Annotated in this window: 54 protein-coding genes and 1 tRNA gene (2 of these 55 running past the window's edge); 40 read left to right on the top strand and 15 right to left on the bottom strand. The window is 70.3% G+C overall.

The genetic code is table 11. The annotated features are described in order from the left end of the window. A protein-coding gene (locus tag ID574_RS48415) for an alpha-L-arabinofuranosidase C-terminal domain-containing protein (protein ID WP_188195830.1) crosses the window boundary here: on the bottom strand, nucleotides 1-3164 show its 5' portion. Its footprint begins 241 nt before the window's first position; only the first 3164 of its 3405 coding nucleotides appear in the window; it begins with the start codon at nucleotides 3162-3164; its stop codon lies off the left edge, out of view. A 240-nt stretch (nucleotides 3165-3404) separates the two neighbouring features. Between ID574_RS48415 and ID574_RS48410 the strand changes: the two genes are divergently transcribed. From ID574_RS48410 to araA, 12 genes are all read left to right on the top strand, one after another. Further along, nucleotides 3405-4388, top strand: coding sequence for a LacI family DNA-binding transcriptional regulator (locus tag ID574_RS48410; RefSeq protein ID WP_188195909.1), 984 nt, complete (start codon nucleotides 3405-3407; stop codon nucleotides 4386-4388). Nucleotides 4389-4461: 73 nt separating this feature from the next. Further along, complete coding sequence (locus ID574_RS48405) at nucleotides 4462-5448, top strand: ABC transporter substrate-binding protein (protein WP_223167844.1); 987 nt, start codon at nucleotides 4462-4464, stop codon at nucleotides 5446-5448. 268 nt (nucleotides 5449-5716) lie between these two features. Then, entirely contained in the window at nucleotides 5717-7228 is a 1512-nt protein-coding gene (locus ID574_RS48400; protein ID WP_188195829.1) for a sugar ABC transporter ATP-binding protein, read from the top strand. After that, nucleotides 7225-8238: an ABC transporter permease gene (locus ID574_RS48395; RefSeq protein ID WP_188195828.1), complete on the top strand. Its 1014-nt coding sequence runs from the start codon at nucleotides 7225-7227 to the stop codon at nucleotides 8236-8238. The genes ID574_RS48400 and ID574_RS48395 overlap by 4 nt, the downstream gene beginning before the upstream one ends. Beyond that, nucleotides 8235-9218: a galactofuranose ABC transporter, permease protein YjfF gene (yjfF, locus tag ID574_RS48390; protein ID WP_188195827.1), complete on the top strand. Its 984-nt coding sequence runs from the start codon at nucleotides 8235-8237 to the stop codon at nucleotides 9216-9218. Before ID574_RS48395 ends, yjfF begins: the two co-directional genes overlap by 4 nt. A 198-nt stretch (nucleotides 9219-9416) precedes the next feature. After that, on the top strand, nucleotides 9417-10526 hold the full coding sequence (gene chvE / locus ID574_RS48385; RefSeq protein WP_188195826.1) for a multiple monosaccharide ABC transporter substrate-binding protein: 1110 nt from the start codon (nucleotides 9417-9419) through the stop codon (nucleotides 10524-10526). 58 nt (nucleotides 10527-10584) lie between these two features. After that, on the top strand, nucleotides 10585-12114 hold the full coding sequence (mmsA, locus tag ID574_RS48380) for a multiple monosaccharide ABC transporter ATP-binding protein (RefSeq protein ID WP_188195825.1): 1530 nt from the start codon (nucleotides 10585-10587) through the stop codon (nucleotides 12112-12114). Between the two features lie 5 nt (nucleotides 12115-12119). Further along, nucleotides 12120-13382, top strand: coding sequence for a multiple monosaccharide ABC transporter permease (gene mmsB, locus ID574_RS48375; RefSeq protein WP_223167843.1), 1263 nt, complete (start codon nucleotides 12120-12122; stop codon nucleotides 13380-13382). 64 nt (nucleotides 13383-13446) lie between these two features. Beyond that, nucleotides 13447-14433, top strand: coding sequence for a LacI family DNA-binding transcriptional regulator (locus ID574_RS48370; RefSeq protein WP_188195906.1), 987 nt, complete (start codon nucleotides 13447-13449; stop codon nucleotides 14431-14433). Nucleotides 14434-14488: 55 nt separating this feature from the next. Further along, a complete protein-coding gene (gene araB / locus ID574_RS48365; RefSeq protein WP_188195905.1) occupies nucleotides 14489-16108 on the top strand; it encodes a ribulokinase in 1620 nt (539 codons plus the stop codon). Further along, the gene (locus ID574_RS48360) at nucleotides 16105-16752 is read left to right on the top strand and encodes an L-ribulose-5-phosphate 4-epimerase (RefSeq protein WP_188195824.1); all 648 of its coding nucleotides are present in this window, start codon (nucleotides 16105-16107) and stop codon (nucleotides 16750-16752) included. The genes araB and ID574_RS48360 overlap by 4 nt, the downstream gene beginning before the upstream one ends. Next, nucleotides 16749-18206 carry an L-arabinose isomerase gene (araA, locus tag ID574_RS48355; protein ID WP_188195823.1) on the top strand — a complete coding sequence of 486 codons (1458 nt, stop codon included), beginning with the start codon at nucleotides 16749-16751 and terminating at the stop codon, nucleotides 18204-18206. Before ID574_RS48360 ends, araA begins: the two co-directional genes overlap by 4 nt. Here the strand turns inward: araA and ID574_RS48350 are convergent. Continuing rightward, nucleotides 18203-18550 carry a PLD nuclease N-terminal domain-containing protein gene (locus ID574_RS48350; protein ID WP_188195822.1) on the bottom strand — a complete coding sequence of 116 codons (348 nt, stop codon included), beginning with the start codon at nucleotides 18548-18550 and terminating at the stop codon, nucleotides 18203-18205. The genes araA and ID574_RS48350 overlap by 4 nt on opposite strands. Nucleotides 18551-18685: 135 nt before the next feature. Between ID574_RS48350 and ID574_RS48345 the strand changes: the two genes are divergently transcribed. From ID574_RS48345 to ID574_RS48305, 9 genes are all read left to right on the top strand, one after another. After that, a complete protein-coding gene (locus tag ID574_RS48345; protein ID WP_188195821.1) occupies nucleotides 18686-19894 on the top strand; it encodes an FAD-binding protein in 1209 nt (402 codons plus the stop codon). A 91-nt stretch (nucleotides 19895-19985) separates the two neighbouring features. Beyond that, a complete protein-coding gene (locus ID574_RS48340) occupies nucleotides 19986-20765 on the top strand; it encodes an LLM class flavin-dependent oxidoreductase (protein WP_188195820.1) in 780 nt (259 codons plus the stop codon). Nucleotides 20766-20890: 125 nt separating this feature from the next. Further along, entirely contained in the window at nucleotides 20891-21193 is a 303-nt protein-coding gene (locus ID574_RS48335) for a DUF3224 domain-containing protein (protein WP_188195819.1), read from the top strand. A 49-nt stretch (nucleotides 21194-21242) separates the two neighbouring features. After that, nucleotides 21243-22910 carry an acyl-CoA carboxylase subunit beta gene (locus ID574_RS60905; protein ID WP_223167841.1) on the top strand — a complete coding sequence of 556 codons (1668 nt, stop codon included), beginning with the start codon at nucleotides 21243-21245 and terminating at the stop codon, nucleotides 22908-22910. Nucleotides 22911-23156: 246 nt separating this feature from the next. Continuing rightward, nucleotides 23157-23861 (top strand): acetamidase/formamidase family protein, encoded by a 705-nt coding sequence (locus tag ID574_RS48320; RefSeq protein ID WP_262496147.1) that lies wholly within the window; start codon nucleotides 23157-23159, stop codon nucleotides 23859-23861. Continuing rightward, a complete protein-coding gene (locus tag ID574_RS60900; RefSeq protein ID WP_223167839.1) occupies nucleotides 23858-23998 on the top strand; it encodes a hypothetical protein in 141 nt (46 codons plus the stop codon). The genes ID574_RS48320 and ID574_RS60900 overlap by 4 nt, the downstream gene beginning before the upstream one ends. A gap of 39 nt (nucleotides 23999-24037) precedes the next feature. Beyond that, nucleotides 24038-26200 carry a DEAD/DEAH box helicase gene (locus tag ID574_RS48315; protein ID WP_188195818.1) on the top strand — a complete coding sequence of 721 codons (2163 nt, stop codon included), beginning with the start codon at nucleotides 24038-24040 and terminating at the stop codon, nucleotides 26198-26200. A 207-nt stretch (nucleotides 26201-26407) separates the two neighbouring features. After that, entirely contained in the window at nucleotides 26408-27421 is a 1014-nt protein-coding gene (locus tag ID574_RS48310; protein WP_223167838.1) for a glycosyltransferase, read from the top strand. Between the two features lie 66 nt (nucleotides 27422-27487). Next, a complete protein-coding gene (locus ID574_RS48305; protein WP_188195817.1) occupies nucleotides 27488-27910 on the top strand; it encodes a mannosyltransferase YkcB-related protein in 423 nt (140 codons plus the stop codon). Between the two features lie 50 nt (nucleotides 27911-27960). Here ID574_RS48305 and ID574_RS48300 read toward each other — a convergent pair whose 3' ends face one another. Then, the gene (locus tag ID574_RS48300) at nucleotides 27961-28632 is read right to left on the bottom strand and encodes an SDR family NAD(P)-dependent oxidoreductase (RefSeq protein ID WP_188195816.1); all 672 of its coding nucleotides are present in this window, start codon (nucleotides 28630-28632) and stop codon (nucleotides 27961-27963) included. A gap of 99 nt (nucleotides 28633-28731) precedes the next feature. On the opposite strand from ID574_RS48300, the gene ID574_RS48295 reads away from it, so the two are divergent. Continuing rightward, nucleotides 28732-29283: a TetR/AcrR family transcriptional regulator gene (locus ID574_RS48295; protein WP_188195815.1), complete on the top strand. Its 552-nt coding sequence runs from the start codon at nucleotides 28732-28734 to the stop codon at nucleotides 29281-29283. Here ID574_RS48295 and ID574_RS48290 read toward each other — a convergent pair. Further along, on the bottom strand, nucleotides 29280-29711 hold the full coding sequence (locus tag ID574_RS48290; RefSeq protein WP_188195814.1) for a hemerythrin domain-containing protein: 432 nt from the start codon (nucleotides 29709-29711) through the stop codon (nucleotides 29280-29282). The genes ID574_RS48295 and ID574_RS48290 overlap by 4 nt on opposite strands. After that, nucleotides 29708-31054 carry an MFS transporter gene (locus ID574_RS48285; protein WP_223167837.1) on the bottom strand — a complete coding sequence of 449 codons (1347 nt, stop codon included), beginning with the start codon at nucleotides 31052-31054 and terminating at the stop codon, nucleotides 29708-29710. Before ID574_RS48285 ends, ID574_RS48290 begins: the two co-directional genes overlap by 4 nt. A 51-nt stretch (nucleotides 31055-31105) precedes the next feature. Here ID574_RS48285 and ID574_RS48280 point away from each other — a divergent pair, with 51 nt between their 5' ends. The 9 genes from ID574_RS48280 to ID574_RS48240 all read left to right on the top strand — a co-directional run bounded on the left by ID574_RS48280 (nucleotide 31106) and on the right by ID574_RS48240 (nucleotide 39039). Then, nucleotides 31106-31765, top strand: coding sequence for a TetR/AcrR family transcriptional regulator (locus ID574_RS48280; RefSeq protein ID WP_188195813.1), 660 nt, complete (start codon nucleotides 31106-31108; stop codon nucleotides 31763-31765). Nucleotides 31766-31794: 29 nt separating this feature from the next. Next, entirely contained in the window at nucleotides 31795-32880 is a 1086-nt protein-coding gene (locus ID574_RS48275; RefSeq protein WP_188195812.1) for a methyltransferase, read from the top strand. A 337-nt stretch (nucleotides 32881-33217) separates the two neighbouring features. Then, on the top strand, nucleotides 33218-34273 hold the full coding sequence (locus ID574_RS48270) for a type III polyketide synthase (protein ID WP_188195811.1): 1056 nt from the start codon (nucleotides 33218-33220) through the stop codon (nucleotides 34271-34273). Further along, the gene (locus ID574_RS48265) at nucleotides 34270-34800 is read left to right on the top strand and encodes an isoprenylcysteine carboxyl methyltransferase family protein (protein WP_188195810.1); all 531 of its coding nucleotides are present in this window, start codon (nucleotides 34270-34272) and stop codon (nucleotides 34798-34800) included. Before ID574_RS48270 ends, ID574_RS48265 begins: the two co-directional genes overlap by 4 nt. Nucleotides 34801-34924: 124 nt before the next feature. Beyond that, nucleotides 34925-36409, top strand: a complete 1485-nt coding sequence (locus ID574_RS48260) for a vWA domain-containing protein (RefSeq protein WP_188195809.1) — start codon at nucleotides 34925-34927, stop codon at nucleotides 36407-36409. Nucleotides 36410-36450: 41 nt separating this feature from the next. Further along, nucleotides 36451-37290 carry an alpha/beta fold hydrolase gene (locus ID574_RS48255; protein ID WP_223167836.1) on the top strand — a complete coding sequence of 280 codons (840 nt, stop codon included), beginning with the start codon at nucleotides 36451-36453 and terminating at the stop codon, nucleotides 37288-37290. Between the two features lie 57 nt (nucleotides 37291-37347). Next, nucleotides 37348-37420: transfer RNA gene (locus tag ID574_RS48250), tRNA-Ala, on the top strand. Nucleotides 37421-37618: 198 nt separating this feature from the next. After that, a complete protein-coding gene (locus ID574_RS48245; RefSeq protein ID WP_188195808.1) occupies nucleotides 37619-38431 on the top strand; it encodes a hypothetical protein in 813 nt (270 codons plus the stop codon). Continuing rightward, nucleotides 38428-39039: a hypothetical protein gene (locus ID574_RS48240; protein ID WP_188195807.1), complete on the top strand. Its 612-nt coding sequence runs from the start codon at nucleotides 38428-38430 to the stop codon at nucleotides 39037-39039. The genes ID574_RS48245 and ID574_RS48240 overlap by 4 nt, the downstream gene beginning before the upstream one ends. 6 nt (nucleotides 39040-39045) lie before the next feature. Here ID574_RS48240 and dctA read toward each other — a convergent pair whose 3' ends face one another. Continuing rightward, a complete protein-coding gene (gene dctA, locus ID574_RS48235) occupies nucleotides 39046-40359 on the bottom strand; it encodes a C4-dicarboxylate transporter DctA (RefSeq protein WP_188195806.1) in 1314 nt (437 codons plus the stop codon). A 282-nt stretch (nucleotides 40360-40641) separates the two neighbouring features. Between dctA and ID574_RS48230 the strand changes: the two genes are divergently transcribed. Further along, nucleotides 40642-41529, top strand: a complete 888-nt coding sequence (locus tag ID574_RS48230; protein ID WP_188195805.1) for a MarR family winged helix-turn-helix transcriptional regulator — start codon at nucleotides 40642-40644, stop codon at nucleotides 41527-41529. On the opposite strand, the gene ID574_RS48225 is transcribed toward ID574_RS48230, so the two are convergent. The 3 genes from ID574_RS48225 to ID574_RS48215 form a co-directional block, all read right to left on the bottom strand. Continuing rightward, on the bottom strand, nucleotides 41526-42404 hold the full coding sequence (locus ID574_RS48225) for a pyridoxamine 5'-phosphate oxidase family protein (protein ID WP_188195804.1): 879 nt from the start codon (nucleotides 42402-42404) through the stop codon (nucleotides 41526-41528). The two genes, ID574_RS48230 and ID574_RS48225, sit on opposite strands and share 4 nt — an antisense overlap. Then, nucleotides 42404-42847, bottom strand: coding sequence for a VOC family protein (locus ID574_RS48220; RefSeq protein ID WP_188195803.1), 444 nt, complete (start codon nucleotides 42845-42847; stop codon nucleotides 42404-42406). Before ID574_RS48220 ends, ID574_RS48225 begins: the two co-directional genes overlap by 1 nt. Before the next feature lie 90 nt (nucleotides 42848-42937). Further along, entirely contained in the window at nucleotides 42938-43507 is a 570-nt protein-coding gene (locus tag ID574_RS48215) for a CGNR zinc finger domain-containing protein (protein WP_188195802.1), read from the bottom strand. A gap of 154 nt (nucleotides 43508-43661) precedes the next feature. Between ID574_RS48215 and ID574_RS48210 the strand changes: the two genes are divergently transcribed. Continuing rightward, nucleotides 43662-44108: a hypothetical protein gene (locus ID574_RS48210; protein WP_188195801.1), complete on the top strand. Its 447-nt coding sequence runs from the start codon at nucleotides 43662-43664 to the stop codon at nucleotides 44106-44108. 1 nt (nucleotide 44109) lies between these two features. Here ID574_RS48210 and ID574_RS48205 read toward each other — a convergent pair whose 3' ends face one another. After that, on the bottom strand, nucleotides 44110-44937 hold the full coding sequence (locus tag ID574_RS48205) for an SAM-dependent methyltransferase (protein WP_188195800.1): 828 nt from the start codon (nucleotides 44935-44937) through the stop codon (nucleotides 44110-44112). A gap of 49 nt (nucleotides 44938-44986) precedes the next feature. Continuing rightward, the gene (locus tag ID574_RS48200; RefSeq protein WP_188195799.1) at nucleotides 44987-45964 is read right to left on the bottom strand and encodes a GlxA family transcriptional regulator; all 978 of its coding nucleotides are present in this window, start codon (nucleotides 45962-45964) and stop codon (nucleotides 44987-44989) included. A 71-nt stretch (nucleotides 45965-46035) separates the two neighbouring features. On the opposite strand from ID574_RS48200, the gene ID574_RS48195 reads away from it, so the two are divergent. Together ID574_RS48195 and ID574_RS48190 are read left to right on the top strand one after the other, a co-directional pair. Then, the gene (locus tag ID574_RS48195) at nucleotides 46036-47331 is read left to right on the top strand and encodes an MFS transporter (RefSeq protein ID WP_188195798.1); all 1296 of its coding nucleotides are present in this window, start codon (nucleotides 46036-46038) and stop codon (nucleotides 47329-47331) included. Nucleotides 47332-47390: 59 nt separating this feature from the next. Next, nucleotides 47391-48044, top strand: coding sequence for an aminoacyl-tRNA hydrolase (locus ID574_RS48190; RefSeq protein WP_223167835.1), 654 nt, complete (start codon nucleotides 47391-47393; stop codon nucleotides 48042-48044). Between the two features lie 18 nt (nucleotides 48045-48062). Here the strand turns inward: ID574_RS48190 and ID574_RS48185 are convergent, their stop codons facing one another. Next, nucleotides 48063-49034, bottom strand: coding sequence for a DUF3616 domain-containing protein (locus tag ID574_RS48185; RefSeq protein WP_223167834.1), 972 nt, complete (start codon nucleotides 49032-49034; stop codon nucleotides 48063-48065). Between the two features lie 167 nt (nucleotides 49035-49201). Here ID574_RS48185 and ID574_RS48180 point away from each other — a divergent pair, with 167 nt between their 5' ends. From ID574_RS48180 to ID574_RS48165, 4 genes are all read left to right on the top strand, one after another. Beyond that, the gene (locus ID574_RS48180) at nucleotides 49202-49951 is read left to right on the top strand and encodes a hypothetical protein (protein WP_188195797.1); all 750 of its coding nucleotides are present in this window, start codon (nucleotides 49202-49204) and stop codon (nucleotides 49949-49951) included. A gap of 37 nt (nucleotides 49952-49988) precedes the next feature. After that, complete coding sequence (ftsH, locus tag ID574_RS48175; protein WP_270094322.1) at nucleotides 49989-52094, top strand: ATP-dependent zinc metalloprotease FtsH; 2106 nt, start codon at nucleotides 49989-49991, stop codon at nucleotides 52092-52094. An 83-nt stretch (nucleotides 52095-52177) separates the two neighbouring features. Then, a complete protein-coding gene (locus ID574_RS48170; protein WP_188195796.1) occupies nucleotides 52178-52777 on the top strand; it encodes a DUF937 domain-containing protein in 600 nt (199 codons plus the stop codon). A gap of 19 nt (nucleotides 52778-52796) precedes the next feature. After that, a complete protein-coding gene (locus ID574_RS48165; protein ID WP_188195795.1) occupies nucleotides 52797-53378 on the top strand; it encodes a Maf family protein in 582 nt (193 codons plus the stop codon). 274 nt (nucleotides 53379-53652) lie between these two features. Here the strand turns inward: ID574_RS48165 and ID574_RS48160 are convergent, their stop codons facing one another. After that, a complete protein-coding gene (locus ID574_RS48160) occupies nucleotides 53653-54249 on the bottom strand; it encodes a DUF1707 and DUF4870 domain-containing protein (protein WP_223167833.1) in 597 nt (198 codons plus the stop codon). A gap of 134 nt (nucleotides 54250-54383) precedes the next feature. Between ID574_RS48160 and ID574_RS48155 the strand changes: the two genes are divergently transcribed. Next, nucleotides 54384-54728: a hypothetical protein gene (locus ID574_RS48155; RefSeq protein ID WP_188195794.1), complete on the top strand. Its 345-nt coding sequence runs from the start codon at nucleotides 54384-54386 to the stop codon at nucleotides 54726-54728. A 339-nt stretch (nucleotides 54729-55067) separates the two neighbouring features. On the opposite strand, the gene ID574_RS48150 is transcribed toward ID574_RS48155, so the two are convergent. Further along, nucleotides 55068-56192, bottom strand: a complete 1125-nt coding sequence (locus ID574_RS48150) for a DUF4192 domain-containing protein (RefSeq protein ID WP_188195793.1) — start codon at nucleotides 56190-56192, stop codon at nucleotides 55068-55070. 407 nt (nucleotides 56193-56599) lie between these two features. Beyond that, nucleotides 56600-56604, bottom strand: partial view of an EI24 domain-containing protein gene (locus ID574_RS48145; RefSeq protein WP_188195792.1) — the 3' end only. The gene runs 763 nt beyond the window's last position; only the last 5 of its 768 coding nucleotides appear in the window; its start codon lies off the right edge, out of view — the gene reads right to left on this strand; it ends in the stop codon at nucleotides 56600-56602.

Raw genomic sequence — 56604 nt, 5'->3', positions numbered from 1 at the left:
ATGGAGTCACCGTCCCTGGACACCACCTGGTACAACGGCTTCACCTGGGCGTCGTCCACGAACTCGTTGACCTTCTGCCCGTCCAGCCAGGTCGTGATCTTGCGCCCGTTCACCTCGATCTTGAGCCGGTAGTCCCGGCCGGTCTCGACCGAGTGCGCGGACGTGGCGATCGACGACTTGCCGCCGTTCACGGCCTTCTCGATGGCCGACTGGGTGTTGTTCCAGCCGCCGACGTTCCACCAGTAGAAGTTGCCGGTGTCCCGCACCCCGAACATCACCAGGAAGCCCTCCGCCCCGCCGGTCTTGCGGGCGGTCACCTCCATCGTGTAGTTCGACCAGTCGGCGGAGCCGGCGGTGGACCTGGCGTCCTCGACGGCGGCCGTCTGCACGTAGCCGCCGTCCTGCACGGCCCACGTCCCGAGGCCCGGCGTCCACTGGGACGCGCCTGCCGAGAAGTCGTCCGACAGCAGGACGGTCCCGTCCTTCGCGGTGACCTTCACGTCGTCGTAGCGCACCTGGGTGCGCCAGGCGCCCAGGCCGACCGCGCCCTTGATGTCCTCCACGGGCCTGGCCTCGCTCTCGAAGGAGCTCGGCACCACCCGGTCGCCGACGTTCGTGGAGAACAGGCGCTGGACGTGGTAGCTGGGCGAGCCGTACGCCTGGTCGTTGTCGAACCAGATGAGGTCGGGCGCCCAGTCCACGTAGTCCACGTTGGCCAGCAGCGGCGCGTACGAGGCCAGCTCGACCACGTCGGAGTTGCGCTCCAGGCCCGTGATGAACGACGCCTCCGCCAGCGCGTTGCCGAAAGTGTTGCCGCGCGAGGCGTACTCGCCCACGAACACCTTCGGGCCGTTGCGGTCATAGGAGTCGTAGCGGTGGTTGTTGGTCAGGAACCAGTCGGGGTTGTTGTAGTAGTGCTCGTCGACCAGGTCGGCCTTCTGGTCCCGGGCGAACTGCCACATCCGGTCGAACCAGGCGCCTCCCGACGTCTGCCCCGAGTTGCTGATGATCTTGATCTTCGGGTACTTGGCCCGGATGGCGTCGGCGAACTTCGGGTAGTTCGCGAAGAACTCGGGGTAGATCTCCTCGTTCCCGAGCCCGATGTAGTCGAGCCCGAACGGCTTCGGGTGCCCGAGCTCCGCCCGCTTCTTGCCCCACTCCGAGGTGACCGGCCCGTTGGCGAACTCGATCAGGTCGAGCGTGTCCTGCACCCACCTGGCGAGCTTGGCCTCGTCGGTCAGCGGCCGGTTCTCGCCGCAGCCGTTGACGCCCACCGACAGCACCGGCAGCGGCTCGGCCCCGATGTCCTCGGAGAACTGGAAGTACTCGTAGTAACCGATGCCGTACGACTGGTTGTAGCCCCAGAAGTTGAAGTTCGTCGGCCGCTCCTCGACCGGGCCGATCGTCTCCTTCCACTGGTAGATGCGGCGCCGGTCCTGTTTCTCCGAGTACGGGTCGTACGTGCCGACGTTCGTCACGCACCCGCCGGGGAAGCGCAGGAAACGCGGCTCCAGGTCGGCGATCATCTTCGCCAGGTCGGCGCGCATTCCGTTCTCGCGGCCCTTGAAGGTGTCCCGCGGGAACAGCGACACCATGTCCAGGTCGGTCCGTCCGGCGGGCGCCTGCACGATCAGCCGGCCCGCGTCCGTGGTGGCCGACGCCGTGAACGACGCGGTGTACTTGGCCCAGCCGCCGGACTTGACCTGCAGCGTGGCCTTGCCGAGCACGGTGGTCCCGTCCTCGACGGTGACCGTCAGCGGGCCGGCTTCGGCGCGCCTGGCCCACAGCGACAGGTCGTACCGCTTGCCGGCCTTCAGCGGCAGGCCGCGGTTGAAGCCCGCGTTGCTCACGCCTGCCGTGCCGTCGCCGGACACGTCGAGCCGCAGGTAGTTGCGGTTGTTGGCGTTCAGCGGGTCCTCGCCGGAGACCGTCAGGGTCGCGGTCGCGCCGCGCTCGGCCTTGCTCCACGCGGTCAGGCCCGTGTAGGAGCGCTCGTCGACCGAGTTGAACTCGAAGGAGCGGTTCTGCACCAGTTCGGCGTAGAGCCCGCCGTCGGCCGCGTGGTTGATGTCCTCGTAGAAGACCCCGTAGAGGTTCGGGCTGACCGCGGTGCCCTTGGCCTTGGCGTCAACGGTGAGCTTGCCCGAGAGATAGCCCTCGACCCGGAACTTCGTCGCGTTCGTCCCCATGACGAGCTTGCCGTCGCTGATGGAGACGTTCTTGCCGCCCGAGGAGACGGTGACCTTGCCGCCGCCGGCGTCCTTGAGCTGGAAGACCGAGGCCGTCCCGCTCAGCCGCACCCGCTCCGCGGCCTCCAGGAACTTGCCCGTGGCCACGTCCTTGAGCGTCACCCCGTCGCCGCTCGTCGCGGCCGTGACGGCCAGGCCGGTCATCGGCGGCCGCGCCGAGGCGCGCACCGTGCCGGACCGGTCGGCCGACAGGTACGGCAGCGCCGCCGCCCGCAGCGTGAAGGCCCCCTCCGGGACCACGGCCCCGCCCTCGGCCGCCCTGATCGCGATGTAGTCGAAGTCGGCGCGCATGGACGTGCCGTTCTGCGCCGAGAGCGCGAACAGCCCGAGCTGCCTGACGTCGATCCGCGCGGTCATCTTGGCGGCCTGCACCCAGGCCGAGCCGTCCCAGTAGGAGGAGACGAACTCGTCGCCGGTCCGCGCCAGCTTGAGCACCTCGGCCGTCGAGCCGGGCCGGGCCGCGAAGGTCGAGGTGAAGGCGGCTCCGACCTCGGTGGCCGTCTCGATCACCGGCCCGCCGGCGAACCCGACGTGAGCCAGCCCGGCCCGTACGTAGTTGTCCCAGTCCTGCCAGGCCAGCAGGCCGGCGCTCTGGAAGTCGAGCGCGACGGGCGCGCTGAGTTTGGTGACGACCTCGAAGTCGCCGTCGGGGACGTCGACGAGGAAGAGGTTCCTGGCGTTGTTCGAGCCCTGATGGGTGTCTCCGGTCAGGGTGTCGAGGTGCAGCGCGCTGTCCGAAACCGACCAGCGGGAGGCGTCGGGGGACAGGACCGTCCAGTCCTCGCCGAGCGTGGTGCCGTCGAACTGGTCGACGACGGCGCCTTCCGGGATGGGATCGGCCAGCGCGGCGGCGGCCGGCGGCGGTGCCACCAGCAGACCCGCCAGGAGCAGGGCTGATAAGGCGATTCGCGTCACGAGTGGGGGGCTCCTCAGGTCTTGTTAGCGCTAACAATTAAGTGAGCGTTAACAACTGCGATGCGCGACAAGTTAAGGACCGGCGGGTAAGCACGTCAAGAGGGGGCCTGAGGAGGACTCACGTAATCCGAACGTAATCCGGTGAACCCTTGACGAGACCGGTTGTTAACGTTCACAGTCGTGGCCAAGCCAGGAAAGGAGCATGCAGTGGGAGCCACCGTGGGGCGCCGCCTGCCGGTCATGGCCGACGTGGCCAAGGAGGCCGGAGTGTCGCATCAGACGGTTTCCCGCGTGCTCAACGATCACCCGAACGTGCGAAGCGAGACCCGCACCCGGGTGCTCGAGGCGATCGACAAGCTCGGCTACCGCCGCAACCTCGTCGCCCGCGCCCTGGTCACCAAGAGGTCGAGGACGCTCGGCGTGGTGAGCTTCGACACCACGCTGTACGGCCCGGCCAGCACGGTCTACGGCATCGAGCAGGCGGCCAGGTCGGCCGGCTACTTCGTCAGCATCGTCAGCCTCAAGTCCATGGACAAGGGCGGCGTCCGCGACGCCCTCGACTACCTCGCCGACCAGGGCGTGGACGGGGCCGTGGTGGTCGCGCCGCAGCGCTCGGCCGCCCGGGCCCTGGCCGAGTTGCCGCTCGGCATCCCGACCGTCGCCGTCGAGGGCGGCGAGGCGGGGGACGTGTCGGTCGTCTGCGTGGACCAGGTCGCGGGAGGCAGGCTCGCCACCGAGCACCTGCTCTCGCTGGGCCACGAGACGGTCTGGCACGTCAGCGGTCCCTCCGACTGGCTCGAGGCCGAAGGGCGCGTGGCCGGGTGGCGGGCCGCGCTGGAGCATGCGGGCCGCGAGGCCCCGAAGCCGCTCGCCGGGGACTGGAGTCCGCGCTCGGGATACGAGGCGGGCCGCAGCCTGGCGAGCATGAAGAACGTCACCGCGGTCTTCGTCGCCAACGATCAGATGGCGCTCGGGGTTCTGCGGGCGTTCACCGAGCAGGGGGTGAGGGTGCCCGATCAGGTGAGCGTCGTCGGCTTCGACGACATCCCCGAGTCGGCGTACTTCTCGCCGCCGCTCACGACCATCAGACAGGACTTCGACGCGGTCGGAAGACACAGCATCGAGGTGCTCGTACGGCAGCTCGAAGGCGGTCCGGAGGAGCAGGAGCGGCTCGTGGTGCCGCCGGCGTTCGTACCCAGGGCCAGCACGGCCCGGGTGCGCTAGGTCGTACTGGAAGGCAGCAGGCGCTGGCCCCCGACTAGGGATGTTAGCGTTCACATCAGAAGGGAACCCCCCAGTGTTCAAGAGGATCTCGGCGTTGGTCCTCGCCGGGCTCACCGCGATGTCGGTGGCGGCGTGCGGCAGCGGCGGAAGCACTACTGCCGGCACCAGCGGTGGCGGCGACAGCACGATCACCATGGGCTTCTCCCAGGTCGGCGCGGAGAGCGGCTGGCGGACGGCGAACACCAAGTCCGTGCAGGACGCGGCCAAGAACGCGGGCATCGAGCTCAAGTTCTCCGATGCCCAGCAGAAGCAGGAGAACCAGATCAAGGCCATTCGCTCCTACATCCAGCAGAAGGTGGACGTCATCGCCTTCTCGCCGGTGGTGGAGTCCGGCTGGGACACGGTCCTCAAGGAGGCGCAGAACGCGAAGATCCCGGTCATCCTGACCGACCGCGCGGTGGACTCCAAGGACACCTCCCTCTACAAGACCTTCCTCGGCTCCGACTTCGTGGAGGAGGGCCGCAAGGCCGGCAAGTGGCTGGTGGAGGAGTACAAGGACAGCAAGGACCCGGTGAACATCGTCGAGCTTCAGGGCACGACCGGCTCGGCACCGGCCAACGACCGCAAGGCCGGCTTCCAGGAGATCATCCAGGCCGACCCCAAGTTCAAGATCATCGCCTCGCAGACCGGTGACTTCACCCGGGCCAAGGGCAAGGAGGTCATGGAGGCCTTCCTGAAGTCCAACCCGGACATCGACGTCCTCTATGCGCACAACGACGACATGGGTCTTGGTGCGATCGAGGCCATCGAGGGCGCCGGCAAGGTGCCCGGCAAGGACATCAAGATCATCACGGTCGACGCGGTCAAGGACGGCATGCAGGCGCTCGCCGACGGGAAGATCAACTTCATCGTCGAGTGCTCCCCGCTGCTCGGCCCGCAGCTGATGGACCTGGCCAAGAAGGTCGTCAAGGGTGAGCAGGTGCCGGCCCGCGTGGTGACCGAGGAGACCACGTTCACGCAGGAGCAGGCCAAGGAAGTCCTGTCCAGCCGCCAGTACTGACCTACGGGACCCGCCGCACTCCGGCCGGGGTTCTCTGAGAGGACCCGAGCCGGGGCGGGCGTGCGGGGTCGTGACCCGCAGTGCGTTCGGCCGGGGTTCCTGGGAGGGGGCGCCGGCCGGACTGCGGGCACGATCGCCCGGGCCCGCCGCCACGCCCCGCGCTTTCCCTGGCCTCCGAGAGGACGTCAGCCCGAAGTGCGGGGGAAACGGTGTCTGGACGGCGGGGCCGAGAAAGCGTAGGGACGAGACATAACACGGAAGGGGCGAAATGGCGGTACCCGCGCCGGTCCTGACGATGAGCGGGATCGGCAAACAGTTTCCGGGGGTGAAGGCCCTGGACGGCGTGGACCTGCGGCTGCTCCCCGGCGAGGTGCACGCGCTCATGGGAGAGAACGGCGCGGGCAAGTCCACCCTCATCAAGGTGCTCACCGGCGTCTACCCCGCCGACGCGGGCACCATCGAGCTGGGCGGCGCCACGGTCGCGTTCGGCAGCCCCCTGGAGGCGCAGCAGGCCGGCATCAGCACGGTCTACCAGGAGGTCAACCTCTGCACGAACCTCTCGGTGGCCGAGAACATCTTCATCGGCCGCGAGCCGCGCCGCTTCGGGCGCATCGACTGGAAGCGCATGCGGGCCAGGGCGAACGAGCTGCTGTCGCGGCTGGAGCTGAGCCTGGACGTGTCGGCGCCGCTGTCGACGTACTCGCTGGCGATCCAGCAGATGGTGGCCATCGCGCGGGCCATCGACGTCGACGCCCGCGTGCTGATCCTCGACGAGCCCACGTCCAGCCTGGACGCGGACGAGGTCGAGCAGCTGTTCAGGGTGATGAGGCGGCTCAAGGAGGAGGGCATCGCCATCCTCTTCGTCTCCCACTTCCTCGACCAGATCTACGAAATTTCAGACCGTATGACGATTCTTCGTAACGGTCGGTTGGTCGGCGAATACCTGACCAAGGAGCTCCCTCAGGTGGAGCTGGTCGCCAAGATGATCGGCCAAGAGCTGGCCGCGCTCGAACGCCTCCACGGCGAGGCCAAGGTCTTCGCCCGCCCCCTGATCGAGGCCCGAGAGCTGGGCCGTGCCGGGGCCATCGAGCCGTTCAGCCTGACCATCCACGAGGGCGAGGTCGTCGGCCTGGCCGGGCTGCTCGGCTCCGGCCGTACGGAGATCGCCAGGCTGCTGTTCGGCGCCGACCACGCCGGCACGGGCGAGATCGCCGTCAGCGGCTCGCAGACGTCGCTGCGCACGCCGCGCGCGGCCATGACCCACAAGATCGCGTTCTGCTCGGAGAACCGCAAGGCCGACGGCCTCGTCCCGGACCTGACCGTCCGCGAGAACATCATCCTGGCCCTCCAGGCCACCCGCGGCTGGACCAGGCCGGTGCCGCGCGAGCAGCAGGACGAGCTGGTCGGCAAGTACATCAAGGCGCTGCGGATCAGCCCGCCCAACCCCGAACACCTCGTCCGCAACCTCAGCGGCGGCAACCAGCAGAAGGTCCTGCTCGCCCGGTGGCTCATCCTGGAGCCCAGGCTGCTCATCCTCGACGAGCCCACCCGCGGCATCGACGTCGGCGCCAAGACCGAGATCCAGCGGCTGGTCGCCGAGCTGTCCGACGGCGGCATGGCGGTGCTGTTCATCTCCGCCGAGCTGGAGGAGGTGCTGCGGCTCAGCCACAAGGTCGAGGTGCTGCGCGACCGGCGGCTGGTGGCCGAGCTGCCCAACGACGACTCCCTGACGACGGACGTGCTCATGGAAACGATCGCGAGCGGAGGCCGGACCTCATGAGACGGCTCCTGTGGCCGGTGGTGGTGCTCGTGCTGCTGCTGGTCCTGAACGTGTTCTTCACGCCCAGCTTCTTCTCGATCGAGGTCAAGGACGGCCATCTGTACGGCAGCCTGATCGACATCCTGAGGTTCGGCGCGCCGCTGATCCTGGTCTCGCTCGGCATGACGCTGGTCATCGCGACCGGCGGCATCGACCTGTCGGTCGGCTCGGTGGTGGCGATCGCGGGCGCGCTGGCGTGCCTGCAGATCAGCCAGGACGCGAGCGTGTTCACCGCAGTGGTGCTGGCGCTGGGGCTGAGCGTGGTGCTGGGGGCCTGGAACGGGTTCCTGGTCGCCGCGGTCGGCATCCAGCCGATCATCGCCACGCTCATCCTCATGGTGGCCGGGCGGGGCCTGGCCCAGCTCATCACCGACGGACAGATCATCACCATCAACAGCCCCGAGTACAAGCTGATCGGCGGCGGCTACTGGCTGACCCTGCCGTTCAGCGTCATCCTCGTGATCATCGTGCTCGGGATCACCGCGTTCCTGACCCGGCGGCTGGCGCTCGGCATGCTGATCGAGTCCGTCGGCGGCAACGCCGAGGCCAGCAGGCTCGCGGGCATCAGGTCGCGCGGGATCATCATCATGGTGTACGCGTTCGCGGCCCTGTGCGCGGGCGTCGCCGGGCTGATGATCAGCTCGAACGTCTCCAGCGCCGACGGCAACAACGCCGGCCTGTGGATCGAGCTGGACGCCATCCTGGCCGTCGTGATCGGCGGCACGTCGCTGTCCGGCGGGCGGTTCTCGCTGAGCGGCACCGTGCTGGGCGCGCTGATCATTCAGACGCTGACCACGACGATCTACTCGATCGGCGTGCCGCCGGAGACCACGCTGCTGTTCAAGGCGCTGGTCGTGACGGCCGTCTGCCTCATCCAGTCCCCGTCCTTCCGCGCGAAGGTGTTCCGCCGGCGCGGGCGGACCGCTCCGCCGAGCCCGGCGGCCGAGGAGAAGGTGCGGGTGACCGCATGACGACATTGACGCTGGGCCGGACCTCCGTCCCGGCCAAGTATCTGCCGGTCCTCGTGACCGGGTGCCTGTTCGTGGCGATGTTCTTGGTGGGCGGCATCCGCTACGAGGGCTTCGCCACCGGGCAGATCATTCTCAACGTCTTCATCGACAACGGGTTCCTGCTGGTCGTGGCGGTCGGGATGACGTTCGTCATCCTCACCGGCGGCATCGACCTGTCGGTGGGTTCGGTGGTGGCGTTGTCCACGATGATCTCGGCAAGCCTGATGGCGGGGCCGGGCTGGCCGCCGTACCTGGTGGTGCCGCTGGTGCTGCTCATCGGCTCCGGGCTCGGGCTGGTGATGGGCTACATCATCCACGCCTTCGACATCCAGCCGTTCATCGTGACGCTGGCGGGCATGTTCCTGGCCCGGGGGCTGTGTTACACGATCGGGACCGATTCGATCCCGATCGAGGACCCGACCTTCACGGCGTTCGCGCAGACGCGGATCGACCTGTTCGCGGACATGTGGATCTCTCCCAGCGTGGTCATCGCGCTGGTGGTCGTGGGCGTGGCGGCGTATGTGCTGCACTACACCCGTTTCGGCCGGGCGGTCTACGCCACCGGCGGCAGCGAGCAGTCGGCGCTGCTGATGGGGCTGCCCGTGGCGCGCACGAAGGTCACGGTCTACACGATCAGCGGGTTCTGCTCCGCGCTCGGCGGGGTGCTGCTGTCGTTCTACATGCTCTCCGGCTACGGCCTGCACGCCGTGGGCATGGAGCTGGACGCGATCGCGGCGGTCGTCATCGGCGGGACGCTGCTGACCGGCGGCACTGGTTTCCTGCTCGGCACCGTGCTCGGTGTGCTCGTTCTCGGCCTGATCCAAACGATCATCAGTTTCGAGGGCACGCTCAGTTCATGGTGGACGAAGATCTTCATCGGATTGTTGCTCTTCGTCTTCATTTTGCTCCAGCGGCTGTTCTCGGCCAGAACCCGTCGTTGACCTGCCCATGAGCGTTACCTGAACGTTTCCGCGTGGTTATACCCTGACGTTGACATCCCTATTGTTAGCGATAACAATCGGCGAGAAGCGAACGTGAACTTTGTTCTGATTCTTCACGTTCCGTAATCGGATTTCGTCACTCCGACGGCAGCCGCCGCACCCCAGCGCTGCCGCGACCCCCATCGCAAGGAGAATCACATGAGGTTGGGACGAATCGGGGGCGTGGTGTCGGCCATCGCGCTCGCCGCGACCATGACGGCCTGCGGCTCCAGCCAGAAGACGGTCGATGTCCAGGCATCCCAGTCGGCGGCTGCCGGCCCCGCCGGCTCGCTGGTCGGCGTGACCATGCCCACCAAGTCGTCGGAGCGCTGGATCAGCGACGGTGACAACGTCAAGAAGCAGCTCGAGGCGCTGGGCTACAAGGTCGACCTCCAGTACGCGGAGAACGACATCCCGACCCAGGCCAACCAGATCGAGAACCAGATCACCAAGGGCGCCAAGCTCCTGATCATCGCCTCGATCGACGGCACGGCGATCACCTCGCAGCTGCAGCAGGCCGCCGACAACAAGATCCCCGTCATCGCCTACGACCGGCTCATCCGCAACAGCCCGAACGTCGACTACTACGCCACCTTCGACAACTTCAAGGTCGGTGTGCAGCAGGCCACCTCGCTGCTCAAGGGTCTCGGCGTCGAGGAGGGCAAGAAGGGCCCGTTCAACGTCGAGCTGTTCGCCGGCTCGCCGGACGACAACAACGCCACGTTCTTCTGGAACGGCGCCATGTCGGTGCTCCAGCCGAAGATCGACGACGGCACCCTCAAGGTCGCGAGCGGCCAGACCGACTTCAAGCAGGCCGCCATCCTGCGGTGGGACCCCGCCACGGCGCAGAAGCGCATGGAGGACATCCTCACCAAGACCTACACCGGCGGCAAGAAGGTCGACGGCGTGCTCTCCCCGTACGACGGCCTGTCCATCGGCATCCTGTCGGCGCTGAAGAGCTCCGGCTACGGCAAGCCGTACCCGATCGTGACCGGCCAGGACGCCGAGCTCCAGTCGGTCAAGTCGATCATCGCCGATGAGCAGTACTCCACCATCTTCAAGGACACCCGCAAGCTCGCCGAGCAGACGGTGAAGATGGCCGACTCCGTGCTCAAGGGCCAGAAGCCCGAGGTCAACAACGAGAAGGACTACGACAACGGCAACAAGGTCGTCCCGTCGTACCTGCTCGAGTCGGTGATCGTGGACAAGTCCAACTACCAGGAAATCCTCGTCGGCAGCAACTACTACACCGAGGACCAGCTCAAGTAAGGGACTTCGCCCCCGGGGACCGCCGGTCCCCGGGGGCGTCTCCCTGAGCGAGGGGCATATGACCGAGCACATCTTGCGGATGAGCGGGATCACCAAGACGTTCCCCGGCGTCAAGGCGCTGCAGGACGTCAACCTGTCCGTCCGGCGGGGCGAGATCCACGCGATCTGCGGTGAGAACGGCGCGGGCAAGTCGACGCTGATGAAGGTGCTGTCCGGGGTCTACCCGCACGGCGAGTACGAAGGTGAGATCACCTTCGAGGGCAAGCGATGCGAGTTCAGCGGCATCCGCGACAGCGAGCACGCCGGCATCGTCATCATCCACCAGGAGCTGGCCCTCAGCCCGCAGCTGTCGATCGCTGAGAACATCTTCCTCGGCAACGAGCGTGCCAAGCGCGGTCTCATCGACTGGAACCGCACCAACTACGAGGCCGACGAGCTGATGAAGCGGGTCGGCCTGCGCGAGAACCCGACGACGCCGATCTCCGACATCGGCGTGGGCAAGCAGCAGCTCGTCGAGATCGCCAAGGCCCTGTCGAAGGAGGTCAAGCTCCTCATCCTCGACGAGCCGACCGCCGCGCTCAACGACGACGACTCAGCCCACCTGCTGGACCTGCTGCGCGGCCTCCGGGACGAGGGCATCACGTGCGTGATCATCTCGCACAAGCTCAACGAGGTCATCGCGATCGCCGACGCCGTCACGATCATCCGCGACGGCCGGACCATCGAGACCCTCGAGATGGCGAGCGGCCAGGTGACCGAGGACCGCATCATCTCCGGCATGGTCGGCCGCGCCCTCGACAACCGCTTCCCGCCGCACGAGCCGACCATCGGCGAGGAGGCACTGCGCATCGAGGACTGGACGGTCTACAGCCCCAGCCAGCCAGACCGGAAGGTGGTCGACGGGGCCTCCCTCACGCTGCGCCGCGGTGAGATCGTGGGTCTGGCAGGCCTCATGGGCGCCGGGCGCACCGAGCTGGCGATGAGCGTGTTCGGGCGGACGTACGGCGTGCACATCTCCGGCAAGATCTTCAAGGACGGCAAGCCGGTCGAGATCCGCAACGTCCAGGACGCGATCAAGTACGGCATCGCCTACGCCACCGAGGACCGCAAGCGGTACGGGCTCAACCTCATCGAGGACATCAAGCGCAACATCAGCGCGGCCGGCCTCAAGGGCCTGGCCAAGCGCGGGTGGGTCAACGAGCACGAGGAATACCGGGTCGCCGAGCAGTTCCACAAGAGCATGAACATCAAGGCGCCCAGCGTCGACGCCGTCGTGGGCAAGCTGAGCGGCGGCAACCAGCAGAAGGTCGTGCTCTCCAAGTGGATCCTGACCGAGCCGGACGTCCTCATCCTCGACGAGCCCACCCGGGGCATCGACGTCGGCGCCAAGTACGAGATTTACACGATCATCAACCGCCTGGCCGACCAGGGCAAGGCCGTTCTGGTGATCTCTTCTGAGTTGCCTGAGCTGCTTGGCCTGTGCGACCGCATCTACACGCTCTCTGAGGGGCGCATCACCGGCGAGGTGCCGCGCCAGGAGGCCACGCAGGAACGCCTCATGTACCTCATGACCAAGGGACAGGAGTAGCTCTCATGAGCAGCATCACGCCCGCCGACGTGAAAAAGGTCGGTGCCAAGGGCGACGGGGGAGCGCCACGGCAGCCGGGCCGGGTGTCGCTTGGCGGACTGTCGCTCAACCTGCGATCGAGCGGTATCTACATCGCGTTCGCGCTGATCGTCGTGCTCTTCTCGGTGCTGACCGACGGCGCCATGCTCGAGCCGCAGAACATCTCCAACATCATCGTCCAGAACTCCTACGTCCTGATCCTCGCGATCGGGATGATCCTGATCATCATCGCCGGGCACATCGACCTGTCGGTCGGCTCGGTGGTCGCGGTCACCGGAGCCCTGGCGGCCGTGCTCATGGTGAACATGGGCTGGCCGTGGCCGCTGGCGCTGCTCGTCACGCTCGTGGCCGGTGCGCTGATCGGGGCCTGGCAGGGTTACTGGATCGCGTACTTCGGCATCCCGGCGTTCATCGTGACGCTGGCCGGCATGCTGCTGTTCCGGGCGCTCACCATGACCGTGCTCGGCAACCAGGGCATCGGCCCGTTCCCTGACCAGGTCCGCACGCTGGCCAACGGCTTCACGAACGGGTACCTGGGCAACATCGGGCTCGGCCCGCTCGGCGGCGCCGACCTGTTCAGCCTGCTGATCGGCATCGTGGCCATCGCCGGCATGGTGTCCGCGCAGTGGCGCACCCGCAACGCCCGCAAGGGTTACGGCCAGTCCGTCGAGCCGATGGGGCTGTTCGTGCTCAAGATGGCCGCGGGCGCCGCGCTGATCCTCTTCCTGGTCGTGCAGCTCGCCCGCTTCAAGAACCTGCCATGGGTGCTCGTGCTGCTGGCGATCCTCGTGCTGGCGTACTCGCTGATGGCCAACCGCACGGTCTTCGGCCGGCAGATCTACGCCATCGGCGGCAACCTCCAGGCGGCCGTCATGTCCGGCGTGAAGGTCAAGTCGGTCGTCTTCTGGATCTTCGTCAACATGGGCGTGCTGTCGGCCATCGCCGGCATCATCTTCGCCGGCCGGCTCAACCAGGCGGGTCCCACGGCGGGCAACAGCTTCGAGCTGGACGCCATCGCCGCGGCCTTCATCGGCGGCGCGGCCGTGCAGGGCGGCGTCGGCAAGGTGGTCGGCGCGATCACCGGCGGTCTCATCATGGCGGTCATCAACAACGGCATGTCCTTGATCGGCTCCCCGAGCGAACGGGTCATGCTCGTCAAGGGCGCGGTGCTTCTGGCGGCCGTCGCCTTCGACGTGTGGACCAAGCGCCGGGCAGGTGCCTCTCGGTAGGTAAGATCCCCAACGCCCGGCGAAAGGAGAGACCGTGACCACCCCCAAACGTCGCCTCCCGGTCATGGCTGACGTGGCCAGGGAGGCAGGCGTGTCGCATCAGACGGTCTCCCGGGTGCTCAACGACCACCCCAACGTCCGGGCCGACACCCGGGCGCGGGTGGAGGCGGCGATCACCCGGCTGGGCTACCGGCGCAACCTGGTCGCCCGCGCTCTGGTCACCAAGCGCTCGAGGACGCTCGGCGTGGTGAGCTTCGACACCACGCTGTACGGCCCCGCCAGCACCATCTACGGCATCGAGCAGGCGGCCAGGACCGCGGGCTACTTCGTCAGCATGGTGAGCCTCAAGACGATCGACGCCGACAGCGTGCGCGACGCCATCGACTACCTCGCCGAGCAGGGCGTGGACGGGGTCGTGGTGGTCGCGCCGCAGCTGTCGGCCTCGCGCGCCCTCGAGAGCCTTCCGGCCGGCCTGCCGGCGGTGGCGGTCGAAGGCACCCAGCACGAGGCCGACGTGTCGGTGGTGTGCATCGACCAGAGCGCGGGCGCCAAGCTCGCCACCCGGCACCTGCTGGAGCTGGGGCACGAGACGGTCTGGCACGTCAGCGGCCCACCGGACTGGATGGAGACCGAGGGCCGGCTCGAGGGCTGGCGCGCCGCCCTGGAGGAGGCGGGCCGGCCGGTGCCCGAGCCGCTGACCGGCGACTGGAGCCCGCGTGCCGGCTACGAGGCGGGCAAGAGCCTGGCCTCCATGGACGGCGTCACGGCCGTGTTCGCCGGCAACGACCAGATGGCGCTCGGCGTGCTGCGCGCGCTCAGCGAGCTGGGCGTGCGGGTCCCTGAGCAGATCAGCGTGGTGGGCTTCGACGACATCCCCGAGTCCGAGTTCTTCTCGCCGCCGCTCACCACGGTCAGGCAGGACTTCGACGTGGTGGGCAGGCACTGCATCGAGGTCCTGCTGCGGCAGATCGACGTGGAGGCCTCCGCGTACGAGCGTCTGGTCGTACGGCCCGGCTTTGTGGTGAGGTCGAGTACAGGACCCTGCCCGTAGATGATTGGCATGCCCCGGAAATCCCCTGGAGTTCAATGTGAACGCTAACAATTACGTGGTCGGAGTCGACTACGGCACGCTGTCAGGGCGTGCCGTGGTCGTGCGCGTGAGCGACGGCGCCGAGCTGGGCAGCGCCGTCCATGAATACAGCCACCGCGTCATCGAGCACACCCTTCCCGGCTCGGACGTGAAGCTGGGCCCGGACTGGGCGCTGCAGTCGCCGCAGGACTGGATCGACGTGCTCAAGATCGCCGTCCCGCAGGCGATCGCGGCCGCCGGCGTCGACCCGGCGCAGGTCATCGGCGTCGGCACCGACTTCACCGCCTGCACTGTGCTGCCGACCACGGCGGACGGCACGCCGCTCTGCTTCGAGACCCCCGAGCTGCCGCACGCCTGGCCCAAGCTGTGGAAGCACCACGCCGCCCAGCCGCATGCCGACCGGATCAACGAGCTGGCCGCGCGCCGGGGGGAGAGCTGGCTGCCCCGCTACGGCGGCAAGATCTCCTCCGAGTGGGAGTTCGCCAAGGGCCTGCAACTGCTGGAGGAGGCCCCCGACGTCTACGCCAGGGCCGAGCGCTGGATCGAGGCCGCCGACTGGATCATCTGGCAGCTCACCGGCGTCGAGAGCCGCAACATCTGCACGGTCGGCTACAAGGGCATCTTCCAGGACGGCCAGTACCCGTCGGAGGAGTTCCTCGCCGAGCTCAACCCCGGCTTCGCCGGCTTCGTCGGCAAGCTCGCCACCGGCCAGGTCGGCGAGAAGGTGGGGGATGTCACGGTGGCCCCGCTCGGCGGTCTCGCCGGCCGCCTGACCGCCCAGGCCGCCGCGTGGACGGGCCTGCCCGAGGGCGTCGCCGTGGCCGTCGGCAACGTGGACGCCCACGTCACCAACGCCGCCGCCGACGCCGTGCGCCCCGGCCAGATGGTGGCCATCATGGGCACCTCCACCTGCCACGTCATGCCCAGCGACCAGCTCGCCGAGGTGCCCGGCATGTGCGGCGTGGTCAAGGACGGCGTCGTCCCCGGCCTGTGGGGTTACGAGGCCGGTCAGTCGGCGGTGGGCGACATCTTCGCCTGGTTCGTGGACAACTTCGGCGCCGAGGGGCACGACCAGCTCACGGCGCTGGCCGAGAAGCAGACGGTGGGCCAGCACGGCCTCGTCGCGCTCGACTGGTTCGGCGGCAACCGCTCGGTGCTCGTGGACCACAACCTCTCCGGCGTGATCGTCGGCCAGACCCTGGCCACCAAGCCGGAGGACGTCTACCGGGCCCTCATCGAGTCCACCGCGTACGGCGCACGCATGATCGTGGAGACGTTCGAGAAGTCCGGCGTGCCCGTCGAGGAGTTCGTCGTGGCCGGCGGCCTGCTGAAGAACCCCTTCCTCATGCAGATCTACGCCGACGTGCTGCGCCGCCCGCTGTCGGTCATCGGCTCCGACCAGGGGCCCGCGCTCGGCTCGGCCATCCACGCGGCCGTCGCCGCCGGCGCCTACACGAGCATCGAGGAGGCCGCCGCGGCCATGGGCAAGCGCACCGAGAACGCGTACGTGCCCGACGAGGCCCGCGCCGACGCCTACGACCGGCTCTACGCCGAGTACCGCAGGCTCCACGACTTCTTCGGAGACGGACAGATGCTGCACACGCTGCGCGCGATCAGGAACGAGGCCCAAGCATGAGAAAGATCGTCGCCGACCTCCATGCCGAGCTGGTCCGGTACAACTTGGTCGTCTGGACTGCTGGAAACGTTTCCGGCAGGATCCCGGGCGAGGACCTCTTCGTCATCAAGCCCTCCGGGGTCTCCTACGACGAGCTGACGCCGGAGAACATGGTCGTGTGCGATCTCGACGGCAACCTGGTGGAGGGGGAGCACGCGCCGTCCAGCGACACCGCCGCGCACGCGTACGTCTACCGCAACATGCCCGACGTCGGCGGCGTCGTGCACACCCACTCCACCTACGCCTCGGCCTGGGCCGCCCGCGGCGAGGCCATCCCGTGCGTGCTGACCGCGATGGCCGACGAGTTCGGCGGCGAGATCCCGATCGGGCCGTTCGCCCTGATCGGCGACGACTCCATCGGCCAGGGCATCGTCGAGACGCTCAAGGGCCACCGCTCCAAGGCCGTGCTCATGCAGAACCACGGCGTGTTCACGATCGGCAAGGACCCGAAGGCCGCGGTGAAGGCGGCCGTGATGTGCGAGGACGTCGCGCGTACCGTGCACGTGGCCCGCCAGCTCGGCACGCCGCTGCCCATCGCGCAGGACGACATCGACCGCCTCTACGACCGCTATCAGAACGTCTACGGACAGAGGAGCCCGCGTTGAAGATCTGGTTTCTGACCGGCAGCCAGGGGCTGTACGGCGAGGGCACGCTGCGTCAGGTGGCCGAGCAGTCGCAGCGCATCGCCGAGCAGCTGCCCGTCCCCGTCGAGTGGAAGCCCGTGCTGACCGACGCCGCCGCGATCCGGCGGATCATGCTCGAGGCCAACGCGGACGACTCGTGCGCCGGTGTGATCACGTGGATGCACACGTTCTCCCCGGCCAAGATGTGGATCGCCGGCCTCGACGCGCTGCGCAAGCCGCTGCTGCACCTGCACACCCAGGCCAATGTCGAGCTGCCGTGGGCCACCATCGACATGGACTTCATGAACCTCAACCAGGCCGCGCACGGCGACCGCGAGTTCGGCCACGTGCAGGCCCGCGTGGGCGTGCCGCGCAAGACCGTGGCAGGGCACGTCAGCGACCCGTCGGTGGCCGAGCGCATCATGACCTGGGTGCGGGCCGCCAAGGGCCTGGCCGAGGTCCGCACGCTCAAGCTCGTGCGCTTCGGCGACAACATGCGTGACGTGGCCGTCACCGAGGGTGACAAGGTCGAGGCGCAGCTGCGCTTCGGCGTCTCGGTCAACACCTACGGCGTCAACGACCTGGTCGAGGCCGTGGACGCCGCCTCCGACGCCGACGTCTCCGCCCTGGTCAAGGAATACGCGGAGCAGTACGAGGTCGCCCCCGAGCTGCTCGGCGAGCGCAACGAGTCACTGCGTTACGCGGCCAGGATCGAGCTCGGCCTGCGGGGCTTCCTCGAGTCCGGCGGCTACAAGGCGTTCACCACGAACTTCGAGGACCTCGGCGGCCTGCGCCAGCTCCCCGGCCTGGCCGTGCAGCGGCTCATGGCCGACGGGTACGGCTTCGGCGGCGAGGGCGACTGGAAGACCTCGGTGCTCCTGCGCACGCTCAAGGCGATGGCGCCGGACGGCGGCACCTCCTTCATGGAGGACTACACCTACGACCTGACGCCCGGCCAGGAGCTCATCCTGGGCGCGCACATGCTGGAGGTCTGCCCGTCCATCGCGGCAGGCACGCCGTCGTGCGAGATCCACCCGCTGGGCATCGGCAATCGGGAGGACCCGGTCCGGCTGGTGTTCGACGCCGAGCCGGGGCCCGGCATCGTCGTCGGCCTGGCCGACATGGGCGACAGGTTCCGCCTGGTGGCCAACGAGATCGACCTCGTGGCGCCGCCCCAGCCGCTGCCCAAGCTGCCGGTGGCCCGCGCGGTCTGGCGTCCCCGCCCCGACTTCCGCACCTCCACGGAGTCGTGGCTCACGGCGGGCGCCCCGCACCACACCGTGCTGTCGACGGCGGTCGGCCGCGGGGAGCTGACCGACCTGGCGGAGATGCTGGGTGTGGAGCTGCTGATCATCGACGCCGACACGACGACCGAGCGGTTCGCCAAGGAGCTGCGCTGGAACCAGGCGTACTACCGCCTGGCCCAGGGGCTCTAGTCGTCCTCGGCGGGTTTCTTCGGGGCGTTCCTGCGCTGCTCCTCGGCGCGCTCGCGGCAGCGGCGCAGGAACTCCTCGTCGTCATCGGGATTGGTGGCGGCGAAGCGGCCCGGGCGGTCGTACTCCGGGAACGCGCTGGGCTGGGTGGCCGCCCGCGACCGCTCCGGCCGGCCCGCCACCAGCCAGGCGATCGAGCCGATCAGCGGGGCCAGCAGGACGACGATCACCCAGAGGACCTTCGGCAGGTTCCGGCAGAGCGGGTCCGGCGTGGTGATCACATCGAACAGGCAGTAGAGCCAGAGCACGAGCGTGACGAGGCCGATGGCCTCGTACAGATAGATCACGGCGCACCTCCGTCAGCGGCTCATGAAACTAGCGGTACCGCCGTCGGGCTGGCAAGGAGGATTCTTCCTCGGTTCAGGGCGCGCGGGGGTGTCCCTGTAGGGGCTGACAAGGTGGGTTTGTGGGAAGGTAAGGCCGTGACGCTGACCAATTGGGCGGGAAACACCGCATTTCGGGCGCGAGACGTTCATCATCCGACCTCGCTCGACGAGCTCCGGCGGCTCGTCGCGGCCAGTCCCCGAGTCCGGGCGCTGGGGAGCGGCCACTCGTTCAACGACGTCGCGGACACCACCGGCGACCTCGTGGTCCTCGACCGGATGCCGGACGAGGTGGAGATCGACAGCGCGGCGGCGAAGGCGCGGGTCCCGGCGCGCATGACGTACGCGCGGCTGGCGCCCCTCCTCAACGAGCGCGGCCTCGCGCTGGCGAACATGGCCTCGCTGCCGCACATCTCCGTCGCCGGCTCGGTAGCGACCGGCACGCACGGCTCGGGTGACAAGATCCCCGGCCTGGCCGCCGCCGTGTCGGCGGTCGACCTGGTCACCGCCGACGGCTCGACGCTGACCCTGGCGCGCGGCGACGCCGACTTCCCCGGCGCGGTGGTGGCGCTGGGCGCGCTCGGCGTCGTCACCTCGCTGACGCTCGACCTGGTCCCCGCCTTCGAGGTGCGCCAGTACGTCCGCGAGGGCCTGTCCACCGACGCGCTCGCCGACTTCGACGAGATCATGGCGAGCGGCTACAGCGTCAGCCTGTTCACCGACTGGCGCGAGACCCGCGTCTGGCTGAAGCGCACCGAGGAGCTGACCAGCCCCGACTGGTACGGCACCCGCCCCGCCGACCGCCCGCGCCACCCGCTGCCGACCATGCCCGCCGACAGCTGCACCCTCCAGCTCGGCGTGCCCGGTCCCTGGCACGAGCGGCTGCCGCACTTCCGCCCCGACTTCGAGCCGAGCGGCGCGGGCGACGAGCTGCAGTCGGAGCTGATCCTGCCGCGGGAGCACGCGGTCAAGGCGCTGCGCGAGCTGTACGCGATCGGCGAGCGCATCCGGCCGGTGCTGCAGATCTCCGAGGTGCGCACCATCGCCGCCGACGACCTGTGGCTCAGCCCCTTCCACGGGCGCGACAGCGTCGGCATCCACTTCACCTGGGTGAAGGACCTCTCCGGGGTCCTGCCGGTGCTGGAGCTGGTGGAGGAGACGCTGACGCCGTTCGACCCGCGCCCGCACTGGGGCAAGCTGTTCACCCGGTGGCCGTCCTGCCCCGAGCGCTTCCGCTCGCTGGTCGAGACGCTGGACCCGGCGGGCAAGTTCGGCAACGACTTCACCCGGATACTTCTGGGGGAGTAGCACGCCGGGGAGGGCTGCGCCCCCGGATGTACCCGTTCACCGCCCCGGGGGACGATGTGCCGGGTACGGCCGGTGGACGATCGTTGGGGGCATGACCGATCACCCGTTCAGGTTCGGCGCGGTCGCCGGACAAGCCCCCGACGCCGGCGCGTGGTCCGGCCTGGCCCGCCGGGCCGAGGACCACGGCTACGCCACGCTGCTGGTGCCCGACACGCTCGGCACGTTCTCGCCGTTCAGTGCCGCCGCGGCGGCCGCCGCGGTGACGAGGAGGCTGCACGTCGGCACGTACGTGCTGAGCGTCGCCAACCGCACGCCGCGCGCCGTCGCGTGGGAGACCACCACCCTGCAGACCCTCAGCGGCGGCCGGTTCGAGCTCGGCCTGGGCGCCGGCCGCCCGGACGCCGAGCGGGACGCCGCCGAACTGGGCGTCAGGTTCGGCACGCCGAGCGAGCGCATCGAGCGGCTCACCGAGACCATCGACGCCGTCAAGGACGCGCGGATCCTGGTCGCCGCGGCCGGCACCAGGCTGCTCACGCTGGCCGCGGCCAAGGCCGACACGATCGCGCTCGGCGTGCCGCCGCACTACACCGAGGATCAGGCGGCGGCCAAACTGGACGAACTGTACGAGCTGGCCGGTGACCGGTTCCACGACCTGGAGCTCGGCATGAACCTGGCGGCCGCCGGCGCCGAGCCGCCCGCCTGGCTCGGCTCACTCGACGCGAGCGCCACCGGCGTGCTCAGGGGCACGCCGGACGAGATGGCCGACGTCCTGCGGCGGCGCAGGGACCGGCTCGGCGTCTCCTACGTCTCGGTCAACGCCCAGTATCTGGACGCCTTCGCGCCGGTCGTGGAACGCCTCGCCGGTACGTGACGTCCCCTGACAGGTATCCCCGTCACCATGGTCCCCATGATTGCCAAGGGAACCTTCGACACCGCCGACTGGGACGCCAAGCCCCCTACGACGACCGCGACGGCGTCACTCTGGGGCTCGTCACCATGTCCAAGACCTTTCACGGAGACCTGACCGGCACCAGCGTGGTCACCCTCCTCGTGGCCACGACGCCGGTGGAGAGCTCGCGCTCGTACGTGGCGCTCGAGCGCGTCGAGGGGACCCTGGACGGCCGCTCGGGCGGCTTCGTCGTGCAGCACAACGCGGTGAGCGACGAGGGCGAGCAGTCGCTGCGCATCTCGGTCGTGCCGGACTCGGCGACGGGCGAGCTGCGCGGCCTCAGGGGCGAGATGGACATCGTCATCGCCCCGGACGGCGGCCACTCCTACACCTTCGACTACCGGCTCTAGACTCTAGTGGCGTACCGACCAGCCGGTATGCCGTGGAGAGGAGCGCCTCGTGTGGGACCCCGAGCTCGCCGAACTCGAACGCCGCAAGGAACAGGCCGAGCGCATGGGCGGCGCGGACCGCGTCGCCCGCCAGCACGCGAGCGGCCGGCTCACCGTCCGCGAACGCCTCGCGGCGTTGACGGACGGCTGGCAGGAGGTCGGCGCCCTCGCCGGTCATGCCACCGAGGACGGCTTCACCCCGTCCAACGTGATCATCGGCAGGGCCCGCATCGGCGGGCGGCGGGTGGTGGTCTGCGGCGACGACTTCACCGTGCGCGGCGGAGCCGCCGACGCCGCGATCCACGAGAAGCAGATCCTGGCCGAGCGGATGGCGGGCGAGATGCGGGTGCCGCTCATCAGGCTCATCGACGGGACCGGGGGCGGGGGCAGCGTCAAGCAGCTGGAGGAGTACGGGCGGACGTATGTCCCCTACAACCCCGGCTGGGACCAAGTGGTGGCCAACCTGGGGCGGGTCCCGGTGATCGCGCTCGCCCTGGGCCCGGTCGCCGGTCTCGGCGCGGCCCGGCTGGTCACCTCGCACGTCTCGATCATGGTGAAGGAGCTGTCGCAGGTGTTCATCGCCGGCCCGGCCGTGGTCGAGGCGGGGATGGGGGAGCGGGTGGGGAAGGAGGAGCTGGGCGGCTGGCGTACCGCCGCGGCGGCGGGCACCGTGGACCTGGTCGCGGCCTCGGAGCAGGAGGCCTTCGACCTGACCGGCCAGGTGCTCGGCTACCTCCCCCAGAACGCCTGGCACCCACCGCCGATCATCGGCTCCTCCAGCTCCTCCGGCGCCGCTGACTCCTCCACCTCGGCTGACTCCTCCGGCTCCGCTGACTCCTCCGGCTTCTCCGGCTCCTCCGGCTTCTCCGGCTCCTCCCGCTTCTCCGGCTCCTCCCGCTTCTCCGGCTCCTCGGACTTCGCCGATGCCCCGGGCCGGACCGCGCCCGAGCTTCGCGACCTCGTCCCCAGAGACCGCCGCCGCCCCTATGACATGCGCCGGATCCTGGAGCTCGTCTTCGACACCGGGAGCGTCCTGGAGCTGGGCAGGCGCTTCGCCCCGTCGCTGATCACGGCCCTGGCCCGGCTGGACGGCCACCCCGTGGCGGTGCTCGCCTCGGACCCGCGCGTCTACGGCGGCGGCATGACCGCCCAGGGCGCGGACAAGATGGCCAGGTTCGTGGACCTGGCGGAGACCTTCCACCTGCCGGTCGTGCATCTGGTGGACCAGCCGGGCTTCGTCATCGGCACGGCGGCGGAGAAGGCCGGCACGATCCGGCGGGGCGCCCGCGCGCTGGCCGCCGTCTACCAGTCCACGGTCCCGTGGGCCTCGGTCCTGGTCCGCCGCGTCTTCGGCGTCGCCGGCGCCGCCCACCGTCCCCACGACCGGTACACGCTGCGGGTGGCCTGGCCGTCGGGTGACTGGGGATCGCTGCCGATCGAGGGCGGGCTGGAGGTGGCCTTCAAACGCCTGCTGGCCGAGGCCGGCCGGGACGCGGCCGCGCTCAAGGCGGAGATCGCCGAACGCCTGGAGGCGGTCAGATCACCCTTCCGCACGGCGGAGGCGTTCCTGGTGGAGGACATCATCGACCCGGCGGAGACCCGCCCGGTGCTGACCGACTGGATCAGGGACGCCTACGCGGTGCTGGACCCGGGCCCCCGCGACACGACTCGCCCTTGACGGCACGCTCGAACGGGGGATCGAATTTCGCGCACGTCATGCGCTCCGAACAAGTCCAGGTATCTACCCGGCCGTAGGGGTCGAGCCGATGCGTGAGGAACACCGACTCCAGCAGGCTGATGTAGTCGCCGACCAGACGCTGATCGAGCCCCACACGCTTGTGCGATGTCCGCGGGGGTTGAGGACGCTCGCCGTGGGCGCCGCGAAGTGACGCAGGATGAGCGGTAGAACGAAGGCCCGCACGTGGTGACCGGCCCGATCTACGTGGACGGCGCCCAGCCGGGTGACGCACTCAAGATCGCGGTCCTGTCCATGCTGCCGCGTGTCCCGTACGGCGTTGTCTCCAGCAGACACGGCAAGGGCGCCTTGGCCCGCACCCCGTCCGACGGCGCGCCGGACGGGATCACCCTGGACGAGGTGATGCCACCCGTCGCCACGGATGGCCGATCGACTGGCGACCCGACCCGCTACGGCAATGTGTCGGTGTTCACGCCGGTGCGCCGCGGCCGTAAGGGTGTGCCGAGCGGTGTCATGAAACGCGGCGGCTCCGGCTCAGTCACCTTCCCGCTGCGCCCGTTCATGGGAATCATGGGAGTCGCCTTCACATCCGCGAGCGGCCTGACCGACCCTCTGCTCAACTCGATCCCGCCCACGCTCGGCGGCGGCAACATCGACATCAACCTGCTCGGCGTAGGCGCCACCTTCTACCTGCCGGTGTTCACCGAAGGCACTCTCTTCTACACCGGAGACCCGCATCACGCGATGGGCAACGGCGAGGTGGCGCTGACCGCGATGGAGGGCTCCCTCCGCGCTACCTTCCGGCTCACCGTCTGCAAGCCCGGCTCCGGCGACGCCCCTTCGGTCGCCTTCCACTACCCGTTCGCCGAGACTCCCGAGGCGTGGGTCCCCATCGGACTCTCCGACCCGGACGGATCAGGGGCGGCCAGGTGAACGACCTGGACATCGCCATGCGCCGAGCGGTCGTCAACGCGCTGGACTTCCTGGAGCACGACCACGGCATGGACCGCGCCGTCGCCTACGCGTACCTGTCGGCCGCCGCCGACTTCAAAGAACATTTCGCCGATTAGGGCCCGCTTTCTGGCCATCTGGGCCGTACCTTCTGGCGTATGGAGTCATGGTCTGCCGGGGACGTCCGAAGCCTGTTACGGCGGGCAGCGCGGCTGCTCGGCGATGCGCGAGGGCTCATCACCGAGCACGACAAGGCGGTGGCGGAGGTCCGTTCCGCGCTCGAGCCGCTACGCGGGCGGTACGTCAGGGCAGAACTGGCCGCCACGCCGGTGTCCCGGCTGAAGGACATCACCGGCGGCCGGGTGCGGCTCGGAGCGCTGGAGGAGGCCGGCTACACCACCGTGCTCAGCGTTCTCGACGCGACGCCGTACGAGCTGCAGAAGCTGCCCGGCGTCGGGCCGGAGACCCGATGGCGGGCGCAGAGAGCGGCCCAGCGGATGGCGCGGGCCATGAAGGAGTCCAGCGCCGCCTACATCGACGTCGATCATCGGGACGCCGAGACCACGCGGCTGCTCATAGTCCTGCACCGGCTGGTCGCCGCCGGTCCCGACCTGCCGCGTGCCCGCCGCACCGCGGAGACGCTCGTCCAGCGACTGGATCAGTTGATCCACACAGCCCGTCCCTTGAGCAACTGGCTGCGGAGGCTCCTGTCGGGAAGCCGCCGCCGCGCCCTGGCGGAGCAGGCCGCGGAACGTATCGCCGCCACGCTGGCCGAAGAGACCGAGACCAGGCTGCTCATCGCGCAGGCCACCACCGACCTGCTGCGTCCGCTGCCGGAGGGGACGCTGGCGTGGATCGACTTCGAGATCCGCGCGGCCGACTACTACAACCTGCTGGCGCAGCTCTCGGCCCTGGCGCCGACGGATCGTGCGGCCGCCGAAGGGCACGTCTCTGAGGAACTGGCCGAGCGGGTCAGGGAACAAGAACTCGACGACGCCCTGCGGCGGGTCTCGCTGCGTGGCTACCAGGCTTTCGGCGCTCGGTTCGCGCTCGTTCAGCGCCGGGTGATCATCGGTGACGAGATGGGACTGGGCAAGACGATCCAGGCGATCGCCGTTCTCGCGCACCTGCACGCCAACGGCACGACCCACTCCCTAGTGGTCTGTCCGGCGAGCGTACTGATCAACTGGCTACGGGAGATCGAGACCCGCAGCTCGCTGCGGCCGTATCGGCTGCATGGCGATGACCGGTCTCTCGCCCAGGCCGCCTGGCTGGAGCGCGGCGGGGTGGCGGTCACCACGTTCGACGGACTGCACCGGCTGGACACCGTGCCGGAGCTTGGGATGCTCGTCGTCGACGAGGCGCACTACGCGAAGAACCCGGAGACCCGTCGTTCCAAGGCGGTGGCCCGGTGGTGTGGCGTGGCCGGCAGGGTGCTGTTCATGACGGGCACGCCGATGGAGAACCGGGTGGAGGAGTTCCGCACGCTGGTGGACTACCTGCAGCCCGGTTGGTTCTCCAAGGTGAAGCCGGGTGACGGGGTCGACGGAGCACATGCGTTCCGCCGGGCCGTCGCGCCCGTCTACCTGCGCCGCAACCAGAAGGACGTGGTCACGGAGCTGCCCGAACTGGTCCATGTGGACGAGTGGGAGGAATTCAGCGCCGCCGACACCGCCGCCTATCGGGCCGCCGTCGAGTCCGGCTCGTTCATGGCCATGCGTCGCGCCGCCTTCGCGGTGCCGGAGCAGTCGGCCAAGCTGGGGCGGTTGCGCGAGCTGGTGGAAGAGGCGGCCCGTACCGGTCTCAAGGTCATCGTGTTCTCCTACTTCCGCGACGTGCTCACCACCGTCGGCGAGGCCATCGACTCCCCGATCCACGGGCCGCTCTGGGGCGACCTGTCACCCGAACGTCGCCAGGGGGTGGTCGACGCGTTCACGGCGGCGCGGGGTCACGCGGTGCTGCTCGCGCAGATCCAGACAGGCGGGGTGGGGCTCAACTTGCAGGCGGCCTCTGTCGTGATCATTTGTGAGCCACAGATCAAGCCGACCGTTGAGAGCCAGGCCGTGGCCCGTGCCCACCGCATGGGACAGGTACGCAAGGTGGAGGTGCATCGGCTGCTCACGCCCGACAGTGTGGACGAACGGCTGTTGCGAATCGTCCACGCCAAGGCCGAGCTGTTCGACGCCTACGCCAGACGCAGCCACCTCGCCGAATCCGCCCCCGACGCGATCGACATCTCCGACGAAGCCCTGGCCGAGCGGATCGTCATGGAGGAACGGGAACGCCTGGCCGCGGCGACCGGCACCGGGCAGAGCGCGTGAACACGCGGCCGGGCGACGCCTCGCGGCGGTATCGACCACGCGTCCGGGCGACCGGAAAGAGACCTCGATGTGTCGCAGATGTGTGACAGGACCACCGGGGTGCACGGCGTCATCCTGAAGGAACATTTCTCCGGCTGAGCCTGCTTCTCAGTAGGGTTAATGGTCGCCTCAGTCCGGTTCAAGGGCGGCCCGCGATCGTCATGTGTCATGAGCACGATGACCGTGACAGCGCTTCGGGTTGAGGCGGCACGGGGAGCCCGCCTGGTCGAGGTGGTGGTTCCCGTCTACAACGAGCTGCGGGTCCTGGCGGAGAGCATCCACAGGTTGCACTCCTACCTGGTCCGCACCTTCCCGTACGGCTTCCGCGTCACAATCGCGGACAACGCGAGCACCGACGACACCTGGCGGATCGCCACCGAGCTGGAGCGGGACCTGCCCCATGTGCGGGCGGTACGCCTCGAGCGGAAGGGCCGGGGCAGGGCGCTGCGGAAGGTCTGGTCCGAGAGCGACGCCGACGTCGTCAGCTACATGGACGTCGACCTCTCCACCGATCTGGACGCGTTCTTCCCGCTGGTGGCGCCGTTGCTGTCCGGGCACAGCGATCTGGCGATCGGCACGCGGCTGTCCAGGCGATCGAACGTCGTACGCGGGCCCAAGCGGGAGTTCATCTCGCACGGCTATAACGTGCTGCTCCGCTCCGTCATGGGCGCCAGGTTCTCGGACGCGCAGTGCGGGTTCAAGGCGGTGCGGACCGAGGTCGCGCAGGCCCTGCTGCCCGTCGTGGAGGACGAGGAGTGGTTCTTCGACACCGAGCTGCTCCTGCTGGCCGAGAGCAACGGGCTGCGGATCCATGAGGTCCCCGTCGACTGGGTGGACGATCCCGACAGCCGGGTCGACATCGTCAAGACCGCGACGGACGACCTCAAGGGGATGTGGCGGGTGGCGCGGACGACCCTGTCGCGCTCCCGGGCCTCCCGGCCGGCGCCGCCGCCTGCGGGCATGGACCGTGAGCTGCCCGTGTTCGCGATCGTCGGGGTCGTCAGCACGCTGGCCTACCTGGTGTTGTTCTCGATGCTGGGCGCGGTGATGCGGGTGCTGGCCGCCAATGCGGTCGCGCTGCTGGTGACCGCCGTCGCCGTCACCCTTGCCAACGCGCTCGCCACCCTCGTCCACTTCGCCCTGCTGCGTGCCTGGGTCTTCAGCCCCAGGAGGGCCCGATGAGGTTGCGGGGTGGGGCCGAGGTGGCGACGAGAGGTGGGCGTGGGTCTTCAATCGCGGGAGGGCGCGATGACGCAGGTGATGGAGCGCCGGATCGCCGGTGATCGGACCCCGGCCGGACATCGGGGCACCCCGCGGCGCGGGCAGATGAGCGCCGAGATGGTCGAGTATCTGGAGGCGGAGCAGGGCGACGCCACCTGGCTGGTGGCCGTGGACAGCGCGCAGAGTGCGGCCTCGATCATCCTCTCCAGCGGCAAGCCGGTCATCGCCATGGGCGGCTTCACCGGCGGTGACCCAGCCATGACCGTGGCGAAATTGGAGGAGTACGTCTCCAGCGGTCAGCTGAAATACATCCTGATCAGCGACGGTGACGACCGGAGAGGCACCGACTCCTCGGTGACGGACTGGGTGAAGGCCAACGGCACCCTGGTGGACGGCTCGGCCTACGGAGGCACGGACAGCGGCGGCCAGGCCCTCAACAAGCTCGGCTGAGGCCGGAAAGCGTGAAGGTCATGTTCGCGACCGTGGGGCGTCGAGCGTGGTCACAGGGCGCTGATCGCCGCCTGGACGGTGGCCAGGTCGCCGAGGACCACCTCGTGGCGGTCGCGGCCGACGTGGAGGCTCCAGTGGGTCTCGGCCACGGCCTCCGGGGAGGCGGGGGAGCCGGGGGCCACGGCGGCGCCGATGGGGACGTGGCCGACGTGGACACCACGGCCGGCGAGCGCCTCGGCCAGGGACAGGGCGTAGTTGCGCAGGCCCGACACCGCGATGCCGACGTTGCCGAGGAAGGGCAGCGGGTGGACGGCGGAGATGCCCGAGGTGAACAGCAGGGTGCCCGAGCCGCGCTCCAGCATCGCCGGGAGGACCGCGCGGACCGCCGTCACCGCGCCCAGGACCGCGCTGTTGAAGGCGTCCTGCGCGCTGGGCCTGGTCACCTCCAGGACGGGGGTGAGGGCCCGGACCGCGCCGGCGCCGTTGTAGAGCAGGACGTCGACCGGGCCGACCTCGTCGAGGGCCCGGGTGAGCGAGGACTCGTCCGTCACGTCGCCCACCTGCGCGGACGCCTGCACGCCGCCCTCCCGCAGCCGAGTGGTGAGGTCGGCGAGCCGTCCCTGGTCGCGGGCGATCAGGGACACGGCGAAGCCCTCCCTGCCGAAGCGCCGGGCAGCGGCCAGCCCGATGCCGGGGCCCGCGGCGAGGATGGCGATCTTCATACGGCACGCTCCTAAGTCGAGGGTATCCCTCGAATTCGAGGGTGGCCCTCAGCTTAACACGAACCTGAGGGCCTGCCTCGACTTCACTACAATGAGCACATGAACCGTCCGCTCCGCCGCGACGCGCAGCGCAATCGTGACGCCCTCGTGGAGGCGGCCAAGCAGGTGCTGGCCGAGCGCGGCATCGAGGCGCCGCTGGAGGCCGTGGCCAAGCGGGCCGGGGTGGCGATCGGCACCCTCTACCGGCACTTCCCCGAGCGTGGCGACCTGATCGACGCCGTGCTCGACGAGAAGGTGGCGACCTGGACCGAGGTGGCCAGGCAGGCGCTGGCCGCGGACGACGCCTGGGCGGGGCTGGTGGAGTTCCTGGAGCGCACGTGTGAGATGCAGGCGAAAGACCGCGCCTTCACGGAGCTGGCCTGCCTGTCCCACCAGAACGATCGCACCGAGATCAACCGGTTGATCCACCAGCTGGCGGAGCGGGCCCAGCGGGCCGGGGCGCTGAGGCATGACGTCGGGCCGGTCGATCTGGCGTTCTTCGTCATGGCGAACTCGCGGGTGGCCGAGGCCGACCCGGAGCAGTGGCGGCGCCATTTCACGCTCATGCTCGACGCCCTCCGCGCTGAGCCGCGAGGCGGCCCGGCGGCCTAGATGTCGTCCGGGAGGGTGGTCATCTGGTTCAGTACGGGCACCAGGTGCTCCTCCTCATAGTCCAGATGTGCCTCCAGCTCGCCGGCGAGCCGGTCCAGCTCGTCCGCGACCCCGTCACCGCCCTCGTCCAGCAGGTGCCGGATCCGGTCCATGAGCCGGGCCACGACCTGGTGTTCGGCGCGTAGGCGGCTCAGGGCGTCCGCGAGTGCGGGGTGCTCGCCGCCCAGGTGGGGGAACAGCACGCCGTCTTCGCCCTCGTGATGGGCGTGGAGGGCGTCGCAGAACGCCAGGCAGTGCGTACGGAGATCCGCCTGGAAAATCTTGGCCCGGGAGGAGGCACGCAGGGCCGCCAGGTCGCGGCGGAAGCCGTCGTGCAGTTTGATCAGTTCGTCGCCCCAGGCGACGAGGCGCCGGCCGTGGTCCGTCATGCCGCCTCCGCCTTCCAGGGTTCCGCCTCCATCGGCTCCGCCTTCCGCCGGACGCCGCCGCAGATGACGGCGGACAGCGTGGCCAGCAGGGCCGCCGCCGCGGCGACGGCGAAGCTCCAGCCGGGGCCGCCGGTCGACAGGCCCGCCGCCCCGACGGCCCCGGCGAGACTGCTGCCCACGACCCTGACCAGCGCGTTCACGCCGCCGGCCACCGCGGTCTTGGCGGGTTCGACGTGCTCGACGGCCATCGTGCCGAGCGCGGCGTAGCCGAGGCCGATGCCCAGGCCGAGCACCGCCGCGGCACCGTACAGGCCCGAGCCGCCGTCGCGGAAAAGGGCCAGCCAGAGGGCGGCAGCCGTCACCAGCGCCGAGCCGCCGGCCACCAGCGCGGAGGCGGTGAAGCGGCGCATCAGCGCACCCGCCAGCAGGGAGACCACCAGCATGAAAATGGTCGTCGGGAGCAGGTAGAGGCCGACCTGCAGCACCGACGCGCCCAGCGCGCCCTGCGCGAACGCCGAGAGCGTCGTGATGGCGGCGAACAGGGCGAAGCCGAGCAGGAACGAGGCCACCGTCGCGCCCACCGTCCCCCTGTGGACCAGCATGGGGATCTCAATCAGAGGCGATGCGGCGCGGCGGGCGGCGGCGATCCAGGCGACCGCCACCACTGCCGCGGCCGCCAGCAGTCCCAGAGTCAGCGGTGAGGTCCAGCCCCAGGCCGAGCCCTTGCTGATGGCGAGCAGGAGACAGACGAGCCAGGTCGAGACCAGCACGGCGCCGAGGAGGTCGAGGGGTTCCCGCGAGCCGTCGCGCGCGGGACTCCGGTCCTTGCCGACGACCCCCGCCACCAGCGCGAAGCCCAGCGCTCCCAGACCGGTCAGAATCCAGAACACGGCTCGGTGGTCGCCGTCCACCAGCCCCGCGAGGATGATGCCTCCGCCGCTTCCGACGCCGATGGTGGCGCTCAGCACGCCGACGGCCGTGGGCAGCCGATGGCCCGGCACCGACTCCCTGGCCAGGCCGATGGACAGGGGGAGCAGCGGGGCGGAGAAGCCCTGGAGGACGCGGCCGGCGATCAGGACGCCCAGCGTGTCCGCCAGGGCGCTCATTGCCGAGCCCGCGACCAGCAGGGCGAGGGCGACCAGGGAGACCGCGCGCCGGCCGTGCATGTCGCCGAGCCGCGACAGCAGCGGGATCGCGACCGCGCCCGACAGCAGTCCGGCGGTGAGGGTCCACGAGGCGGAGGTGAGCGGGACGCCGAGGTCGCGTTGCAGCAGGGGCAGCAGCGGCACCACGACGGTCATCTGCAGGGTGCCGACGGCCACGGCATACGCCAGCGCTCCCACGGCGAGCCAGGCCGAAGAGTTTTATACATGTATAGAAAGTAACATGACAGGATGCCAGCGCGTACGGGAAGGCCGCCCAAGATCTCAAGGGCCGACATCGTGGCCGCCGCCCACCGGGTCATCGAGGAGGACGGCGTCGAGGGCCTGACCATGCGGCGGCTCGCACGCGAGGTCGGCAGCACGGCCATGGCGCTCTACCACCACGTCCGCGACAAGGAGGAGCTGCTCCTGCTGCTCCTCGACGACTACGCGGCCGGCATGCCGAGGCCGCAGACGCTGCCCGAGGAGCCGCGCGAGCAGGTGATCGCCGTGGCGACGGCCATGCGGGAGACGCTCTCCGGCTGTCCGTGGATCGTGGACGTGCTCAGGGCCGACGATCTGCTGTCGGTGGGCGCGTTGTGGTACCCGGAGAAGATCATCGACGCCGCCGTACGCGCGGGGTTGACGACCGAGGAGGCGGTGGACGCGTACCGGGTCATCTGGCACTACACGGCCGGGGTGATCGTCGGGCGCGCGGCGGCGCGCAGGCGGCGGGCCGAAGGCGGGACCACCTACCGGGAGCGGGTGTTCGCCGAGCTCGACGCGGAGGAGTTCCCCCGGCTGGCCGAGCTGGGGCGACGGTGGGAGGAGCTGACCGCGAAGGACACCTACGACAAAGGGTTGCGGGCGCTCGTGGCGGGGCTCATGCCTGAGGAAAACAGGTGGCCCTGACGGGCGGTCCGTGAAACGGTCGAGTTCTGATGATCCGATGGACCGAGGCGGGGCGGGAACGGTCGGCGGTCTGGCGTTCGGCGCTGGGCGTGCCGCCGCCCGGACGCGTCGTGGTCGCCGACGACCGGATGAAGGCCGCCACCGCCTACCGCCTGGCCTGCGAGGGCACCGCGCTGCTGTGGCGCGGCGACTTCCAGAACGCCCGTCACCTGCTGGAGGCCATGGGCCGCCGCTGCAAACCGGCCGCCCCCGGCTCCGGCTTCCACCGGCACCGCCAGGCGCGGTCCCAACGGGCCCGCACGCTCGGCATGCTGCTCATCCCGTACGACGCCGGCCACGTGATCCCGCTGCGCAGGGCGCCGGACGTGCGGGAGGCCTGCGCCGAGGTGTACGGCGCGGACGCGCCCCCGGCCGTGGGGCCGCTCCGCGAGCTGCTCGGTCTGATCGGGGCCCACGAGTGGCGCAGGAAAGGCGTGTACATTCCCGCGCTCGGCGACCGCGTCCACCCGTACCACGGCGTGTTCTCCCCCATCAGAGGCGAATACGTCGAGCTGGTCGCCGAGGCGCCGCTGCCCACCGACCGGCTGGCGTTCGACATCGGCACCGGCACGGGTGTGCTGGCGGCGGTGCTCGCCCGACGCGGCGTCCGGCACGTCGTGGCCACCGACCTGGACGAGCGGGCGGTGGAGTGCGCCGCGGACAACGTGGCGCGGCTGGGGCTGGACGAGCGGGTGGAGATCGTACGCGCCGACCTGTTCCCGCCGGGGCGGGCGCCGCTGGTCGTCTGCAACCCGCCGTGGCTGCCCGCCAAGCCGGTCTCGCCCCTCGACCGGGCCGTCTACGATCCTGGCGGGCGGATGCTGCGCGGGTTCCTGAGCGGGCTCGCCGAGCATCTGTCGCCGGGTGGCGAGGCCTGGCTGATCCTGTCCGACCTCGCCGAGCACCTGGGGCTGCGGAGCAGGGGCGAGCTGGCGGCCGGGTTCGAGCGGGCGGGACTGCGGGTGGCCGGCCGCCTGGACGTCGGGCCGCGCCACAAACGGCCGAAGGACACCACGGACCCGCTGCACGCGGCCCGCACCGCCGAGGTCACCACCCTCTGGCGCCTCACCCGCTGAGTATCGTCAGGGCCGTCCGGCCGGCGACCCGCCGGCCCGGTTCCGCACGTCGCCACAGCCGGCCTCCGTTCGTCCGCGCCGCGCCGCACGTCGGCGAGGGTCCCTTCGGGGAAGGGGCCGGTGAGTGCGGATCCCTTCGGGGGAAGGGGCTGGTGGGCGCGGGTCGGCCTGGGCGTTATGGGCGCCCGGCACCGTGAATGACCGCAGCCCGAAGGGGTCCGCGTCGGCCGATCTCCTCTCCGAAAGGACCCGCGCCGAAGCGCGGCGCGAGCAGGGGACGAAGGCCGGTGCGACCGCCGTGGAGGAGCCGGGAGAGGGCGGGCGGCGGGGTGCCGGCATGTTAGCCGCGCCCGCTCAGCGGCAGGAGAACTATATGCATATTGCGGGAGTACAGACTGTTTTGCCCGATCACCGCTACGAGCAGGCGGAGATCACGGAGGCGTTCTCCCGGCTGACGGACTGCGACGAGGACCTCCTGCGGCGCTTCCACGCCGCCACGGGCGTGACGGGCCGCAACCTCGCGCTCCCGCTCGAGGACTACGCCAAGCTGGACTCCTTCGCCCGCGCGAACGACATGTACGTCGAGATCGCCCTCGACCTGGCCGAGCAGGCGCTGAGAGGCGCGCTCGACAAGGCAGGCGTACGCCCCGAGAAGGTCGATCACCTGCTGTTCTGCTCCACCACGGGCCTGGCCACACCCTCGCTCGACGCCAAGCTGGCCCAGCGGGCGGGCCTGCGACCGGACGTCAAGCGGGTCCCCGTGTTCGGGCTCGGCTGCGCGGCCGGCGCGTCCGGCCTGGCCCGCCTCCACGACTACCTGCGCGGCTGGCCCGGCGACGTGGCGGCGCTGGTGTGCGTGGAGCTCTGCTCGCTGACGATCCAGCGTGACGACACCTCGATCGCGAACCTCGTGGCCAGCGGCCTGTTCGGGGACGGCGCGGCGGCCGCCGTGGCGGCCGGGCGCGGCCCGGGGCCCGAGGTCGTGGCCACCCGCAGCCGCCTCTACCCCGGCACCGAGCACCTCATGGGCTGGGAGGTGGGCGCACACGGGTTCCGCATCGTGCTGGACCCCGAGCTGACCGCCTTCGTGGAGGAGGTGCTGGCCGCCGACATCAGGGCCTTCCTCACCGACTACGGCCTCACTCCGGACCAGGTCGCCACGTGGATCTGCCACCCGGGCGGCCCCAAGGTCATCGAGGCGATCACGGACACGCTCGGACTGCCGCCCCGCGCCCTCGACGTGACCTGGCGATCGCTGCGCGAGCACGGCAACCTGTCGTCGGTCTCCGTGCTCCACGTGCTCCAGGAGACCCGCGGACGCGCGGGCACCCCCGCCGTGCTGCTCGCCCTGGGGCCCGGCTTCTCCGCCGAGCTGCTCCTGCTGCACTGGTGATCGCGTATCTCGTCCTGATCGGGCTGGTCGTGCTGGAGCGGCTGGCCGAACTGGCCGTGGCCCGCCGCAACCTGGCCTGGGCCAGGTCGAAGGGCGGCGTCGAGTACGGCAGGCGGCACTATCCCTGGATCGCCGCCGCCCACGCGGGACTCCTGGCGGCGGCGCCCGCCGAGGTGTGGCTGCTCGGCCGCCCCTTCGTCCCGGCGCTCGGCTGGCCCATGCTCGCGCTCGTGGTCCTGGCCCAGGCGCTGCGCTGGTGGTGCGTCGGCACGCTGGGCAGGCGGTGGAACACCCGCGTCGTCGTGGTGCCGGGCATGCCGCTGGTGACCGGCGGACCGTACCGGTGGCTGCGGCACCCCAACTACGTGGCCGTCGTCGTGGAAGGGCTCGCCTTGCCGCTCGTGCACACGGCGTGGCTCACCGCGCTCGTCTTCACGGCGGTCAACGCGGTCCTGCTGACGATCAGGGTCACGGTGGAGGAACGGGCCCTGGCTCCGTTGAGACCCGGTGAAGGCCCAGGAGCATGAGAACGAACCTCATCGGCACCATCCGCCACAACTGATCACGTATCGATCGCGGTTTGCGCTCGCTTGCGTCACCGGCCCGCCCCCTGCAGATTCACCTCCGTCGTAGGGGGCGGAGGTGGTTCAGATGAGAATTCGCCCGTTAGCAGCCGGTGCCGGGCTCGCTGCCGTCCTCGTCCTCGCCGGGTGCGGCGGCGCGGGAAGCCCGGCGAGCAGCGCCGAGCAAGCCCCGCCGCACGCCCGGCAGCCCGCCGCGTCGCCGCGGTCGCCCGGCGAGCAGCCCGCCGAAGCGAAGGCCGACCAGGACACGACCGCGGCCCAGATCTCCACGTTCGCGCTTGACGTGGACACCGCTTCGTACGGCTACGCCCGCCGTTCCCTCCAGGAGGGCCGCTGGCCCGCGCCCGCGGAGATCCGCCCCGAGGAGTGGGTCAACGCCTTCAAGCAGGACTACGGCCAGCCCTCGGACAACGGGTTCGCCGTGCACATGGACGGCGCGAAACTGCCCTCCCGCGATGAGGCCGTCCTGCGCGTCGGCCTGCAGACGCGGGCGTCCGAGGCCGCGGCCCGGCGGCCGGCCAACCTCACGTTCGTGGTCGACGTGTCCGGCTCGATGGCCGAGGCGGGACGCCTCGACCTGGTCAAGTCGGCCCTGCTCACGCTGCTCGACCAGCTCGCGCCCGGCGACCAGGTGTCGATCGTGGCGTTCAGCGACGAGGCCGAGGTGCTGGCCTCGATGACCCCGCTGACCGCCAGGGACGAGCTCAAGAGCGCGGTGGAGCGGCTCGTCGTCCAGGGCGGCACCGACCTGGAGGCCGGACTGGTCACCGGGTACGAGGAGGCGTCCAAGGCGTTCCGCCCGGCCGCCACCAACCGGGTCGTCCTGCTCTCCGACGGCCTCGCCAACCAGGGCAGCACCTCGTGGCAGGCCATCCTCGAGCGGGTCAAGGAGCACGCGGGCAAGCAGGTCGCACTGCTCACCGTGGGGGTCGGCAGGGAGTACGGCGACGAGCTCATGGAGCAGCTGGCCGACAACGGCGACGGCATGGCCGTGTACGTCAGCACCCGGGAGGAGGCCGAAAGGATCTTCACCACCCAGCTCCCGGCCACCATCGAGCTGCGCGCCCGCGACGCCAAGGCCCAGGTCGTGTTCAACCCGTCGGTCGTGGAGAGCTACCGCCTCATCGGTTACGAGAACCGCGCCCTGGCCACCGAGGAGTTCCGCGACGACAGCCGCGACGGCGGCGAGATCGGGCCCGGCCACTCGGTCACGGCCCTCTACGCGGTCCGGCTCAAGCCCGGCGCCTCCGGGCAGCTCGCCCAGGCCACCGTCCGCTGGCAGGAGCCGGACACCCGGGCCGCCTCCGAGGCGAGCAGGTCCCTGCAGGCCGGCGAACTCCACGCGGGGGCGTGGGACAAGGGGACGCCCATCAGGCTCCAGGTGGACGTGGTCGTCGCGGCGTTCGCGGTGTACCTGCGGGACAAGGAGGCGTTCGGCCTGGACCTGCCGGCGCTGCGCGAGCACGCGGCGCGGCTGGCGACGGACTCGGAGGACCCGATGGTGTCCGAGCTCGTCACCCTCATCGACAAGGCCGGGTCGGTCGCCGAATAACGGTTTGCGATCGGCCCGCCGGGTCGATCAGCCTGGACCACATGCACGTGACGATCACGCCCCCGGCCCGGCTCGGGCACACGCGGCTGCCGGACGGCCGCCGGCTCGGGTGGGCCGAGTGGGGGCCCGCGACGGGGACGCCGGTCGTGCTCTGCACAGGGGCGGGCACGAGCCGGTGGCTCGGGTTCGGCGCCGGGGTCGTGGACGACCTCGGCGTCCGGCTCATCGCGCTCGACCGGCCCGGGCTCGGGGCCTCGGACCCCGATCCCGGCCGCACGCTGGACTCCTGGCCCGCCGACGTGGCGGCGCTCGGCCTGGGGGAGATCCGGGTGGTGGGAAACTCGCAGGGTGCGCCGTTCGCGCTGGCGTGCGCCTTCCTGCCGGGCGTGCGGCGGGTGGCGGTCGTGTCCGGGGCCGACGAGGTCGCCACCATGGCGGACCTGCTGCCCGACCACTTCCGCGACCTCGTGAAGACCGTGGCCGCCGACCCGGCCGGAGCCCAGGAGTTCTTCACCTCGTTCACGCCGGACAAGCTCTGGGACATGATCGTGCCGAACAGCCCGGCCGCCGATCGGGCGGTCTACGAGCAGCCGGAGTTCGCGTCGGCGTACCGCAGGGCCATGGACGAGGCCTTCGCCCAGGGGCCGGGCGGCTACGCCAGGGACACCGTCCTGGCGATGGGGCGGTGGCCGTACGCGCTGGGGGAGGTGCCCGTGCCCGTCGACCTCTGGTATGGCGAGCTCGACACCAGCCATTCCCCCGACCAGGGCGCCACCCTGGCCCGGCGCATCCCGGGCGCCCGCCGCCATCTGGTGCCCGGGGCCGGCGGGTCGGTGCTCTGGACGCATGCCGAGCCGATCCTGCGTGCCCTTCTCGCCTGAGACGTCACGAGCGTTCTTCATCAGTCGCGAAGTCCGATACACTCGTACAAGCGGCAAGGGGCTATAGCGCAGTTGGTAGCGCGCCTCCATGGCATGGAGGAGGTCTGGGGTTCGAATCCCCATAGCTCCACTCGACCGGCATCGACCGCCTCCCGTCTGCGGACAGGGGGCGGTTTCGCATTTCTAGACGGCAACGAACGCCCTCAGTGTCACTACGATTGCTTTGCGTGTGCTTAGGTGTCACTTGACATTTTGTGTGCCGGAGTGGGGTTGAAGGGTGTCAAGGTACGGTTGGCGTCATTCGGCGTTCGCGCCTGTGGTGGGTTTGGTGGTCTCCGCGCTGTTGATGATCGCCGGAGTGGTGGAGACGCTGCTCGAGTCCGTGGGCGCGACCACGGCGCCGGCGGGCGCGGAGCTCGTGGTCACGCTCATCTTCGCGGTGTTCCTCACCGCCGTCCTCAGGATCGTCAGGGCGGTGCCGGACATCCAGCGGGAGAACGCCGCGACGGCGCGGGCCGTGGCGAACGTCCAGGCGGTGCGTCCGACGGACGACACGCTGGTGGCGCGGCGGCTCAAGCTGTTCAAGGAGGCGGCCGAGGCCGGGAACGACTGCGAGGCGGTGCTGAGCGCCCGGTCCGCGCTCGACGAGGGCGAGATGGCCAACAAGCACCATCTCGACCACGCGCTGATCTGGGCGCTGCCGGTCTTCGGATTCATCGGCACCGCGCTGACGATGGCCGAAATGGTCAGCTCGTTCTCGAACGCGCTGGACAGCCAGGGCGACCCCGGCGTGCTGATCACCGCGCTCAAGCAGCACGTGCTGCCCGAGCTCGCCTCCGCGTTCGGCGTCACGCTGATCGCGTTGTTCCTGAGCGTGCTGGCGTTCGGGGTGATGGCCCTGGTCGAGCGGGCGGAGCGGGCCGGGGTGGCGGCCGCCGACGAGGTGTTCCTCAGCTATATCGCGCGGCTGCCCGCCAAGCAGGCGGCTCCGGCCATGCAGGGGCTCACCCATGAGCTGGCCATGTCCAGGTCCAGGACCGAGGAGCTGGTCAAGGGCCTGGACGCGCTGCGCACCGCCGTCGACCGGCTGAGCGCCGCCGAGAGCCGGCCGCAGAAGTACACGTTGGTGAGGGAGCCGTGAGGAGGCGCGCCGTCCGGTCGTTCGCGCCTCCGCTCGACCTGCGTTTCATCGACCTGTTCATGGCCATCGTGCTCGCGCTGTCCTTCGTCGCGATCATGCTGACCGTCGTGGCGCGCATGCTGCCGACGGAGAACCCGTCGCCGTCCGTGCGCCAGGAGAAGAGCGTGGCGCAGTTGGAGCGGCAGCTCGACGCCGCCGTCGAGGCCAAGCGGAAGGCCGAGGCCGAGCTCCGCGCCACGCGGGCGCAGATCGCCGAGCAGACCGCCTTCGCCCTGCCCTGGTGGCTGATCGGGTTCTGCGCTCTGCTCGGCGTGCTGGCCGTGTTCGTGAGCTGGCGTATCCGGCTGTGGCAGAAGGGAAGCCTGCCGCGCATCCGGAGCTGGCTCATGGTGACGGTGGTGGTGGCCGGGGTCACTGCGTTGATCAGGTCGCTCAGCGACAGCGACGGCTACCTGCTGCTCGCCGAGATCCCCTGGTGGGCCGCCGACGCGCTCTGCCTCGGGCTCCTGCTCGTCGCGTACGTGCTGATCACCGACATCCGGGCCGGCCACGCCACGCTCGGCGAGATCAAGAGGCGGGCGACGCGCGAGTCGGTCCCCCAGGGGTAGATCCGGTCACGCCGAGACGGTCACAGGCGTCACGGGCGGCTCCGGCTCGATCTCGGGGACCTCCTCGCCGTTCAGTACGCTCGTGGCCCGCTCCTTGTCGATGTCGCCCTCCCAGGCGCCGATCACCACGGCGGCCACCGAGTTCCCCAGCAGGTTGCCGGCCGCCCGGGCCATGCCCATGAACCAGTCCACGGACAACACCAGGACCAGTCCCGCGACCGGGATCGTCGGGATCGCGCTGAGCGTGGCGGCGAGGACCACGATGGCCGAGCCGGGGATGCCGTGCGCGCCCTTGGAGGTGATCAGCGCCACGAGCAGCACGACCAGCAGGTCGCCGATGGACAGCGGCACGCCGGTGGCCTGCCCGATGAAGACGGCGGCGAGGGTCAGGTAGATCGAGAAGGCGTCCAGGTTGAAGGAGTAGCCGGTCGGGATGACCAGGCCCACCGTGGACTTCCTGATGCCCATGTGCTCCAGCTTCCGCATGACCTGCGGGAGCACGCTGTCGGACGAGGCCGTGCCCAGCACGACCAGCACTTCCTCGCGCAGGTAGCCGATCAGCTTGAAGATGTTGAACCCGGCCAGCCTGGTCACGAACCCGAGGATCACCACGACGAAGACCGCGACCGCGACGTAGAACAGCACGACCAGCCAGCCCAGGCGGACCAGGGCGTCGCCGCCGGAGTTGCCCGCGGTGACCGCCACCGCGCCGAGCACGCCCAGCGGGGCGAGCCGGACGATCAGCGACACGACCTTGAACAGCACCTCGGTGACCGTCTCGATGAACTGCCCCACCGGGCGGGCCTTCTCCCCGACCAGCAGCAGCCCGCAGCCGAACAGCACCGCGAACAGCAGCACCTGGAGCACGTTGCCCTCGGCGAACGCCCCGATCACGGACGTCGGGATGAGCCCGAGGACGAAGCCGACGGGTCCCCCCTCAGCGAGCTTGGCCGCGTTCTCCTGCTGGGTGGAGAGCTTGGCGGCGTCGAGGGAGGCGGGGTCGACGTTCATGCCCGCGCCCGGCTGGAAGACCAGGGCGAGCACCAGGCCGAGCACCAGCGCGACGGTGGTGATGACCTCGAAGTAGACGACGGTCTTGAGCCCGACCCGGCCCACCCGCTTGAGCTCGCCCGCCCCCGCGATGCCCGCGACGACCACGCAGAACACCAAGGGCGTGATGATCATCTTGATCAGGGTGATGAAGCCGTCGCTGAGCGGTTTGAGCTCCGCGGCGAAGGAGGGGAAGAGCAGGCCCACCACCGCGCCGATGGCGGCGGCGATGAGGACCTGGCCGAACAGAGAGGTGACGAATTTTCGCACGGTGCTCCTATGCCATGCGCTGCCGCGGCCCGCCGCATGCACGCTCGCGCTGGGGGTACCGCTCGAGCGCCATTGCTGATCGGGGGTGACGACAAGTGCACGGTAGGTGACTTTCCCGTCGTGGGTAGAACCCTATGTAAGGACAAAATGCGCAGTCCAGGGGTGAAACCTGTTTGAAACCCTCCTAACCATGAATTAACACGAATCGTCAGACGTCGGCGTGTGCACCGCATGTGACGCTCAGTCTGGCGGAAAGGCGAATTCTCTGACTAAAGTCAGAGAATGGATGCTGTGACGATCAGCCAGGTGCGCCGGTTCCAGCGCACCGTGACCCAGCGCATCGGGGCGCTCGACGACAGGTTCCTGGCCACGGACCGCCCGCTCGGTCAGGCACGGCTGCTCTGGGAGATCGGCGCGGACGGCAGCGAGGTCCGCGCCCTGCGTGCTCGTCTGGAGCTCGACTCGGGATACCTCAGCCGGTTGCTGCGCTCGCTGGAGGCCGACGGGCTGGTCGTCGTGGACGACGGCGGCGGGTCCGACGGACGGGTCCGCACGGCCCGGCTCACCCCGGCCGGGATCGCCGAGCGCGAGGAGCTGGACCGCAGATCCGACCGGGCCGCCGCGTCGCTCCTCGAGCCGCTCTCGCAACGCCAGCGCGAACGCCTGGTGGCCGCCATGGCCGAAGTCGAACGGCTGCTCCTCGCCTCGACGGTCGCGATCGACGTGCTCGACCCGGGCGATCCGAGCGCCCGCCACTGCATGCAGGCCTACGCCGACGAACTGGCCCGCCGCTTCGACGGCGGCTTCGACCCCGCCCGCGGCATCTCGGCCGACGATCAGGAGCTGCGGCCGCCGGCCGGGATGCTGCTGGTGGCCACGCTCCGCGCCGAGCCCGTCGGATGCGTCGCGGTCAAGCTGCACCACGACGCCGCCGCGGCCCATCTCAAACGGATGTGGGTGGATCCGGGCACGCGAGGGCTCGGATTGGGGCGGCGGCTGCTCGCCGAGGCGGAGGCCCGGGTGGCCGCCAGCGGCATCCGTACGGTGCGGCTGGAGACCAACCGGGCGCTCACCGAGGCCATCGCCCTGTACCGGGCGTCGGGATATCGCGAGGTGGAGCCCTTCAACGACGAGTTCTACGCGCACCACTGGTTCGAGAAGCGGCTCTAGGCCGGCGGGTTGAAGCGGTGGTAGCCCGGAGGCGTCCAGCCCGCCGACACCGTGCCGGCGAGGTGCGCGTACTCGTCCAGCTCGAACCTCACCAGCCGCTGCGCCCCCGGCGCGTCGCCCGCGTCCCAGTCCACCCGGGCCCGCCCGGTCAGGTGCAGCGTCTCCCCGCGCTCCCAGTCCGCGAACAGCAGCCCGGCGGCCGGATTCAGCTCCAGGTTGCCGAGCGTCATGTACATCGAGTTGCCGACGTAGTCCGGGAACACCAGCGACCCCGGCCCCGTGACCTCGACGAACCCCGGATTGCCGCCGCGGTGCGACACGTCCGCGCCGAGCCCCGCCGCGCCCGTGGCGATGAAGAACGTGTCCGCCGCGCCGATCCACGCCTGATGGCGGGCCGTCAGAGCGGTCCCGGTCCCGAGGGCGGCCGGGGCCCGGACGGGCTCGGCGGTGGGCTCGCGGGTCTGGATGTACTTCGGGCAGTTCGAGTAGACCTGCTCCGTCCGTACCACCAGCGTGCCGCCTGCTTGCTCGGCGGTGCCGTTCACGCGCATCCTGCGCCGCGTGTGGGGCTCGATGGCCAGCAGCCCGACGTCGCGTTCGCGGGCGAACAACCCGTGCAGGGGATCGGGCGCGCCGGGCAGGGCGTTCACCACGATCGTCCGGTCGTCCTCGGGGGAGGCGAAGCCGGGCTGCCCGGTCAGCATGCTCGCCCAGAGGCGGCCGCGGTCGTCGGCCGCGCCGGCGACGAGCATGTGCTGCCGGCGCAGGAACTCCGCCGCCACCTCAGGGATCTCCGGGCGGGTGCGCGAGCTGCCGTGATCGGCGGCCCGCACCCCGGCCCGCCGCTGTACGGCGACCTCGCCCGGATGCCGCATTAGAAGAACCCGCAGGTCGGCGCGCCGGATGTGGGCGCGGGGCGGTCGCCGGCGCCGTCCGGGGCGTAGATCTCCAGCCGGATGCCGTCGGGGTCCTCGAAGAACACGCCGCCCGAGGAGGCGCCCTCACCGTGCGGCACGACGCCGTCGTGGTGCAGCGTCGCCCCGATCTCCCTGATGACCGCCTCCGCCTTGCGCACCGCCTCAAGGTCGGCGACCTGGAACGACAGGTGGTGCAGCCCTGGGAGGCCGGTGGCGAAGCGGCCCTCGCTCTGCTGCCAGAGGGTCAGCACCAGCGTGCCGTCCTGCGCCAGGAACACGTAGCGCCGCCCGTCCTGCTGCGACTCGCCGGCCGTGGTGAAGCCGAAAACGCGCTGGTAGAACTCTTTGGACTGGTCGAGATCGGTGACGTTGAGCCCGATGTGCCCGGTCTGGAATGACATCCCAGCACTCCTCATCTAACGGATGCACGGCCGATCAGCCGTTAGACAGCAATATAACGGCAAATCGACTGCTTTCGCGTTAGATTTGGGTCACTTCTTGTGCTCCCGGTAGTGCCTGGCTGCCCTCGCGCGGTTGCCGCAGGCCGTCGAGCACCACTCCTGACGTGGGTGTTCCTTCACGAAATAGAGCACGCAGCGCGGCGCCTGGCAGGTACGCAGCTGCGCCCGCTCAGGCCCCGCCAGGAACTCCACCGCCGCCCTCGCGAGCGCGCCCCGCACCCTTACGGACGGCTCGGCCCGTACGGCGGGGACGGCGACGAGGGCCGGCTCCCCGTCCCAGGACAGCTGCGGGGCCCGGGGGGCGGCCAGGGCGGAGGAGTTGACCAGGGCCAGCGACTCCGCGAAGCCGGGCAGGGCCGTCGCGTCCGCCCGGCTCGGCGGGTCCGGGGACACGGCGCGGGCGAAGAGCGCGCGTACGGCCTGGCGCAGGCGCACGGTCTCCTCGCGCAGCTCCTCCGTGGCGGTGAAGCCGGGATCGACGTCGAGCTCGGCCGCGTGCTCGCGGATCCAGGAGGTCATGCCGTCGGCGTCGGACAAGAGATCGACCAATCCGGACCGCTCAGCCCTGATCGTGCTGACGAATTCAAGGGTCAGGGACATTCCCTCAATCTAACGCCCGCGCACACCCTCGCCCGTGAGACAGGCTGGCGCCGCGTGGCCCGGGCCGGCGCGTCGGACGATCGGCACGGCCCTGGCCGGGCGGCTCGACGAGCGTTTCGAGGTGGCGGCGTAGCGTCCGGGTGCGGCGGCCGTCGTGAACGCCGGCCACACCGTGGCCCCGTCCCGCCGCCGCTCGTCCAGTGGCAGCAGCTCCGCCGGCATCCCCTCGGCGCCCTGCGCCCGCGAGCCGTGGTCCCGCGCGGCCGGCGGTGGGCCTGACGGAGCCGATGGACGGCTCGCCAAGGACGTGTACGCGCCGCCGGTCGTGCTGGTCGCGATCGGCGGCCACGGCCTGCCGCAAGGGGAACCTGTCGACGCCGGACGTGGTGTGGCCGGCCGTGACGGTCGTGCTCGGCGTGGCCTTCGGCGCGCTCGGGTCGCCGTGAGCCTCGGTGCGGGGGCGCCGGCCGTCATGGGCGGAATGCATGCCGAGGCCAGGTCCATGCCGCCGTCGATAGGCGTCGGGCTGCTGGGAGAGGCGCTGGTCATGCTGGTCGGGGCGCGGGCGGCGGGCGTGCCTTTCGCGCCTGACAAAAGGTGATCTATCCCTTGACCCGGCCCACGCCGGCCAGGATGCCGGACTTGACGAGGTCGTACGAGCCGTCGGGGGAGGCGTCGGGCGTCCAGTCGGCCACCGGCACCACGCCGGGGCCGAGCAGGTCGAGGCCGTCGAAGTAGGAGACGATGTCGGCGTAGCCGCGGCTGGCCAGGCCGCCGGAGGAGGTGTTCCGGTAGACCTGCCGGCCGGTCTCGGTCTCGTGGGCCGTGGCGTCGCCCGCGTACAGGTGAGACAGCACCAGATAGCCGCCCGGCCGCAGCCGCTCGCGGATGAGGGCCACGATCTGGGCGGCCTCGGCGTCGTCGGGGACGAAGTGCAGCACCGCCACCAGCAGCACCGCGAACGGCTCGCCGAGGTCGAGGTGCCCGGTGACGCGCGGGTCGTCCAGGATGGCCACGGGGTCCCTGAGGTCGCCCTCCATGGCCAGCACGTCGGGCTCCCTGGCCAGCAGCGCGCGGGCGTGGGTCAGGACGACCGGGTCGTTGTCCACGTACACGACGCGGGAGCCCGGACCGTGCCGTCGGGCCACCTGGTGCACGTTGTCCTGAGTGGGCAGCCCGGCGCCGATGTCGAGGAACTGACGCACGCCCGCCTCGGCGAGCATGCGGACCGCCCGGCCGAGGAAGCCCCGGTTGGCCAGGGCGATCTCGCGGGCGTCGTTGCCCATCTGCCGGCCGAGCTCGATCATCTTCTCGGCCGCCTCGCGGTCGGCGGCGAAGTTGTCGCGGCCTCCCAGATAGTAGTCGTACATGCGGGCGACGCTCGGCACGTTCGGGTTGATCCCCGCGGGTACGCGGTCCGCCTCGGTCATGTGACGACCTCTCCTAGACGATCTTCCTCGCGCCGATTGTAGGGGCGGTCTACCGCGATCGCGACAAATCTCGCGAATCCATGCCGCGGAAGGTGTTCCGGTAGGCCAGGGGCGCCACGCCCACCGCCGCGTGCAGGTGTTGCCGCAGCGAGACGGCCGTGCCGAAGCCCGCCCGCCGGGCCACCTCCTCGACCCCGAGGTCCGTCGTCTCCAGCAGATGCCTGGCGTGCTGCACCCGCTGCGCGGTCAGCCACTTGGCCGGGCTCACGCCGGTCTCCTCGCGGAAGCGCCGGGTGAACGTGCGCACGCTCATGCGGGCGTGCTCGGCCAGCGCGCTCAGGTCGAGCGGGGCGTCGAGGTGGGCGAGCATCCACTCGCGCGTGGCCGCCGTGCCGCCCGCGGCCGGGTCGGGCAGGGGCCGCTCGACGTACTGGGCCTGGCCGCCCTCCCGCCACGGCGGCATGACGCAGCGGCGGGCCGCGCGGTTGGCCACCTCGCTGCCGTGGTCGCGCCTGACCACGTGCAGGCACAGGTCCAGCCCGGCCGCCACCCCGGCCGAGGTCAGCACGTCGCCGTCGTCCACGAACAGCACGTCGGGATCCAGCTTCACCTGCGGGAACAGCAGCGCGAAGCGGGAAGCCTCGCGCCAGTGCGTGGTGGCCGGGCGTCCGTCGAGCAGGCCCGCGGCGGCCAGTACGAACGACCCCGTGCAGATCGACATCGTCCGCGGCCGGTCCTGCAGCGCCGCGCGCAGCGTGTCCGAGATCGTGCCGTCCTTCATCGCCCGGCCGGCGTGGATGCCGGGCACCAGGACCGTGTCGGCCGTGTCGAGCACGTCGAGGTCGTGGTCGGGCAGGACGCTGTAGCCGGCCGCGCAGCGGACGGGACGGCGGCCCTCGGAACAGGTCACCACCTCGTACAGCTTCTCGCCGTCCGGCGTCTCGGCCGCCCAGAACACCTGGCCCGGTACGCCGAGGTCCATCGGGGCGAAGTGGTTGAGCACCACGATGGCGATGCGATGGGTCATGGCCGGATTTTTTCACATATTGGCTTCCTGGCCACTCGTGGGCGTGTAAGGAGATAACCCAGGATTGACGCATGTCGTTGAGCACCACCGCAAGCACCACCCGCCGCAGGCTGCACAGGGCCTGGTTCGTGGCGGCCGTCGCCTTCGTGGCGATCCTCGGCGCCGCCGGGTTCCGCGCCACCCCCGGCGTGCTGATCACCCCGCTCCAGGAGGAGTTCGGCTGGTCCACCGGAACGATCTCGCTGGCCGTGTCGATCAACCTGGTGCTCTACGGCCTGACCGCGCCGTTCGCCGCCGCGTTGATGGACCGCTTCGGCATGCGCCGCGTGGTCGCGCTCGCCCTGCTGCTGATCGCCGCGGGCAGCGGGCTCACCGTGATGATGACCGCGAGCTGGCAGCTGCTCCTGCTCTGGGGCGTCTTCGTGGGGCTGGGGACCGGATCGATGGCGCTGGTGTTCGCCGCGACCGTGGTCGACCGGTGGTTCGTCCGGCACCGCGGCCTGGTCACCGGCGTCCTCACCGCGGCCGGCGCCACCGGGCAGCTGATCTTCCTGCCCGTGCTCGCCCATCTCGCCGAGGGGCCGGGGTGGCGCTTCGCCTCGCTGGCCGTGGCGGGGTCGGCGCTGGCCGTGGTGCCGTTCGTGTGGTGGCTGCTGCGCGACCATCCGGAGGATGTCGGCACGACCGCCCTGGGGGCGGAACCCGGCGCGGTCCGTACCGAGCCGGCCAAGGGCAACGCGGCCGTCAGGGCCGTCACCGTGCTGGGCCGGGCGGCCAGGACGCGGCCGTTCTGGCTGCTCGCGGGCGGCTTCGCGATCTGCGGGATGAGTACGAACGGGCTGGTCGGCACCCACTTCATCCCCGCCGCGCACGACCACGGCATGGCCGAGCCCGTCGCCGCTTCGCTGCTGGCGGTCATCGGGATCTTCGACATCGTGGGCACGGTCGCCTCCGGCTGGCTCAGCGACCGGATCGACCCCAAGGTGCTGCTCGGTGTCTACTACGGGCTGCGCGGGCTCTCGCTGATGGTGCTGCCCGGGCTGTTCGCGGCCACGACCGAGCCCAGCATGCTGATCTTCATCGTCTTCTACGGGCTGGACTGGGTGGCGACCGTGCCGCCGACGGTGGCGCTGTGCCGGCGCATCTACGGTGCCGACGGGGCCGTGGTGTTCGGGTGGGTGTTCGGCTCGCACCAGGTGGGGGCCGCAATCGCCGCCGTCGGCGCCGGTCTCACCCGCGACCACCTGGGCGCCTACGACCTCGCCTGGTACGGCGCAGGCGCCCTCTGCCTCCTCGCCGCCGGGATGTCCTTGGCCATCGGGCATCCGAATAAGAAATCTGCCAAGCAGACTGCCGCTATGGTCTGAACCAGGACAGAGAGTAGGGCGGCAGGCTGATTGTGCAGATTTCTTATTCGGAAGAGTCAGTGAATGAGCTCTATGTGCTGCCGCTCGTGGTCAGGATCGAGCGGGCCACGCCCCCCGAACGCACCGATGCCCTGGAGGCCGCCGCCATGGCCGTGCTGACCCTGCTGGACGACCCGGGGGAGTGGACGGCCGAGGTGCACGCCTGGCAGGCCACCGGCAAGATCCGCAAGGTCGTGCGCCGGGCCAGGGGCGCCGAGTGGCGGCGGGCGATCGCGCTGCCCGGACGCACGGTCGAGCACCGCACGGCCGAGGTGCGCGTGTACCCGCCCGTGCCGCTCGACGACTGGCCCAGGGATCTCGCGCGGCTTCAGGTGGGAGGCACTGAGCTGGCCGACACCGGTGAGCTCCCGCCCGCCGAGCCGCCGATCCTGTGGGCCAACCCCGCGCTGGCCATGTCGGCGGGCAAGGCGATGGCGCAGGCCGGGCATGCCGCCCAGCTCGCCTGGTGGGCCAGCGACCCCGCCGAGCGGGCGGTCTGGCGCGCGAACGGCCTGGCCGTCTCGGTGCGTACGGCCTCCGCCGAGGACTTCGACGCGAAGGTGGCCGCGGGGCTGCCCGTGGTGCGCGACGCCGGGTTCACCGAGATCGAGCCGGGTTCGTGCACCTTCGTCGCGGAGGCGCCCTGGCTCCATGGGCGGGTCGCCAGGTCGTGACCTGCCGCGGGCGGGTCGCTAGATCGTGAACACGTCGGCCAGCACGCCGCCCGCCGGGGTGATCCGCGCGGGCGACGGGCTGTCGTACACGACCATGAGCCTGCCGTCCTCCAGCCGCGCCAGCCCCTCGGGGTGGTCGCAGCCCACGCCGTACGGCAGGTCCAGCACGGTCTCCAGCTCGTCGGCGGGCACCACGCCCTGCCGCTCGGCCGGCCGCCAGCGCATCACCCGCACCGGGCCGTCGAGGTCCATGGTGGGCCCGGTGAGCAGCAGCAGCGAGTCGCCGTCCGGGCACAGGTCCCGCACGCCCAGCCCGCCCAGGTCCAGGAAGTGCTTGCGGTACGGCTCGCGGATCCGCAGCCGCCGCCGGCCGGCGTCGTCGAGCCGCCGGAGCTCGAGTTCCAGCACCACCGCCCAGCCCCGCAGCACGGGGCCGCGCAGCCCGATGTAGACCCGCTCCGCCACGACGGCGATGCCCTCGACGTCGAAGCCGTTGTCCTTGCCCGGCAGCGCCAGGAACGGCCCGAGGTGCCGGTCGTCGCGCAGGTAGGAGGTGAGGTCGTGCCCGCCGGCAAGGATCGCCCCCGGCCCGGGGGCCTCGTCGCTCAGCGGCAGCCGGGCCAGGATGAAGCGGTTGTCCTCCTTGACCACCGTGGCCAGGCGGTCGGCGGCCTTGTCCGGGTCCTTCGACTTGACGCGCTTGCGTTTGAGGCTGTGCGAGCCGACCAGCCACAGATAGCCGTTCGCCCGGGCCATGCCCTCGATGTCGGCCTCGTCCTCCGGGCCCGCGGGGAGATCGACGTAGTCGGCCAGCAGGAACGTGCGCTGCTCGCCGAAGTGGTCGCCCGTCCACGTCAGATGTTCGAAGGAGGCGGTCTCGTCGCCGGCGACCCAGAGGCCGGTCGCGCTCTGCCGGATCGCCGAGAGATTCGTATGTGTTTGCGACGCTTGAGACGCGTGGTCGAATCGCAGCTCCACCTGTTCCACCACGCCATGATTGCACTTCGGTTGCTTCCTGGGCGGAATGGCGCCATATGTCGTACGCTCCCGTCGTGCTCGATGGGGAAGATGTGATCAAGGGTTCCCAAGTGAGAACCGCGCCCAGGCCTGGAGCCCTTACTTCTCCGCCCAAACGCTCCCGCATCGGGGATCTCCGGATGCGGGTGGTGTACCGGGGCCTCGCCGCGGTGTCGGCCGTCGTGGTCGCCGCCGTGACGCTGGCCGTGGTGCTCTCGTCGGAGCCGGACGAGGTCGTCGCGCGGCCGGTAACCGCGCCGCCGGCCGCGCCGCCCTCGTCCGGCCCCGCGCCCACGCCCTCGGAAACCCCGACGGGGCGAGCCGAGCCGAACCCCGGCGCGTCGCTCGCGCCCGGCTACACGGCGATGGAGGCCCTGTACGCCGACCCGCGCGTCCCCCGGCTGACCGGCGGGGTCAAGCGTATGAGCCTGAGCTCCCCGTCCCGGCGGATCGTCAAGGACAAGCGCACCGGCCTGGCCGTCCCCAAGCTCCCCAAGCCGTGGAAGGCGTACGGGGCGGCGCCGTTCACCACCAAACAGGTGCTGCCGAAGCAGCGCGGCACCAGCCTGCGCGGCTTGTTCGTCACCTGCCCGCTCCCGACCATGGAGCAGGACTCCCCTCGCGACACCGCGCTGCTGGCCGCCCGCTGGACGCTCAACCACCACCCCAAGGGCGCCAAGATCCGCTGGCTCGCCTCGCAGCCGGTCAAGAGGGGCTGGATGCTCGTCTACCGCGTCTCCTACGGCAAGCGCACCTCCCGCGCGGCCGTCGTCGTCATGGACGGGGGAATGAGCAAGCCCGGCCTGGCGTTCGTCACAGTGCCTGACTCGCAGCGAAAGCAGTGGCGTGACATCAGCCGCGTGGTCTCAGGGGTGCGTGTTCTAGGCTAGAAAGATCATGATTTGCGGCGATGTGGGGAGTGACGCCGTGGAACGCTCGGGAGCGCCGCAGGCACCGAACAAAGGCAAGACGAAGCCGCCATGGCGATCGGAAGGCCTGCCCGGCACGCCCGGAGGCAGGCCCAAGATCAACTGGTGGCGGTTCGTCGTCACCCTGCTCGTGGTGTACGCCGCCTTCTTCGTCGTGTCCTCGTTCGTGGACAGCGGCTCCGTCGAGACGATCTCTTATACCGAGTTCACCAAGCAGGTGAGCGCCAAGAACGTCAAGGACATCTACGCCCAGGGCCTGTCGGTCGAGGGCGATCTGCGGTCGGCGGCGAAGAACCCCGAGAGCGGTGAGACGTACACCAAGTTCGCCACCGAGATCCCGGCCTTCGCCAACACCGACCAGCTCGACCAGCAGCTCGCCACCGGCCAGGTCGAGATCACCTCTCAGCCGATCACCCGCGGCTTCTTCTCCAACCTGCTGTTGTCGCTGCTGCCCGTGCTGCTGCTGGCCGGTCTGTGGATCTGGATCATGCGGCGCGGCGCCAGCATGATGGGCGGCGGCCTGGGCGGGCTCGGCAAGTCCAAGGCGGCCAAGCCGGTCGAGGCCGGTAAGGTGCGGGTCACGTTCGAGGACGTCGCGGGCATCGACGAGGTCGAGAACGAGCTCGTCGAGATCGTCGACTACCTCAAGGACCCCGACAAATACCGTCGGCTGGGCGCCAAGCTGCCCAAGGGCGTGCTGCTCGCGGGGCCGCCCGGCACCGGTAAGACGCTGCTGGCCAGGGCGGTCGCGGGCGAGGCCAAGGTGCCGTACTTCTCCGCCTCCGCCTCCGAGTTCATCGAGATGATCGTCGGTGTGGGCGCCTCGCGCGTACGCGACCTGTTCGAGGAGGCGCGGAAGGTCGCGCCGTCGATCGTGTTCATCGACGAGATCGACGCCATCGGGCGGGCCCGCGGCGGCGCGGGCGGCATCGGCGGGCACGACGAGCGCGAGCAGACGCTCAACCAGATCCTCACCGAGATGGACGGCTTCTCCGGCGCCGAAGGCGTGATCGTCATCGGGGCCACGAACCGTCCCGAGGTTCTCGACCCGGCGCTGCTGCGTCCCGGGCGCTTCGACCGCACGGTGCAGGTGGGCCTGCCCGACGCGGCCGGACGTACCGCGATCCTCGGCGTGCACACGCGCGGCGTGCCGATGGACGGCGAGGTCAGCCTCGACCAGCTCGCCAAGACCACGCCCGGCATGACCGGCGCCGACCTGGCCAACCTGGTCAACGAGGCCGCCCTGCTCGCCGCCAAGCGCGGCAAGGAGAAGGTCACGATGTCCGACTTCGCCGACGCTCTGGAGAAGCTCCAGCTCGGCGCGGCCCGCAGCATCGTGATGCCGGAGGAGGAGCGCGTCAGGACCGCCTACCACGAGGCCGGCCACGCGCTGCTCGGCATGCTCCAGCCGGGCGCCGACCCGGTCAGGAAGATCTCGATCATCCCGCGCGGCCGGGCGCTCGGCGTCACGCTCTCCACCCCCGACACCGACCGATACGCCTACGACGAGCAGTACCTGCGCGGCCGCATCACCGGCGCGCTCGGCGGCATGGCGGCCGAGCAGGTCATCTTCGGCGTCATCACCACCGGCGCCGAGAACGACCTCGAACAGGTCACCATGATCGCCCGTGGCATGGTCGGCCGCTGGGGCATGTCGGAGAAGGTCGGCCCGCTGACCATCCTCCCCAGCGACGGCCAGCAGCCGCAGGCCTCGGGCGCCACGCTCGCCACCGTGGACGAGGAGGCGCGGCGGATCGTCGAGGAGTGCTATGAGCGAGCGATCCAGATCCTCACCGACAACCGGGACAAACTCGACGGCATCGTGGCGGCCCTGCTGGAGCATGAAACGCTCGACGAGGCCAGCGCATACGCCGCCGCCGGCCTGACCAGCCAGTCCGCGACCCCGGCCAAGCGGTCCGGCGAATCCGGCACCACCGCCGAGTTGTCCGGCCGCCCCGCGACCGCGGGCGAGCTCCCCGGCCGCCCCGCCGAGCCCACCGGCGAGCCGTCCGGTCGTCCTGCCGAGGTCATCGGTGAGCCGACCGCGGCCTCGGGGGAGCGGTCCGGCCAGTCCGCCGAAGCCACCGCCGGTGCCGAGAAGTAGTTTTTCCGAGAATTAGTACAACCCGGGCATTGGTTCGATGCAGTATCGGGAAGCTCTCCCCCGACGAGGATCGGGGGAGAGCCGTGACGCTGCAGGACGAGCTTCTCGACCGGCTCGGAGAGCCGGGAGTGGAGCAGGTCGCCGGAATGCTCGGCGCCGATCCTGCCCGGGCCCGCGACGTCGTCCGGTCCATGACCGGCGTGATCGTCGGCGGCCTCGCCCGTAACACCCAGCACCCGGACGGTGCGGAAGCGCTGCGCTCTGCGCTGGAGGACCACGTGGACGCCGACCCGTTCAACGGCGATGTGGCCTCGCTCACCCGGGACGGGCACAGCATCCTCGGGCACGTGCTCGGCGGCCAGGGAACCGAGCAGGCCGCCGCCTGGCTGGCCCGGCACGCCGGCGTCGACACCGGCGCCGTCATGAAGCTGCTGCCGCTCATCGCCCCCATGGTCATGTCGCTGCTGGCGGACCGGGCCGCCGCCCTGGACATGGACGCCCGCGACGTGGCCGACGACCTCGTCCGGGAGGGGGCTGCGGTGCCGGACGAGCTGTCGGAGCCGCTGGACAGACTGCTGACGAGCATCTTCGGCGGCGCCGTGCCGCCGCTGGGCGGGCTCTGGCCGGGCGGGGGCCGCGGCGCTCTGGAGCGGGGCCGGGGGAGGTCGAACTCCGACCTGTGACGACCGGTAGGCTGGTCCGGTGATCGTTCTGGCCTCTGCTTCACCCGCCCGCCTGGCGCTGCTGCGCAGCGCCGGTCTCGACCCCAAGGTGATCGTCAGCGGCGTCGATGAGGACGCCTACTCCGCCCACAGTCCTGCCGCGCTCAGTCTGGCGCTGGCCAAGGCGAAGGCGGAGAAGGTCGCGAGCGGGCTCGACGAAGGGCTGGTCATCGGCTGCGACTCGATCCTGGAGCTCGACGGCCGCCCGTACGGCAAGCCGGCCTCGGAGGAGGAGGTCCTGGAGCGGTGGCGGCTCATGCGGGGCCGCACGGGGCGCCTGGTCACCGGCCACTGCGTGATCGACGTGCCGACCGGACGCCAGGCGGCGGAGGTGGCCAGGACCGTGGTGCGGTTCGGTCAGCCGTCCGAGGAGGAGATCGCCGCCTACGCCGCCACCGGGGAGCCTCTCGGCCTGGCCGGGGCGTTCAGCATCGAGGGGCGCGGCGGATGGTTCGTGGAAGGCATCGAGGGCGACCACGGCAACGTGCTGGGCCTGTCGCTGCCGCTGCTCCGTGACCTGTTCGCGGAGTTGGGCTATGCGGTCACGTCCTTCTGGCGCTGAGAACCTCGAAAGCTACGATCAACGCCGTAAGCAACGGAGAACGGGAGGTCGGTGGGGGCGGGAGCCGCCGCGGGCCGGTCGGAAGCAGACCGCTTCTGCGTTGTGAGGGCGATCGGAAGCGAACCGCTCGCTTCGTGCCGCTTGGCCTCCGGCTTCGTCCTGCTTGGGTCGGCCGCCCCGCTTCGGGGATGCTGCCGGAAGCGAGCCGCCCCGCAGAGACCTTGATGGATCTCGGCAGGGCGGAGACAGCCGGCAGAGGCGTTCTGCCTAGGTGTCACTTCACCAGGCGAAGAGTCATGGGGTAGCGGAAGTCACTCTCCGACAGGGCGGAGACGCCGCCGATGATGGCCAGGACGACGGACGCGACCCAGATGAAGGGCAGAAGCACGACGCCGATGATGGTGAACGGCAGCAACACCGTCGCGCCGACCACCGTGATCTGGAAGTTGAGCGACTCGAGCGCGTGCCTGCGGATGTAGGGAGAGGTCTTGCCGCCGGTGAGCAGCAGGATCAAGGGCCCGGCGATCGGGATCCCCAGCAGCACCAACAGGTGGGCTGCGGCGGCCCCGAGGCGTTCGTTGCTCTCCGGCGCACGCTCCGGGCGGCGCACCGGGGCGGGCCGAGGGACGAGCTGGGGCGCGGCCTGGGAACCGTACAGCTCGGTCATGATGGGCATGAGGTCGCCGTGGGTGCGCGCCGTCATGGCGCGCTCCAGGCGGTCGTCGAACTCGAGCTTGTCGAAGCGGCCCTCGGCGTACGCCGCCTTGACGTGCTCGACCACGTGCTCGCGGTCCTGGTTGGTGACGCGCAGGTGAGCTGGCGGCACCTGTCCCGGCCCAGGGGTTCTCGGTACCCCAGCCATAGTCGTCATGCCTCTCCTCAGGTAATCGGGCGGACACTTACATACTGCGTCGCCGATATCGCGGGTGCCATCGGGAAAAACCCGGATGCATCCCCGAGATCATCCCCGACGCACTTGGCCTCCAGACGGTATAAAAAGGATTCATGAGATGGCGAGACCGCTACGGCCTTCGTCGGCGGCGCGGCCCTAAGGTCGCGAAGTTCGACCGAGAGGCGACAGACGCCGACATCGAAGCGCTTATCGCCTTTGCCCGTTCGCGGCGTGGCGTCGAGTTCTACGTCGAGCCGGAGACCTTTGCCACCGACACGACCGCCGTGGCGGTGGCCGATGACGGTGAATGGACCAGGCGCAGGGTCGGCTCCCCTGCGGTGATCCACAAGGTCGCTCGCGATCTTGCATTACCGGTGTACGACGTTCAGCTCACCGGGTATCCGCCCCGCATGCGGGCCTACAACGAGCGCCGTCGCCGGGAAGAAGGCAGCCTCTAACCCAACTCTTACGTCTTTCCCCCTCAGTCCTCCGTTGTTTCGCTTCCATCCGCTTCGCCCGAAATGGCGCGTTGCGTTCCTCGAGCGCGCCCTGGCTCTTTGGGTACGCGGCCGGTTCGCTGCGTACGCGTTGGGTTGCGTCGCGCCGCGAGAGCAGAGTTGCCGGTCGGCATTGACGGCGCCCGCCTCATCCCCGCCCCGCCGGGGTGGTGTGGCGGTGGGCCCGTTTGCTCGTTTTCCGTTGGCTCCTTCCCCTCTCGTTCTTTGCGTCTCGCGGGCGCGCCGGGTCCGATGAGTGCCCGTTCACGTGGTCGGTCCGTGCGACGCTTTCGCGCGGAATCACGGCTCAACCGGGTAGGCAGGTGAGTCTGCCTCGTCCAGGAGGTTGACCAGGGGGAGGAGCCAGCCCGCGTGGGCAGGGCCCATGGCGGCGTCCAGTTCGGCGGGGGTGGGCAGGCGGCCCCGCATGATGGCGGGGGACAGGAGGTTCTGCACGGCGTGCATCAGGAGATTCGCCATCGAGTAGCCCGGATCGAGAGCCAGGGCGCGTTCGAGGGCGATCGTGGCCTGCACGCTGTTGCCCCCACGCCAGGCGGCCATGGCCAGCAAGGTCGCGGCGGGCGGGGCGAAGCGGGGCTCCAGCCTCCGGGTCAGGTCTCTCCAGAGCGGGGCGTGGGATTCCCGCATCAGGGTCCACGCCTCGTCGCGGACCCTGATGATCGTGAGGTCCAGGCCGAGTCTCGCGGCGTCGGCGTCGTCGAGGCGGCCGCCCTGGGCGTGGGCGGTCAGTGCTGAGCGGACTCGCGCCAAGCCCTCGGCGACGTAGCGCTGGGCGAAGGCGTCCAGGTCCGCGGTGGCCGTGAGGCCTGCCCTGAGCTCGGCGATCGCTTCGGCCGTGGCGCGGCGCATCGCCATCCGGACGGGACCGGTGACCGGGGCCACCGTGCGCTCCAGCGCCTCGCGGTCAGGGAGGGCGACCAGGCCGCGCACCGTCGCCTCTGCTGCGATCTGGCTGGTGGAGGGGTCGTACGGGGTGCCCTCCGCCGGACAGCACATCGGGGCGTCGCAGACGTAGGACCAGTAGCGGCCCTCATGGGCACGCAGTGCCTCCCCTACGCGGACCCCTGCCTTGTCCGCCAGAAGCCTCGCCTCGTCGACCGCCGGTGTGACCACCTCTCCCGCGCCGTAGCCGATGATGACGACCTGTGTGACGCCTTCCCGGTCGAACAGGGGCGCCAGCGGGGCGAGGCTCCCCGGCGGGAGCGGCAGGCCCCATCTGACGACCAGCTTGGCCTGACCGGCGTCGAGACCGATCACGACGAGGCTGCTGCTCGGGTGGAACCCGACGAGGTAGGGGATGGCGGCCAGGATGTCGGCGGGGCTCGTCAGGGTGAGGAAGCCCGGGGTGGACGAGGAGGAGGAGGGGAAGGGCGCGGCGGCGGCGGAGGAGGCGTTGGTCGTCATGGGCCGCAAGGGTGCCGGACGTGGGGGTGGCAGCGCGGGGCCGAAAGCGGTTCTGGGGATAAGGGCGCGTCTTTGGGCCGAGCTTGTGGACGACGACGACGACGACGACGGCGACGGCGGCGGCGGCCAGGGCCTGGGTGCGGCCTGCGGCACCCGACGACCTTTCCACTCCCCGCCTCAGGGGCGCAGTGCGTTCTGGGGCGGGATTGCGGAGGCGGTCGTGGGCGGGTTCATCGCGGTCACGAGGCGGGGCCAGGAGCTCCATGCGGTCCCGGGTGGGTTCCTGCAGTCCGGGGGAGTGCATGTGGACCTGGGTGGGTTCGTGGAGTCTGGGGCGAGTGCATGCGGTCCCGGGTGGGTTCCTGCAGTCCGGGGGGAGTGCATGCGGTCCCGGGAGGGGCACATGGTCACG

The sequence above is a fragment of the Nonomuraea sp. SYSU D8015 genome (assembly GCF_008065375.1).
Lineage (GTDB): Bacteria > Actinomycetota > Actinomycetes > Streptosporangiales > Streptosporangiaceae > Nonomuraea.
Note: the sequence above shows the minus strand (reverse complement) of the source record. Positions and strands in the feature narration are given on the sequence as shown.

What these genes read in the sequence shown, in the direction of transcription:
- ID574_RS48410 (WP_188195909.1), top strand. Translation starts at nt 3,405, where the DNA reads ATGGCCGACGTGGCCAAGGAGGCCGGAGTGTCGCATCAGACGGTTTCC.
- ID574_RS48400 (WP_188195829.1), top strand. Translation starts at nt 5,717, where the DNA reads ATGGCGGTACCCGCGCCGGTCCTGACGATGAGCGGGATCGGCAAACAG.
- ID574_RS48395 (WP_188195828.1), top strand. Translation starts at nt 7,225, where the DNA reads ATGAGACGGCTCCTGTGGCCGGTGGTGGTGCTCGTGCTGCTGCTGGTC.
- yjfF (WP_188195827.1), top strand. Translation starts at nt 8,235, where the DNA reads ATGACGACATTGACGCTGGGCCGGACCTCCGTCCCGGCCAAGTATCTG.
- chvE (WP_188195826.1), top strand. Translation starts at nt 9,417, where the DNA reads ATGAGGTTGGGACGAATCGGGGGCGTGGTGTCGGCCATCGCGCTCGCC.
- mmsA (WP_188195825.1), top strand. Translation starts at nt 10,585, where the DNA reads ATGACCGAGCACATCTTGCGGATGAGCGGGATCACCAAGACGTTCCCC.
- mmsB (WP_223167843.1), top strand. Translation starts at nt 12,120, where the DNA reads ATGAGCAGCATCACGCCCGCCGACGTGAAAAAGGTCGGTGCCAAGGGC.
- ID574_RS48370 (WP_188195906.1), top strand. Translation starts at nt 13,447, where the DNA reads ATGGCTGACGTGGCCAGGGAGGCAGGCGTGTCGCATCAGACGGTCTCC.
- ID574_RS48360 (WP_188195824.1), top strand. Translation starts at nt 16,105, where the DNA reads ATGAGAAAGATCGTCGCCGACCTCCATGCCGAGCTGGTCCGGTACAAC.
- ID574_RS48340 (WP_188195820.1), top strand. Translation starts at nt 19,986, where the DNA reads ATGACCGATCACCCGTTCAGGTTCGGCGCGGTCGCCGGACAAGCCCCC.
- ID574_RS48335 (WP_188195819.1), top strand. Translation starts at nt 20,891, where the DNA reads ATGTCCAAGACCTTTCACGGAGACCTGACCGGCACCAGCGTGGTCACC.
- ID574_RS48315 (WP_188195818.1), top strand. Translation starts at nt 24,038, where the DNA reads ATGGAGTCATGGTCTGCCGGGGACGTCCGAAGCCTGTTACGGCGGGCA.
- ID574_RS48310 (WP_223167838.1), top strand. Translation starts at nt 26,408, where the DNA reads ATGAGCACGATGACCGTGACAGCGCTTCGGGTTGAGGCGGCACGGGGA.
- ID574_RS48305 (WP_188195817.1), top strand. Translation starts at nt 27,488, where the DNA reads ATGACGCAGGTGATGGAGCGCCGGATCGCCGGTGATCGGACCCCGGCC.
- ID574_RS48300 (WP_188195816.1), bottom strand. Translation starts at nt 28,632, where the DNA reads ATGAAGATCGCCATCCTCGCCGCGGGCCCCGGCATCGGGCTGGCCGCT.
- ID574_RS48295 (WP_188195815.1), top strand. Translation starts at nt 28,732, where the DNA reads ATGAACCGTCCGCTCCGCCGCGACGCGCAGCGCAATCGTGACGCCCTC.
- ID574_RS48290 (WP_188195814.1), bottom strand. Translation starts at nt 29,711, where the DNA reads ATGACGGACCACGGCCGGCGCCTCGTCGCCTGGGGCGACGAACTGATC.
- ID574_RS48280 (WP_188195813.1), top strand. Translation starts at nt 31,106, where the DNA reads ATGCCAGCGCGTACGGGAAGGCCGCCCAAGATCTCAAGGGCCGACATC.
- ID574_RS48275 (WP_188195812.1), top strand. Translation starts at nt 31,795, where the DNA reads ATGATCCGATGGACCGAGGCGGGGCGGGAACGGTCGGCGGTCTGGCGT.
- ID574_RS48270 (WP_188195811.1), top strand. Translation starts at nt 33,218, where the DNA reads ATGTTAGCCGCGCCCGCTCAGCGGCAGGAGAACTATATGCATATTGCG.
- ID574_RS48260 (WP_188195809.1), top strand. Translation starts at nt 34,925, where the DNA reads ATGAGAATTCGCCCGTTAGCAGCCGGTGCCGGGCTCGCTGCCGTCCTC.
- ID574_RS48255 (WP_223167836.1), top strand. Translation starts at nt 36,451, where the DNA reads ATGCACGTGACGATCACGCCCCCGGCCCGGCTCGGGCACACGCGGCTG.
- ID574_RS48230 (WP_188195805.1), top strand. Translation starts at nt 40,642, where the DNA reads ATGGATGCTGTGACGATCAGCCAGGTGCGCCGGTTCCAGCGCACCGTG.
- ID574_RS48225 (WP_188195804.1), bottom strand. Translation starts at nt 42,404, where the DNA reads ATGCGGCATCCGGGCGAGGTCGCCGTACAGCGGCGGGCCGGGGTGCGG.
- ID574_RS48220 (WP_188195803.1), bottom strand. Translation starts at nt 42,847, where the DNA reads ATGTCATTCCAGACCGGGCACATCGGGCTCAACGTCACCGATCTCGAC.
- ID574_RS48215 (WP_188195802.1), bottom strand. Translation starts at nt 43,507, where the DNA reads ATGTCCCTGACCCTTGAATTCGTCAGCACGATCAGGGCTGAGCGGTCC.
- ID574_RS48205 (WP_188195800.1), bottom strand. Translation starts at nt 44,937, where the DNA reads ATGACCGAGGCGGACCGCGTACCCGCGGGGATCAACCCGAACGTGCCG.
- ID574_RS48200 (WP_188195799.1), bottom strand. Translation starts at nt 45,964, where the DNA reads ATGACCCATCGCATCGCCATCGTGGTGCTCAACCACTTCGCCCCGATG.
- ID574_RS48195 (WP_188195798.1), top strand. Translation starts at nt 46,036, where the DNA reads ATGTCGTTGAGCACCACCGCAAGCACCACCCGCCGCAGGCTGCACAGG.
- ID574_RS48180 (WP_188195797.1), top strand. Translation starts at nt 49,202, where the DNA reads ATGCGGGTGGTGTACCGGGGCCTCGCCGCGGTGTCGGCCGTCGTGGTC.
- ID574_RS48160 (WP_223167833.1), bottom strand. Translation starts at nt 54,249, where the DNA reads ATGACGACTATGGCTGGGGTACCGAGAACCCCTGGGCCGGGACAGGTG.
- ID574_RS48155 (WP_188195794.1), top strand. Translation starts at nt 54,384, where the DNA reads ATGAGATGGCGAGACCGCTACGGCCTTCGTCGGCGGCGCGGCCCTAAG.
- ID574_RS48150 (WP_188195793.1), bottom strand. Translation starts at nt 56,192, where the DNA reads ATGACGACCAACGCCTCCTCCGCCGCCGCCGCGCCCTTCCCCTCCTCC.